Genomic DNA, 57,202 nt, shown 5'->3' on the forward strand with positions numbered 1-57,202 from the left:
AACAAGGCCCCGAAACGGACCTTTTCACATGAGGCAACGAACCACGCTTCCCGGACCTATTGACGTGAGGCAACAGGGTGCCGACGTCGGGCCCCCAGGTCGCGATTTCCACCGTCCCGGCGGGTGGTCCTCGCGGAAGCGGGCTGAATAGGGTAAGTGCGCCGCTCCCGGTAGAATAGTCGTGCAAGCTCGCGGAGCGCCCTCATGACAGAACGGCGTGAGACGGCACCTCCGCGGCAGCCTTATCTAAGGTTCACCCAACTCACGCACAGGAGTTACCGGATGCCCCGGATCGTCGTTGACGTCATGCCCAAGCCCGAGATTCTGGACCCCCAGGGGAAAGCTATCGTGGGCGCGTTGCCCCGCCTCGGCTTCAACAGCTTCAGCGCAGTCCGCCAGGGCAAGCGATTTGAACTGACTGTCGACGGCGAGGTGACCGACGCTATCCTGGCCCAGGCCCGCGAAGCTGCCGAGACACTCCTGTCCAACCCGGTCATCGAAGACGTCGTCAACGTCGAGGTCGTCGAGGCCTGATATGACGTCCATCCCTTTGATTGGCGAGGCCGTGGCCGTCGCCGCCGACCCCAATGGTGCTCGCAAACTCGCCGGCGCCAAAATCGGCGTCGTCACTTTCCCCGGCACCCTTGACGACCGCGACGCCGCCCGCGCAGTGCGGCTTGCAGGTGGCACGGCGGTGCCGCTGTGGCACGCCGATTCCGAACTCGGCGACGTGGACGCCGTGATCATCCCCGGCGGCTTCTCCTATGGCGACTACCTCCGGGCGGGCGCCATCTCGCGGTTCGCGCCGCTGATGTCCGAGATCGTCAAGGCTGCGAACTCCGACGCAAAACTCCCTGTCCTGGGTATTTGCAACGGATTCCAGATCCTGACCGAGTCGCACCTGCTTCCCGGGTCCATGATCAAGAACGACCACCTGAAGTTCATCTGCCGGGACCAGGTCCTTCGCGTGGAAAACGCCAACACCGCGTGGACCCTGGATTACCAGGAGGGCCAGGAAATCACTGTGCCGCTGAAGAACCAGGACGGCCAGTACATCGCGGACGAGAAGACCCTGGACGCCCTTGAAGCTGAAGGCCGCGTGGTGTTCCGTTACGTGGGCTTCAACCCGAACGGTTCCCGCCGCGACATCGCCGGCATCTCCAACGCTGCCGGCAACGTTGTGGGCCTCATGCCGCACCCCGAGCACGCAGTGGAGGCGGGATTCGGTCCGGAATCACTGGATGGAACAGGTGGCCTGGACACCGACGGACTGGGGTTCTTCACCTCCGTTTTGACCAAAATTGTGGGAGGCAACAAGTGACCACGGAAACCACCAAGAAGTTCAACATCGATACGGTTGAGCACGCTGCGAAGACCCCTGACACCGAACTCCCCTGGGCCGAGCTTGGCCTGAAGCAGAACGAGTTCGACGAGATCGTCAAGGTCCTCGGCCGCCGTCCCACGGGCGCCGAGCTGGCCATGTACTCCGTCATGTGGAGCGAGCACTGCTCCTACAAGTCCTCCAAGAACCACCTCCGCCAGTTCGGCGAGAAGGTCACCGAGGAAATGAAGAAGGACATGCTGGTTGGCATCGGCGAGAACGCCGGCGTCACCAACCTGGGCGACGGCTGGGCCGTGACGTTCAAGATCGAGTCCCACAACTCGCCGTCGTTCGTTGAGCCTTACCAGGGCGCCGCAACCGGCATCGGCGGCATCGTCCGCGACATCATCTCCATGGGCGCCCGTCCGGTTGCCGTCATGGACCCGCTGCGGTTCGGGGCGATTGACCACCCGGACACCGCCCGCGTCATGCACGGTGCCGTTGCCGGGATTGGTGGCTACGGCAACTGCCTGGGCCTGCCGAACATCGGCGGCGAAATGGTCTTCGATTCCGTTTACCAGGGCAACCCGCTGGTGAACGCTCTGGCCGTGGGCGTCATGCGCCACGAGGACATCCGCCTGGCCAACGCATCGGGCAAGGGCAATAAGGTTGTCCTGTTCGGTGCACGCACCGGTGGCGACGGCATTGGTGGCGCGTCGGTGCTCGCTTCGGAGTCCTTCGACGACACCAAGCCTTCCAAGCGTCCGGCTGTCCAGGTGGGCGACCCCTTCGCCGAGAAGGTGCTCATCGAGTGCTGCTTGGAGCTCTTCAAGGGCTCCCTGGTTGAGGGAATCCAGGACCTCGGTGCCGCTGGTATTTCCTGCGCCACGTCCGAGCTCGCGTCCAACGGCGACGGCGGCATGGAAGTTGAACTGACCTCCGTCCTGCTGCGCGATCCCACGCTGACCCCGGGCGAGATCCTCATGTCCGAGTCGCAGGAACGCATGATGGCCGTGGTCACCCCGGAAAACATCGAAGCGTTCGAAGCTGTGATGGACAAGTGGGCCGTGGAGTACTCCTGGTTGGGTGAAGTGACCGACACAGGCCGGCTCATCATCACCTGGGAAGGCGAAGTGATCGTCGACGTCGATCCCCGCACCGTTGCGCACGACGGCCCGGTCTACGACCGCCCGTTTGCCCGCCCGGAGTGGCAGGACTCGGTCCAGGCAAACTCCTTCACCGGTTCCGTCGAGGATGCCGGCCGTCCGTCGGCTCCTTCCGAGCTGGCCGCAGCCGTCACTGAGCTCGTGGCATCGCCGAACATGTGCAGTAAGTCGTGGATCACCAACCAGTACGACCGCTACGTTGGCGGCAACACTGCCATGGCGTTCCCGGACGACGCCGGCGTGGTCCGCGTTGACGAGGAAACCGGCCTGGGTGTTGCCTTGGCCACCGATGCCAACGGCCGCTACACCTACCTTGAGCCGTACCAAGGTGCACAGCTCGCGTTGGCCGAGGCCTACCGTAACGTTGCCACTTCAGGCGCTGTTCCCATGGCCGTCAGTGACTGCCTGAACTTTGGTTCGCCCGAGGATCCGGACGTCATGTGGCAGCTTGCCGAAGCCATCCGTGGCCTCTCGGACGCCTGCATGGAGCTCGGCATCCCGGTGACCGGCGGCAACGTCTCGCTGTACAACCAAACCGGCACCACGCCGATCCACCCCTCGCCTGTGGTGGCAGTCCTGGGCAAGCTCGACGACGTCGCCCGCCGCACGCCGTCGGGCTGGCGCGAGGACGGCCAGGCCATCTACCTGTTGGGTACCACCGCGGCGGAACTTGATGGCTCGGAATGGTCCAACCTCCGTGGACACCTCGGTGGCCTGCCGCCGAAGGTAAACCTCGCCGCGGAACGTGAACTGGGAGAAATCCTCATTAACGCTTCACGCGACGGCATGGTTGACGCCGCTCACGACCTCTCCGAAGGTGGCCTCGCAGCTGCCCTGGTTGAGTCCTCGCTGCGCTACGGCGTGGGTGCGCGCATCGCGCTTGAAGAGCTCATGGAGCGCGACGGCGTGGACCTGTTCACCGCACTGTTCTCCGAGTCCCAGGCCCGGGCCATCGTGTCCGTGCCCCGCTCGGAGGAAGTCCGCTTCAAGGACATGTGCACCGCGCGCGGCTTCGCTCACCTCCGGATCGGCGTTGTGGACGCCGCCGGTGAAAAGCTGGAGATCAACGGCGTGGACGAGCTCTCCTTGGAGGCTCTCAAAGAAGCCCACGAAGCTACCCTGCCGAAGTACTTCGGCTAGGACGAGCAACAGGAAACGCGGGACCACACATGTGGCCCCGCGTTTCCTGTTTCTGCATGCGCATTAGCTACTCTGGCCGCATTAGCTGGCTGGCCACACGGATTGCCGGGCCAGCTGGGCCGTGAACTCCGGTTCCGGCAGGGGCCTGCCAAAGTAGTAGCCTTGCCCGCTCGTGCACCCAATACTCCGCAGGGCTTCGGCCTGCTCGGCGGTCTCGATTCCTTCCCAGACCCCTTCCAGCCCGCATGAACGAATGACCCGCTGGATAGCCGCGATGAATCCCAACTGCTCCGGGTCCCGTCCAAGCTCCTGCACGAACTGCTTATCCACCTTGACCCGGCCTACCGGTAGCTTCCTCAGGTAGCCCATGGACGAGTAGCCTGCGCCGAAATCGTCGATGTCCAAGCCCACGCCCAGCCGTTGCAGGCTCGCCAGCGTGTACCGGTCCAGCTCGTTGTTGTGGATGATGGCACTCTCGGTAAGCTCCAGAACCAAGGATTCCGGCGGCAGCCCTGCTCCTGCGAGGACCTCACGGACGTCGTCCACGAACTCCAGGCTCTGAAGATCCGCGGCAGAGACATTGATTTGCATGGAAAATTTGTGCCGCGCGGTGCTCTCATTGAGTCGCCACCGCCGCAGTTGACCAACGGCGGCGCGCAGCACCCACCTGCCCAACTCGGCGATCAATCCGGTTGCCTCCGCCACGGGAACGAACTGATCCGGCATGATGATGCCGTGCACCGGATGGTTCCAGCGGACCAAAGCCTCGCTGCCTTCGATCCTGCCTGTGGCCAGCTCAACGATCGGCTGATAGTAGAGGACCAGCTGGTCCGAGCGGATGGCCTCCCGCAGTTCCCCGACGATCTGCCGCTGGAGCTGCCGTGCGTGCAACATGTCGGGATCAAACACCTTGAGCTTGTTCCGGCCCTCGCTCTTGGACTCCTCCATGGCCATGTCGGCTTCCTGAAGCAAGTCTTCGGCGCTGTGGTGCGGCTCGGCGATCCGCAGCCCCAAACTGGCCCGGCACCTGATGCTGTTGTTGCCGAGGTCGATACTCTGTTCCAGCGCGGCAAGAATGCGATTCCCGACGGCGGTTGCCTTGCCTTGGGCGGTGGCGGGGAGGAGTATCGCGAACTCGTCGCCGCCAAGGCGAGCGACGACGTCGTTCTCCCGCACGGCGGAGCGGATGCGCATGGCCACCGTGACCAGGGTCTGGTCCGCGGCAGCGTATCCGGCGGAATTCTTCAGCGCCTTGAACCCGTCCAAATTCAGCAGGAGGAGGGCAGGGGGCGAGGCCCCATACTTCATGGCATCCTGGGCTTGGATGAAAGCACTCACCAAGGCCAAGCGGTTAGCCAACCCGGTGAGTGGGTCTCGGAGGGATTCGCGCCGCTGCTCATAGCGCGCTTGGTGGAGTTCCTGCATCAGCGCCTGGACGTGGCGCTCCAATTTCCCGATTCTGGGGTCCAACTCCGCGGGAGGCGGGTGTTTGGACCTCACGATTCTTCCAAGCGCCGGAGGCTGGAATCGGCCACGGCCGACGGCTTGGACACCGGGTGGCGCCGCTCGTCCAGGAAGACCCGATAAGACGCGATGTCCAGCTTCCCGTCGGACTCCACTTTCTTCCCGGCCCGGTACACGTGCGTGATCCAGGAACCGCCAAGTATGGCTTCGATCCACGCATCGCATTCGGCGAGGGGCAGGTGAACACGGGTGCCGGTGTTTCGACGGTGCCCCGCTATGGATACGGTGATGCAACTGCCCAGGAGGCCCTTGTCGGCCGTGAACCAGGCGAGGCCTTCGACGTCGGCCACTATGGTCAGGTTCGCGTTGCCGTCCCCCACCGACTGCACTGGCGCCATCCGGACCGAGCGGCGGTCCGCGTTCAATGAAGCCGACGTGCTGCTCCGATAGGAGGGGCTGGTGATGTCCTGGCGGAACGCCGAGAGCTCCTGGTTGTGCTGGATCTGGATCCTGGTGGTCAATTCATTCATGATCTTGCCTCATCCGCAATGGTGGCCGCCCCAGGGCGATCCGCTCCTACAATCCGGTTTCTTCCTAGTGCCTTGGCGCTGTAAAGGGCCGCGTCCGCTACCTCGATCATGAAATTGAGGCTGGCGAGGGCGGGGCTGCTGGCGGTCACACCGTAACTGATGGTGGGGAAAGTGAGACCTTCGGGAACCTTGGTTGCTGCCATGTGCCGGCTGATTTCCGCCGCAATGCTTTGGGCTCGCTCTTGGGTGGCGCCCGGAAGGAAGAGGATGAACTCTTCGCCCCCGTAGCGCCCGATCAAGTCCGTGGACCGCACCGAGGCACTGCAGGCATCCGCGAAAGCCTTCAACGCCGCATCGCCCGCCCCATGGCCGTATTCGTCGTTAACGGCCTTGAAGTTGTCCAAGTCCGCGAGGACCACCGCCGCACCGGACTCGTTGGAGCGCAATCGCTTCAATTCCGAGTTGGCCAGTTCAAGGAACGCTCCGCGGTTCAACAACCCCGTCAGGTGGTCCCGCGTGGCGCGCTCCCGAAGCCCCTTGATGAGTTGATCGCTGCTGAGGGCCGTCATGCTGAACGACACCGTCACTAACAGCACCATGGAGACCAGCCCCGAGGGAGCGGGGCCAAAGAAGGTCTTGAAGGTTGCGCTGGTGGGACCTTGCGTTGCGTAGACCACCCAGCGTCCCAAGTAGTAGACGGCCAAGAGCCAAGCGGCCAAGGACAGTGCCTTGTGGACCTGGGAGTGGTTGGCCTTAATAAACCAAAGGTCTCGGGCGGCGAGACTGATACCGGCCGTCATCATCGCCAGGTACACGAAGCCGCCGGACCAAACATTGAAGGCGGGATTTTCCAGAAAGGAAGCGATGGCTGTGATCCCAGGACCCACGGCGAGCTGCCACGGAGCGGCTCTCAGGTCCCGCAGGGTACGGGCACCGGCCCAGACGCTGAAGGCTCCGGCTACCACCAACACATTGCCCGCTGGATTTGCCCATTGCTGGTGCACGGTGCCGTTGAGCAGGAATGCCGTGTTGCCCAGCATGAACTCGAGGAGGGCTACGCTCCACCAGCCGGCGTAAGGGGAGCGTGTGCGGCGGTACGATGCGCAGAAAAGCACCAGGAGGGTGACCGTGACCACCCCCAAAGCAACCCTCACTGAAAACGAATCCAGCACCACGGTCCAACCCCCTCAGCTGGTCCTGCACGAGCCTTTGGAGCAAGTGTTGCGCAGCCGGCTCAACCTCCCTGCGGCGTTGCCTCAAGATTGGCTCAAGATTGGCTCAACCAGCGAGCCGGAGCATCACGCAGTCTTTTGAGTCACGCAGTCTTTTGAGTCATCCAGTCCAGTGGCCGTCGTCGTGGAATTCTTCCTCCAAGCCGTGCGGGGTTTTCTCCCATTTGTGCGGGCTGGTCAGCATTTGCCAGGCGGCACGCCAGGCAGCCACGGAATGCAGCACCCAGTAGAACGGGTTGAGTAAGGCGAAGATCGCGATCCGCCAGCCATGGCGCCGGAGGGTGGCCACACCGGATACCACAATCATCATGGCGTTGCCGAACAGCATGGAAGCCACTCCGCCTACCAGCAACCACGAGGGCAACACCAGCCCGACGACGTCGTAGCCCACGTACGTCACGATGGTGAAGCCGACAACCAGCGGGTACGCCAGGAAAGCCAGCGGCGTCCCAAGGATCAATCCCAGAAACCCGACGGCGCCGGCCACGCCCGTGCTGTGGATGTAGCGCAGGGAGTTCCTGGTGTTCACAGCGGAGGTCACCATGTAGCCCTTGATCCACCGCGTGCGCTGCTTGATCCAGGCCGGAACCTGCGAACACGCTTCCTCCCAGGTGGTGGAGTTGATGACTCCCACCCGGTAACCCTCCACGGCGGCCCTGAGTCCCAAATCCGCGTCCTCTGTGACGTTCCACGGGTCCCACGCTCCCACCTCTTTGAGCATGGACGTCACGAAATGGTTGGAGGTCCCGCCCAAGGGCAGCGGGATACCTGAGTTGTCCAGTCCCGGGAGCATGGAATCGAACCAGTGCGTGTATTCGATGGTGAACATGCGTGTGAGGACGTTCTGGTCGGCGTTGAAGTAGTTCAAGGCCGCTTGCACGCAGATGAGGGGCTTGCGGTGTGGGTTGAGGTGCCCGCGTTCGAACTCGTCCTGCTGGAATGCCGCGATGGATGCCCGGAGCTGACCTGGCTCGGGCCGGTCTTCGGCGTCGTAAATAACCACGTACTCACCCCTGGCAAAGGTGAGCCCGTAGTTGCACGCGCGTGGCTTGGTTTGTGGCTCACCCCTTGGCACGATCAGGATGCGCACGTATTCCGGAGGCCTGGACGCCTTGGCTGCGGCGATGGTTTCGGCGTCGTCTTCTTCGAGAAGGACCAAGACGTCCAGCTTGGACCGTGGGTAGTCCAGCCGGCCGAGGTTGGTGAGCAGTTTGTCGATGATGTTGGCTTCCCGGAAGACCGGAACCAGGATGGTGTAGACCGGCACATCACCGTCGGGGATTCGCTCTCCGGTCATGGGTGGGAGTCCTCGCCGCGCCCTTTCCCGGTCCCTTGCTTTGGCGGTGCCCGCGTCCCGGATCAGGTCGAACGGGCGGCGGAGGCTGGCCAAGGATTTGAAGCCGATGCTCACCAGGAAAACGACGTTTGCCGTTGCCAGCAACACGGTAACCGCGGTCAACGGGGCAAGCAGGAACGCCACCATGGTGGTTGCCAGGAGGAACAAGGGAAGGTACCACTGCCATGGCGTCAAGGCTATGCGCGCCGACTCCCCCGGCCGTTCTTCTGCCAGCCGCTCAGCGGACTCGTAGAGGAGGTGGCGGCGGAAGGAACGCTGGATGGACTGGTTGATGTCCCAGTCCGTAGTGGTGCGGAATTCGACGTCGTCCACCCCGAAGATCTCGCGGGCGTCCGCGGCGATATCCTCCGACGGCGCCACCGCCGTAGCGAGCGTGAGGACACCGTCATCCAACCGCCAGGGCAGCCACTGCGGCTCACCCAACGAGCTGAAATTGAGCTGCTCCATGAGCTCGTCATCAGTGGGCTCAGCCACCAGGTCCACCAGGGGTGCGTCCCACTGCCGGGCCAACACCTCATAGACACGACGGCGGTCCAGTCCGGTTTCGAGAATAAGGTGCCTGCCCAGGAGCCCCCCTTCGCTGGCGGCGCGGCGAAGGGCACGCCCAAGCTGCTCTGGACTGATGAGGCCTGCCGCGATCAAAGCTTGTCCGATCGGCTGCCTGTCCAAGCCGGGGGTACCTCGATGGAGAGGCGGCGTCATGAGTCTGAGGCCCTTTCATAGATCCGGTGGGTCGGTGTGGAGAAGGCTAAGGAGTACTGGACCGGGAAAGACGGATCCGTGAGGATCGCCTGGTAGACGAGATCCGTGGGACCAGAGTCCTTTGCCCCTGTGCCGCCTTCGACGTTGACAAAGACCCACTTGGCGTACTTGGACGGGGCCCTCAGCGCGGGAGCAAAGTAGTCACCCGAAGCCCTGTTGAAAATCTCCTTGAGCGGGATGCCCAGCACGGGGAGCACCGCGTTCCCGCGCGCGCTCTCGTCCATGAGGATGCCACCGGATTGGTAGTGCTCGTGGAGCCAGCGGGCGGCAGCGGTGGAATTCGTGGTGGAATCCGCTGACATCTTTCCCTCGGCCAGCACAGCAAGCCGGGCCGCGGGATCCGCGCTCCACCAGACGTTTTGGACCACAAGAGCCGCCAGCAGTGCTCCGATCAACCACGGGCGGACTTTTTTGGGACGAGCCATTTCCTCAACCACTACGGCAACGAGGATGGCCAGCAGAGGAAGCGCCGTGAGGGCAAAGCGGTTGTTCCACCACGAGGTAGGCAGAGAATGATCGTTATTGATGGCCGTTTGCCCCAGAAACAGGCTCACTAACGCAAACGCGTACGCGCTGCCGCTCACGGCCACCAACAGGGTGCTGTTAGCCAGGCCGCGCCGAAAGACGAGGACCACGCCGCCGCACGCGGCCAAAACGAGGACGACGACGCCCACCGTCTCCAGCAGCGACCAGTGGAAAGTAGCCAGTGTGAGGCCGGGGTTGCCCTTGGTGGGCAACAGGCCGCCGTCGGTAATGCTTTTCTGCTGCGCGTACGCAGAGTACTGCCCGAACATGAACTCCAGCGGGTTGCCGTACACGGCCCAGTTGTAAGAGATCCACCACGCCACAGCAGCGGCAGGCACCATGACATAGCCGCCAGCCATAACGAACGCTTCCCGCCAGCGGCCTGTCCGGCGTTTGGCCACGATGAAGACAAACAATGTTCCCGTCATCACCAGCGCCCAGCCCTCGTACCGCGAGAGGACCGCAGCAGCGGAGGGAATCCCGGCGAAGACTGCCAACTCGCCTGCACTCATTCGACGGCGGCTGGTGGACCAATGCGCCAAACCTGCCATCCCGCCCACGATGCACATGATCAGCACCGGCTCGGTCAACGCCGTGGTGTAGACGTACAAGACCGCAGGGTTTGCCAGGACCACCAACGTGGTGGCCAGCCGTCCGGAACGCCCCAGGCCAAGCCGGGCCGCGATCAGGTACAGGCCCGTCGCGGTACCTGACAAGGCGAGGATGCCCAGCAGCCCCGCGGCCCAACCCGTGCTGAAGAGCCACATGTTCAGCACGAACGGGGCCAGCAGGAGATGGGGCATGGGCAGCCAGACGGTACCGAGCTGCTCAAACCCCGGGGCCTTGCTGTCGAAGATGCGTCGAGCGATGGTCAGGTGGCTTTGGGCATCGGAGTACTCCAAGTTGATGCCATGCCCCATCGAGTAAAGGCAGGCCGCATACCCCACCACTGCAGCCGCTACTGCGATGATCCGGGTACCCGGAACCTTACGGCCTCGGACCGGGGCGCCCAGCCGTTCCCATGCGGTCCTCGGACTGATGGAGACGCTAGTCGCCATGCGGGGGCTGGTTGGGTTCAGTCGCGTGCAGTTCGGCATCCACGTAGGCGCGCGCTGCCGCGGCGCGTCGTCGCGACAGCCACGTCCGTAGCGCCAAAGCGAGCACGAGGAGCAGCACAGCCGCGCCGATCCACCACACGTAGGGGCGGTAGTCGTCCGTCACGGCTTTCTGTGGAACCACGGCGTTGCTGTCCAACAACACCGGCGTCCCGGCCGGCTGCGTCACCAACAGGTTCCTGGAAAGTGAAGCCCACCCTCCCTCAAGGGTGGCCACATGGGACGCAAGGGAACCTTGGAGCGTTGCCGACCCCGCGGCGTCGGACCCTGGCGTCCAGGCTCCCAACATCAACACGTCCCGGCCGCCCTGCTCGAAAGCTTCGAGCACGCCATACGGCGCGTTGGTACCCACGCCGTACTGGATGTCCCCAGGCGAAATGGTACGGAACTCCGCCAAGCGCAACGGCGCCGAGAGCTTGTTGGCAATCTCGGTGGTGGCACCCACAACCAAGCCGGACTCGGCGGAGTCAGCGAATGCGTCCATCCCCACCAGGCGGGTGTCCAGGAGCTTTGCGCTCTCACGCTGAAGGGCCGCCACCAATGTGGCTGCGTTGATGGTGTTCGCCTGCGCGCCGCCCCCACCGAAGGCCACGGGGAGGCTCTGCCCCAATGCCTGCGGGAAGCTCTGGAAGCCTGGCTTCGACGAGGCACCACGAACGGCAGTTACGGTGCTTCCGGCGGTGTCCAGGGTTACTTCCATGGGCATCGCGCCGGCCGGACCGTTGCAGTCACCGCCGGCCGGCAATGCAGCCAGCCGGATGCGCAGGCCGTTTTTTGCCTGAAGTTGCCCGGCAGGGACGTCGGCGTCGACCGAGAAGCGGTCTCCGCCGTCGAGGTTTTGCGAGCTGAGCAGGTAATCGTTCCAGTACACCGTGAGTTGCGCCTGCGCGTTGGTGGGGACGGCCGTGTGGGTTCCCTTGAGCTGGATCTTCATGGCTGAAACCGGGCCACCGAATTGCGATTGGCTGATGCCAACGTAGGATTCCGGCGTCCCGTAGCCAGAGAGCTTGAGCGTCGCGCTGCCGAGGTCCTTGAGGCTTTGCGTCAGGCCAGGCGACGCCGGCAGTGCGGAGGTGAGCCCGGTGACCGCGGCCGCCGCTGCCAGTGCCGTCTTATCGCTGGCCAAGGCGCGCGCAGCGGTGCGGAGTTGTTCGTCATGGCCGCTGAGGATCAGCTGGGGCAGGCCGGCAGCCGTGCCGAGCTTAGTGCTGGTTTCACCCTGGTCCGCCAGGACAGTGACCAGGCGGCTGCCCGGCGGAAGGGTCGCCACACGCCCAGCGACCTCCGCCTCCGGAACCACGCTTACTGATGCATTCGGGTAGCGGTACGAGATCGCGGCAGAAACCGCCATGACTGCGGCGGACACGTCAGCGCGAGGATCCGCGGGGACGGAAACCACGACGGCGGGGACCGACGCCGGGAAAAACTCGGCTACGGTGGTGGGCGCCTGCGCAGTCCCCGAGAAATCAACAGTGAACCCTTTGAGCGTCGCTGTGGAGCTGGACACGATGCATTTGGCTTGATTGAGGGGTTCGAACTGCAGCCCCACGATCAGTTGCTGGTCCGTGACATCGACGGCGGACACCGCGGCATCAAGCGGGAGGTTAGCGGCAGCGTTGGCCTCCAACACCACGCGGCCGTTGACCGTTGCCCGGACAGTCCCTTCGGGTTTGCCCGATACAGCTACCGTGCCCCTGACCCGTGTGGGCGCCAAACCCGCTGTCACTGGGACAACCAATGTTTGCTCAGCTTGGCCTGCGAGCGCCGACACGCTGGAGCTCGTTTGGTAGCCTGCTCCCTGGGCAGGGCCAGCCGCCAATGCTGACGGTGCTGCCACTCCCGAGAAAAGGAGCGTGGCGGCGCAGGCCAGGAGAACGGGGCGTTTCAAGGTGGTCGTGACGGGGGTTCGGGGCACGTTGTCAGTCCTGAGTAACTAGGCAGCGAAAGAGTATGGACGGCCGGATGCGGCCGCCTTTCCATACACTGCCGGGCAGAACTCAAGACGTGTTGTTGAGTTCTGTCAAGATTCGATCAAGTCCGTATGACAATAATGAACTATGTGGATCGGTTGGATTGAATTCGATGTCCTCATGGGGGACGTCCATAGCCTCAAAGAGAAGCGCTCGTTGGTGCGGCCCCTCGTGGCTGAACTCAAGCGCCGCTTCGAGGTTTCGGCCGCAGAGACGGGGCTCCAGGACCAACACCGCCGCGCCTTGATCGGCGCGGCGCTGGTGGCCCCGGACCACGCCCATCTCCAGCAGGTGCTCGACGCCGTTGAACGGTTCGTGGCAGCCCGCCCTGAGTTTGAGCTGCTCAGCGCGCGGCAGCGGGAACTACACAGTGAGGATTAGTACGCGATGGTCAACTCACCCATGCGGTCCCATCCGCTGGCGTCGATCTGCCGGCTGATGATCCGGGGAGTCTCCACCAATGCCTGGGGCATGTCCGCCATGGCTTTTTTGAAGTGTTCGCTGCTGACGTGAGCCTCAGCGGCGTCGTCCTGGAATGCTTCCACGAGGACGAACTCGTTGGGGTTGTCCACGCTGCGCGACCAGTCGAACCACAGGTTGCCGGGCTCGGCGCGGGTCGCTTCGGTGAAGTCGGCCACCAAGTCCAGCCAACGTTCGGACCAGTCGGGCTTGACCTTGAACTTGACCACAATGAAGATCACGGGCTGCTGCCTTTCGTTGCACTACAGAACCGTTCCATCCTGTCATCTCAAAACTGAAAACCCGACGGCGGCCCCGCAACGTGAGGTGAGGACCGCCGTCGAACGCTGTTTTGGCTTTGTTGTGCTACTTCCGGATTCTGCCTATTTGGAGGTTCCCTGCGACACCGAACCCTGCAATTGGCGCTGGAAGATCACGTAGACAATGAGCACCGGAATGACGGTGACGCTGACGGCTGCGAACAGCGCGCCATAGTCCACGGCGTAGCCCATCTGGCCGGCGAAGGCTGCGAGTTCTTGGGAAAGGACGCGCGGGCCCGCGGCATTGATGGACACCGGAATGAGGAACTGGTTCCACAGACCCAAGAAGTTAAAGATGGCAACCGACGCGAGTCCGGGCTTGGCCATCGGCAGCATGACCTGGAAGAACGTCCGCCACTCCCCCGCTCCGTCCAAGGCCGCCGCCTCGGTAATTTCGTGGGGCAGCGACTTGAAGAAGGAGAACAGGAAGAACACCGTGAACGGAAGCGCGAAGCCCACGTAAACCAGGATCAGTCCGGGCAGGGTGTTCAGCAAGCCCATGTTCTTCAGGACGAAGAACAACGGCACCATGGCCAGGAAGATCGGAAACGTCAGGCCGGCCAGCATCAGGTAGTAAATGGCCCTGCTGCCGGGAAAGGTGTACCGGGCCAGCACGTAGGCGCACATGGCCCCCAGCACCATCACGATCACCAATGCCGCAGCGACAACCACGATGGAGTTGAGGAAGGCACTTCCAATGCCCGCCTCGCTCCAAGCCCTGGTGTAGTTATCGAACCTCCATTCACCCGGGAGGGAGAACGGCGATGCGAAGATCTCGTTCGAGGTCTTGAAGGAGGACATGAACGTCCACAGCAACGGAAGGATGACGATGACTGTCCAAATCGTCAACGCGGTGTGCGAGACCGCGCCGACTAACCTGTCGCTTGTGGTGGCAGCCGGGGTCCGCGGCTGGAAGTGCAGCGACTTCATTTGCGGAGCTGAGACTTTGGTCGACATTACAGGCTCACATCCTTGTCTCCGCCAGTGAGCCGATTAACAACGAACACCAGGCCGGAGAAGATCAGGGTCGCCAAGGCCAGTACCACGCCCATGGCGCTGGCCAAGCCAAACTGGCCCTTGCTGAACGCTGTGAAGAACAGTTGCTGCGACATGACCAGGGTGGAGTTGTCCGGGCCGCCACCGGAGTTGAGCGCAGCCATGTAGACAAACGCGTCCAGCGCCAGGATTCCCATGTAGATGTACGCCGTCTGGATGTTGTCACGGATCAGGGGAATGGTGATGGAAACAGCGGTGCGGAAACGGCCGGCGCCGTCGATCCTTGCCGCCTCGAAAAGCTCAGCCGGAATACCCTTGATGCCAGCGACGAACAGCACCATGTAGAAGCCCACAAAACCCCAGACGATCACGAACATCGTGGCCACCATGGCGGTGTTTTTGTCACCCAGCCAAGCGAAGTCCTTGAACTGATTCAGGCCAGCGCCCCTGAGCAACCCGTTCAACAATCCTCCGGAAGGGTCATAGATCTGGCCCCACATGATGCCAATGGCGATCGCTGGAATCGTGTAGGGGAAGAAGGAGACCACCCTGTAGAAGCTGGAGTTCCTGAGACCTTTGATCTGCCCTTTGCTGCTTCCCCCCACAGTTACCAAGGATGCGAGTATCAGGCTGAGGATAATGGTGATGATCGGCAGGCAGATCACCAGGAGGACGTTGTTCCCCATGGCCTTCATGAAGATGTCATCCGTGAAGATCTTGGTGTAATTCTGCAGCCCAATGAAATTCTGCGTGGGCGAGAACCCCGACCAGTCAGTCAGGGAGTACCCAAAGGCCTGGACGAAAGGCCAGATCACGAAAAGGAGATAGATCGCCAGCGGAAGTCCAAGGAACACCGCAAAGAAGCTGATCTTGTCCCACGTCAACGGCTTGCGCCGGCGTTTCATTGCAGTCACTTCACTTCGATCTTCTTGACTGAGCTGTCGTTACGGACCTTGTCGCTGATCTTCTGGAGGTCCGATGTCAGGGTAGCCACGTCCGACTTCCCGTCGAGGAAGGTGTTCCACACCACCAGCTGGTCCTTGTTGGTGCCGTAAAGGTCGATGAAGTTCCAGGTGTAGATGTTTTCCCCGGCGTCGCTCAGCAACTTGGTCTGCGAGACCAAGGCGGTGGATCCGAAACCGTCTGCGGGAACCGTGTCCTTGACGATGGTGGGGGCGAGCTTGGTCTTGGCGAAGTTGGTTGCTGCATCCTTGGACAACATCACTCGGAGCAACTCTTTGCCGCCTGCGACGTTCTTACCCTGCGACGGAACAACGTAGGGCTCACCGGCCGCGCTGTGGAGGGAAGTGTATGGCTTCTTGGGGCTGGCAGTCACCGAGGGAACCGGCGCGCCGGTCATGTTGAACCCGGCCTTGGTCTGGTCTTTCATTTCGTTTTCGATCCAAGAACCCGACGGGTAGAACACTGCTTCCTGGGTGTTGGTCCACTGTGCCTGCGCCGCGGTGAACTGGGTACCGGAGCCACCGGGCTTGAAGTAGCCAGCTTTCACGATCTTCTCCAGAGCCGTGAAAACGGACTGGATCGCGGGGTGGGACCAGCAGTCGGCCTTCAGGTTTTCCAACCCGAGGCGGACGTCGTCGCCGCCTTCCTTGATAGCTGAGGCGATCGCCATCTCCTGATAGTATGTCGCCGCTTCCTTGCCCCACACGAACAAGTACTTTCCCTTTGCTTTGGCCTGCTCACCGAGGGCATACATTTCATCCCACGTTTTGGGGACGGACCAACCATTGGCCTTCAGTAGTGAATCCGAGTACCACATGGCATAGACGGTCAGCACGTAGTTGAGCGCAGCCAATTTGCCGTCGAAGGTACCTGGCGCCAACACGCCGGTGTACAACGTGTCCTTGATGACCTTGCCTTCGAGGTTCTTGGCCTCGACCACGCTGGTAAGGTCCTCCAGTTGGGCCAGGATGGTGCTGAAACCGATGGCCTTGGCGCCGGAGTTGTCAATCAAGTCCGGCGGGTTGCCGCCAACGAAGCGTGGCTGGAGTTCTTGGGCGATGTCCGTGGAGGGCGATATTTTGGCGGTGGAGCCAGAGTGGTTCTTTTCCAGGACCTTGCCGGCGAAATCGACGTAATCGATGCCATACCCGCCCTTGAAGATCACGGCGTCGACAGTGGCCTTGTCGGCCATGCCGAACGGGTTGGTGTCAGAGACAGCTCCCGTGGGGCCGGCGTTGCTGCTGCTGCCGCTCCCCGCGCAGGAGGCAAGGGAGCCTCCCAACGGAACGAGGACTGCTGCAGCGAGTGCCCCGCGCAGGAATCCGCGGCGGCCAACAGACTGATGCTGAACGTTCATTTCCAAACCCTCCAGTGACTCGTTGATGTCGACTGGCGCGGCAGCGGCCGTTCAGTCAGACAGTCTGGGTTGGCGCTCCGGCAGCACCAACCTTCGTGTGACATACTTCACCACGGGTGATTGAAAATCAATATTTCGGGCCAGTTTCGATCAACATTTGTCAAAGTGTGATCTTTCGAGGAGGGCGGGAACAGGCCCTCAGCGCCTTCCTAACGTCCGCGAGAGCCTTGCCCATCCCAGCTGTTCCTGCTGCTTGCGGCTCAGGCTGGCAACCACGAGATCGTAGGAATCCTCCACCATGTCGCGGACCATGTCATCGGGCAGGGCGCCGTCCAACCGCACACCGTTCCAGTGGGTTTTGTTCATGTGCCAGCACCGGTGATTTCGGGGTGGGCGGCTCGGAGCTGCTCAGCCAACGCCGGCTCGCACTTCAGGCTCACCGACCAATTCTCCGCGTCCATCGCGGAGAGGGCGAACATCTTGGCCTCGTGCCGGGCGCCACCAGCGACGGCGGCCCGCACCTTGAACACTGACGTCTCGGGCCCAAAGGGGAAATCCTCAAAGGCTCCCGGAAAGGCCAAACAGATTTCGCGGAGCCGGGAAACGTCCATGGGGAGAGCCTACAGCGGGCTTCAGTCGCTACTGGTCAACGCTACTGGTCAACGCCGAGGAAATCCTCGAGCAACACCACTTCGAGCCCGGCCGCCAACTGGGCCGCTCGGAAAGCCGCAAAGTCTGCGGCGAACTCCGGCCGGAAGTGCATCAGGACAATGTCGCCCGGACGCAGGGAGTTCCCCACCTGGTAGTCCATCTTTCCAGCGTTGGCTTTCGCTTCCCACGTGATGACCGCTTTCAACCCTGCAGAGGCCACGGCCCGGCGCATCACAGTGGAGTAGTCCCCACCTGGCGGCCGGAACAGGGTTGGGCGCCGCCCGAACTGCTGCGTGGCATAGTCCTGCATCCCCACGATGTCGTTTAACTGTTGCTGGTAACCCCACTGCCGCACCATATTCACGTTGTGCGTGACCGTGTGGTTTTCCACCAGGCTTCCCTGTGCATGGAAGGCTTTGAAGAAGCCGGGGTTGTCCGCGATGGTGTTCTTGGTCAAGAAGAGGGTTGCCGGGTAGTCGTACTCGGCCAAGAGCTGCACCGACTCCGGCGACTTGACTGCGCCGTCGTCGATGGTCAGGAACACTACCGGATTCTTGGTCGGGATTTTGGTGATGACCGGAGCCAGGCCCCCGACCACTGGCGGGAGTTGGTAGTCTGGGATGAAGGTCCGGCGGATCCGCTTCGTGCCAGTGGTAGTGGCGGCCGTAGGGCCAGTGCCGGTGGGGCTTGGGGTGGGGGCTGAACTTTGCACGGCAACCGGCGAGACTGCCGACGTCGGGCGCTGAGGCGGCTGCGACGGTGACGTGCAGGCTGTCAAGCCGACAACAACCGAGGTGCTGAAGGCACCCAGAATCGCGCGTCTGGTGGGCGTGGAAAATGGCACCACAGACTGGTCGTCGCACATGGTTGTCCCCGGGGGCTGGAGGAATGAATCAGCTGCACCTTAGCAGACGAAAAAGTCGGAAGAACTACAAGCCGTAATGCCACCCTTCCCTCGCGGGGCAGGAGTTGACCACGACGTCGAGCCCTGCTTCTTTGGCGCGCAGGGTGGCCGCCTCGTCAACAACGCCGAGTTGCAGCCACACAGCCTTGGCTCCGATCGCGATGGCTTGGTCCACGACGGCGCCGACGCGCTGGGAGTTGACGAAGCAGTCAACGACATCGATTGGATGCTTCGTGGCGGGAATCTCGGCCAGGGTTTTGTAGCCCTTTTCGCCGTGCACGTCTTCACCTTTGAGATTGACGGGGATGATGTGCATGCCCATCCTGTCCCTGACATAGAGCGATACATCGTAGGCAGAGCGCCATTCGTTGGTGCTTAGCCCGACGATTGCCCATGTGCCCTTTGTTCGCATCAGCCGCTCCACGACGGCCGGATCGTTGACGTGCACCATGACTCAAGCCTACTCCTGACAGCACGGGACCGATCAGCCGAATATTCTGCGGCTGCAGGTGCGCAAAAGCGGTGCGCGGCGAATATTACGCACCGCTACCGATCAATTTTGCGCCAACTGACTGATCAGCTTTAGTGGGGAGCGACCATCCCAGCGGCCGAGATTCCTGGATCAGTGACGCCGCAGCAGGCAACACAAGCGAACAACAGCTTGAAACGAGGGCGACCACCCCTAGCGTCGGCTGTCTCAGAGTGGTGCTTGCCAACCCCAGGACATGGAGTGTTTTTGGCATGTCTTCTGCTACAACCGCATCACAATTTTCACCAACCACTTCGGACGCGACGGCCTCTGAAGCAGGGCTGCTTGACGCGCCCGGCTCATTTCACGGCTCTTCGGGATGGTCCTCGATTGAGCACGCGGACGGCGCAGTGCACGGCGCTGGCTTCGGCGAGCGGGCGCGTCACGGCGGTTTCGATTCAAACGGCTCGAACGTAGCTTTCTGGGAAGCACAAGCGCGTCGCCTGCATTGGGCAACGCCTTGGCATACGGCACACAGTTGGAAACCCGCTGATGTTCGGGCCGGTCAGGGTCCGGAGATCAAGTGGTTCGACGGCGGCAAACTGAACGTTGCGTATAACTGCGTGGACCGGCACGTCATCGCGGGAAACGGCGACAAAGTAGCGCTCCATTTCGAGGGCGAACCCGGTGACCGCCGCGCCATCACCTACGCGGAGCTCCAGCTGGAAGTTTCCAAGGCTGCCAACGCGCTGCTTGAGCTGGGAATCACCAAAGGTGATCGCGTCGTCATCTATCTTCCGGTGATTCCCGAGACCGTGATCATCACCCTGGCCGTGGCCCGGATCGGCGCCATCCATTCGCTGGTTTTCGGGGGATTCTCGGCTGAAGCGCTGCGCTTCCGGGTGGAGGACACCCAGGCGAAACTACTCGTCACCACGGACGGACAGTACCGCCGTGGCACCGCGGTTCCGGTCAAAGCAAACGCCGACGCCGCCGTCGAGGGTGACAATGCCATCGAACGGGTGCTGGTCATCAACAGGACCACACCCCGCGCCGAACTGGCCAGCGTCACCATGGTTGAAGGCCGCGACGTCTGGTGGCACGACGTCGTCGATACCGCCTCCGACGTTCACGAACCGATTGCGTTCGACGCCGAGACTCCCCTGTTCATCATGTACACCTCCGGCACCACGGGGAAACCGAAGGGCTTGGTCCATACTTCCGGTGGCTACCTCACTCAGGCCTCGTGGAGTTTCGAGCACCTTTTCAGCAACCCGGATCCCGAATTGCGGAACCGGGATGTCCATTGGTGCACCGCGGACCTCGCGTGGGTCACCGCCCACACGTACGAGATCTACGGGCCGCTCTCCAACGGCGCCACCCAAGTCATCTTCGAAGGAACGCCCAACACCCCGCACCCGGGCAGGCACTTCGAGATCATCGAACGCTACAAAGTCACGCAGTATTACACCGCGCCCACACTGGTTCGGTCCCTCATGGGTTGGTTCCCCGATGGAGTGCCGGATAGTTACGATCTCTCGTCCATCCGACTTCTGGGAACCGTGGGAGAGGCCGTGAATCCGGAGGCCTGGCGCTGGCTGCGGGACAACCTCGGTGGGGGTACGGCGCCCATGGTGGATACATGGTGGCAATCCGAGACGGGCGCGACCATTATGTCGCCCTCTCCAACTGACACGTCGTTCAAACCCGGTTGCGCCGCCCGAGCCCTCCCCGGGGTAAGCGTTCGGGTGGTGGACTCCCGCGGTGAGACCAGCAAGCCCGGCGTCCAAGGTTTCATCGTGGTGGACCGTCCCGGTCCCGCCATCGCGCGGACCGTGTGGGGCAACCCGCGCCGCTACTTCGATTCGTACTGGAGCCAGTACGCAAACCAGGGCTGGTTCCTTGCCGGCGATGGGGCCAAATACGATTCCGACGGCGATATCTGGATTCTCGGGCGCGTGGACGACACCCTCAACGTCTCCGGACATTTGCTGTCCACCATCGAGATTGAGTCGGCACTCGTGTCCCATCCGGACGTGGTGGAAGCCGGGGTGTGTCCGGTGGCCGACCCCACCACGGGGCATGCGGTGGTCGCGTTCGTGGTGCTCCGGACTGACGCCGACGGTGGCGCGCGAGGCTTGCCTGATGCGGAGGTCGCCGCGGGCCTGCGCAACCACGTTGCCAAGGCGATCGGCCCCATCGCCAAGCCACGCGACGTCGTCGTGGTTCCCGACGTGCCCAAGACCCGCAGCGGCAAGATCATGCGCCGCCTTCTGACCCAACTCTTCGAGGGGACCGCCTTGGGCGACACCACCTCGCTACAGAACGAACCGGCAATCGCCGGCATCCAGGACGTCCTGCGCAAGCGGGCCCTAGAAAAGGAAAATTCATGACCGAGATCAGCAACGTTGCCCGGCTGTCCGAACCGCTCAAGTTTGCCTATTGGGTCCCCAACGTCTCCGGCGGCCTGGTGGTGTCCACTATCGAACAACGCACTGGTTGGGACTTCGACTACAACAAGAAGCTGGCCCGTATTGCGGAGAACTCCGGGTTTGAATACGCCCTGACGCAGACCCGCTACGCGGCGTCGTATGGCGCGGACAAGCAGCACGAAGCCACTTCCTTCAGCCTCGCGCTCCTGGCCGCGACCGAGCGCCTCAAAGTCATCGCCGCCGTCCACCCGGGCATGTGGCATCCCGGGGTCCTGGCGAAGTACATCATCACCGCCGACCACATCTCCAACGGCCGGGCCGCCGTCAACATCGTTTCCGGCTGGCTCAAAAGCGAGTTCACCAATTTCGGACTCGAGTGGCTCGAGCACGACGAACGCTACGTCCGCACCGAAGAATTCATCAACGTGCTGCGTGGGCTCTGGACCGAACAGGGCTACAGCCAGGGCGGCAAGTACTACAACATCACCGACTTCACCCTGAACCCCGCGCCGGTGGATGTTCCTGGCCGTCCCCACCCGGAGATCTTCTTCGGTGGAAACTCGACGGCGGCACAGGCAACCGCCGGCCGCGTGGCCGACTGGTACTTCTCCAACGGCAAGGACCTTGAGGGTTTCAAGGAAAACATCGCCGGCGTCGTAGCGGCATCCGGCGAGACGAAGCGTGGGACGGAAGGAGCGCTTGCTGCTCCGAAGTTTGGCCTCAACGGCTTCGTCATTGCCCGGGATTCAGAGAAGGAAGCCCGCGATACCCTCCGCGAAATCGTGGAGAAAGCACACAAGCCGGCAGTTCAGGGTTTCCGGGATGCCGTCCAGGAAGCCGGTGCTTCCACTAAGGACGGCAAGGGCATGTGGGCCGACTCCACCTTTGAAGACCTGGTCCAGTACAACGACGGCTTCAAAACCCAACTCATCGGAACCCCGGAACAGATTGCCGAGAGGATCGTCGAATACAAGAAGATCGGGGTGAACCTGTTCCTCACCGGCTACCTGCATTTCCAGGAAGAAATCGCTGCATTCGGCCAGGACGTCCTGCCGATCGTCCGTGAACTCGAGGCGGACCTCGCTCGCAAGAACGGCACCGAACTGGACCTTTCCTCCACACCGGTTGCGTCCAGCTCGCCCGTCCCCGAGACGGTGGCCGTCTGATGGCCGACCGCACTTTCGGCTTCCGCACCCGGGCCCTGCATGCCGGCGGTACCCCCGACGCCGAACACGGAGCCCGGGCCGTGCCGATCTACCAGTCGACGTCGTTCGTCTTCAAGGACACCAACGACGCCGCCAGCCTTTTCGCCTTGCAGAAGTACGGCAACATCTACTCGCGCATCGGCAACCCCACCGTCGCAGCTTTCGAGGAACGCATCGCGTCCCTTGAGGGCGGGATCGGGGCGGTAGCAACGTCGTCGGGCATGGCCGCTGAGTTCATCACTTTCGCCGCACTGACCCAGTCCGGCGATCACATTGTGGCCGCCTCCCAGCTGTACGGCGGAACAGTGACGCAGTTGGACGTTTCCCTTCGCCGCTTCGGCGTGGACACCACCTTCGTCCCCGGAACCGACCCTGCGGACTACGCCGCGGCCATCCGAGAGAACACGAAGGCCTTGTTCGTGGAGGTGGTGGCCAACCCGTCGTCGGAAGTCCAAGACCTCGCGGGGCTGGCCAAGGTAGCTCACGACGCCGGCATCCCGTTGGTAGTCGACGCCACCTTGAGCACGCCATATCTGGTGCGCCCTTTTGAGCACGGGGCGGATATCGTGATCCACTCGGCAACCAAGTTCCTCGGTGGACACGGCACAACGTTGGGCGGCGTGATCGTGGAGAGCGGCCGGTTCAACTGGGGCAACGGCAAGTTCCCCATGATGACCGAACCCGTGCCGTCCTACGGAAACGTTTCCTGGTGGGGCAACTTCGGCGAGTACGGATTCCTCACCAAACTGCGCTGCGAACACTTGCGCGACATCGGCCCGGCCCTTTCGCCCTTGTCGGCTTTCCAACTACTGCAAGGCGTTGAGACCCTCCCCCAGCGCCTGGACGAACACCTGAAGAACGCCCAAGCGGTCGCGGAATGGCTCGACGCCGATCCTCGGGTAGCTTACGTGAACTACTCCGGCCTGCCGTCCCACCCGCATTTCGAACGGGCACAAAAGTACCTGCCGAAGGGACCGGGTTCCGTGTTCTCCTTTGGCGTTGTTGGCGGACGGTCCGCTGGGCAAAGGTTCATCGAGTCGTTGCAACTTGCTTCCCATCTGGCCAACGTGGGTGATTCCCGCACGCTGGTCATCCACCCCGGTTCAACTACCCACCAACAACTCAACGCGGAGCAACTTGAGTCGGCGGGTGTTCCGGAGGACCTGGTCCGTATCTCCGTGGGACTTGAAGACCTGGAGGACATTCTTTGGGACCTCGACCAGGCACTAACCGAGGCGCAGTCGCCTGCAGCATTGGAGTTAAAAGCATGAGTACCACTGAACGTACCTGGCAGGGACCCTCTGCTCCGGAACGCCTCTCGCTCCTGAGGCAGGCCAAGTCAATCGCGATAGTCGGCGCCTCGGACAAGCCGTCCCGGGCCAGCTACTTCGTGGCCACCTACTTGCAGTCGTCCACGCGGTACAAGGTGTACTTCGTGAACCCCGTGGTGAACGAAATTCTCGGCCAACCAACCTATGCTTCACTGGCGGACCTTCCCGAAGCCCCGGATATTGTTGACGTCTTCCGCAAGCATGAGGACCTCCCCGGCGTCCTGGACGAGGCCATCGCGGCGGGCACCAAGACATTGTGGCTGCAGTTGGGCTCATGGCATGAGGACGTTGCCCGGGATGCCGAGTCCGCTGGGCTCAATGTCGTCATGGATCGATGCGTGAAGATCGAACATGCCCGCTTCCATGGCGGACTTCACCTAGCCGGTTTCGACACGGGGGTCATATCCTCCAAGCGTCAGGTCCTCGGGTAGCTCCTTGCTCGCGGAGCTCCTTGCGGGGCCGCTATGGTCGTCCACGGGGCTTGGAGTCCTTCGCGTCCGACGGTACGGGGGTCCGCGCCGTTTTGAGCAGGTCCGGCTTGGAAATCGGCAGCGGTTTGGGAACGAGCATAGCCTTCAGCTCTTGAGCGGGTGGCTGCAACGCCGATTGCGCGGCCCTGCCCACAGGCGCCAGCGGCGCTTGAGGGCTCGACGGGCCCGCGACGGCTGCGGGTTTGCTGGTCATGCGGGGCTGTGCCGCTGGAGGCGTAGTGCCGCCAACCGCTGCCGGGCGCGTCTGCGTGCTGGGGTTTACCGGAAGGGTAGGCATGGCCGGAACCGTCGCAGGGTGCACCGTCGGCGCTGGCTCAGTGCTGATCTTGGGCTCGTCGTTCAAGGGCAGTGCAGGCATTTCCGACGTGGAATGCGGCACCAGACGGCCTAGGAGCTTCTCCACAAAAGACGGGTCACGGGGAAAGGCGGAACTGGCGGCAGCGACGCCACCGGCACCAAGGCCCATGGCGGCGATCACGGCAACACCCACGACGGCGGTCCGGTGCTTCGGACGCCAGCGGCGCTTGGCAAGTTCGTCCGTGGTGCCTGCCAGCATCGAAGCAAGCTCTGGCCCTGGAGTGGGCGTCGGAAGCGAGGCGAGGGATCCGATAGAAAGCAGCGTCTGCCTCATTTCGTGACCATCCGGGAAACCGGCGTCGACCAGGAGCTCGTCAATGATCTCCGAACGTTCGCCTTCCGTGTTTGTCATAGCGAAACGTATTCCTTTACTGCTGAATTCTCACGGAGCACAATGAGTGCCCGTCGCTGCAGTTGCTTCACTGCTCCTGCGGACTTGCCCAAAATTCCCGCCACCTGCTCCACAGTAAGACCGGCGATGATACGGAGGATCAAGACCTCCCGCTGGTCATCATTGAGGTAAGCCAGGAGCTCCATCACCTCGCCGGGCGCCATAAGGTGCATCGCTTCCGACTCCGCTGACCTGGACTCCCGCGGATCTCGTTCAGGTTCAAATTCGTGGTGTTCCGGTGCCCTGCTCTGCTTCCGGTGCTCGTCCACCATGCGTGCATGGGCTACGGAGAAAATGAACGTGCGGAGACCGCCCATGCCACCACTGATGTCCGCGAGCCGGGGAAGAACAGCTAAAAAGACCTCCTGCATGCCCGCTTCAGGATCCGCCACACCCTTGGCTGTCAGGTAACCGAGGACCGGACCTGCGAAAGTCCTGTACACCGCGCTGAACAGTTCCGCTTGATCGCCCTTGAGCGCTTCCAGCGCTTCGTCGGTCAATGCGTCGGTCACGGAAGGGACTTTCGATCGGCGGCAGTTCCATGGCTGGGGAGGCCAGACCAACCGCCGTTTGACGGGCGGAGGACTCCACCTAGGGTAGTTCCCGGAGACAAGAAGGGCCAAGCTGGAACATGATGGGGGACAAATTCCAGCTTGGCCCGTTCAATCACGTAATCGCCGGCGCGCGCCAAAGGGTTACTCGGAGCTAGGTACTTTCTGAAAAGCTAGGTACTTTCTGAAAAGCTAGGTACTTTCTGAAAATAGTGACCAGGCAGAGGCGGGGCCTTGGACCGGTAGTGATGGCCGGTGGGCGTTGTCACGTAGAAAGTATGGATGCTTCCGGACGACGTCGGAATGACGGGCCGGGCGGTCCAACCGGTCCCTTCCTTGCTGTGGTTGCACGCTTCGCAGAGCCCGGCGCCGTTGGCAAGCGTGGTTTTGCCGCCTGCGTGCCACGGGAAGATGTGATCGATATGTCTGATCGGTGCGTCGCAGTAGGGCGTGCGGCAGGTGTTGTCCCGGGCCTGGATGAAACGACGCAACATAGCCGGGAAGAACCTTGCCTTGCTGTCCATGGCGACGAGTTCACCGGTGCTCGGTGCTGTGTACAGCCGACGGAGATACAAGGCGAAGCCCGGATCGTCGCCCTCCGGTTCCGACCCAGCAATCGCTCGCTCGGGATCCGGCGCGGCACAGGCAGCACCTTCAGCCCCAACCAGAACCCTGGCCCATTTCGCGGGGACAGTTCCGTAGCCGGCGAGCCTTGCCGGTTCGCTGTCGCCACGAAGCAAGGTTCGGTCCGTCATGACCAGCTGGACTTCGACACTGCTGATCCCGCCCGGGGTCCCGGTGAGGCGTTCCACAAGGGTGTCGGCCATGGGCTGTCCTTGGGACATGGCATCACCCTCGGAGCGGGGACCACTGGCACGGACTGAGTTGGCGTGCCGGGTTAGGGCGGCGTAGGCTGCGACGCCTTGTGCGGCTGGGAGCAAGGCGGTCAGGTAGGTCATCGCGTCCGGTGCTGGGCGCAAGGTCACCCTTCGCTCGGCGGCGGCGCGACTAGCACGTTGCGTGACCGAGCGCGGATCCCGCCGGTACCCTGCGGCTTTCACCGCCGAGGCGATCGCCCTGTCCCCGGCGCCGTCGAACGTCCCGGTATCCGGCGCGAGCTCCTCGTCCACGGCACAACGGTCTGCCACGCTCAAACATGCAGTTTCCTTGACCAGAAGGGTTGCCCGCCACTCACTCAACAAACCCTTTTCCAGCGCGGCCATGGTCCGCGGCATCTCCGACACCAAGGCTTTCGCCAGACCGAGGAGCCGGGAACCCCGGTTCGGGGACTCCCGCCTGGCCAAAGCAAGCTGCGCGCCAACATCTTGGCCTTGCTCCGATGCCGGGACACCTGCCAGGGCCTGTTCGCGCCGATGGGCAAGATCAAACGCCACAGCGACCCGCGCTTGCCGTGCGGCGATGGCCGACTTCAGGTCTTCAAGGCAAGCCGGCTCATCAATGAGCGCGGGAGTTTCAGATGCCAGCGTCAACGCACCAACAGCACTGATGAGATCCCCGATAGAACAACCCAGCCCCAACGGCGACCCGGCTGGCGCCCCCTGACCGCTGTTCATCTCCTCCATGGCTCCACTCTTCCAGAGCGTAGTAGTCAAAATCAGCGCCGATTTCTCCTATGTGGAAAACCCAACAGGAGTAGGCTGCTCATACCAACTCCAAGGCCTATCAAGGAGAGATGATGACGCTTCCTCCGCAGCACGAGCCTGACCCATTCCCCCCGGATCCCGGGCCGGTGACACCGCCGCCGGACCCCACAACACCGTTCCCGCCAAGCCCCAACCCCACCCCGGGCCCGTCGCCCGTGCCCGATCCGGGGGTCATTCCCCCGCACCCGGACCCGACGCACAACCCCGATCAGCCGGGTGGTTTGCCTGGGTAGTGGGTTTCTTGAGCTTTTCCTGATCATGTCCTGATCGAACACCTGAGTGGTTCTTGATGGTGGCCCGGCACAGTAGTTCTTGTCAGCCAGAGAGGCTGGAAAAGTTCAACTGGCCGGCCCGAAAGCGGTGGCCTCCCGAAAGGACACTGATTCCCATGGCCATCAGCCTCAAAACCACCTCCGGGAAAATCCTCGCCTCCGTCGCACTGGTCGGCACCGCAGCCGCCGTCGCCGGCATGGGAACCTACGGCGCGTTCACCTCCTCGACCTCGGCAAGCCAAGCCGTCACCGCCGGAACAATCACCATCGCCCTGGGCGCCCCCGGAGTGAACAACACCCTGAACGTCCCCGTCGCAGGACTGCTCCCCGGAGACAAAGTCGAAAAACTCGTCACCCTCTCCAACACCGGCAACTCAGACCTGAACACCGTGTCCCTGACCACCACCGCCGGAGCCACCGCATCCCTGCTGACCACCGACACCGTCAACGGCCTGCAACTGACCATCGAAAACTGCTCCACCGCCTGGACCGGCGCCACAGCCCCCTACACCTGCACCGGCACCAAAACCACCGTCCTGGCCTCCGCACCGGTCATCACCGCCAACCAGACCCTGACCAACCTCACCTCCCTCACCGCAACCAAAACCGACAACCTCAAAGTCACCACCGCATTCCCCACCACCGCCAACGACACCTTCCAAGGCGCCACCAGCACCATCTCCTTCGCCTTCAACGCCACCCAACGCACCGCCACCACCAAATAACACCCAGCCACATACTCCAACGGCCCCGACATGCCTAAGCAGATGGCGTATCGGGGCCGTTGGCCATTAACAGCGTTACGGGCTGGCTAGGAAAAACGCCCCGGCCGGAAAGTAGACAGCATCGGGTGCTTGGTTCCGGTGAGGATCTCGCCGGACAGCAACTCTCCGGCAATGAGGCCCAACGTCGCCCCCGAGTGCGTGAAAGCGACGAAGCAGCCCGGCACCTGGCCGAGTTCACCGAAGACAGGCTCGCCGTCCCCGGGGATCGGCTTGTAGCCGATCTTCCAGGACGCCGGTTTGAGTTCAGGGTTTCCCGCGATCAGCTTGGACGACTCATCAGCGAGTTCCTGCACAACATCATCGGGGATACTGAACGAGCCATCCGGGTGCTCGGTGATGCTGTCTTCATACCAGTCGTGATCCAGCGCGAACGTGTTTCCAGGGTTGGGCCGGACTGCGGCACGCGGAGTGTTCATGACTGCGGTGACCTGGTGCTCCACTGGCTTGGTGACCACCAGCATTGACACCGGGGAACCGTTCGGGATGTCCACTCCGAGCGGCTTCACGACGGCGGGCGTCGCTGCGCCGCAGGCTACGAGCACGGCATCTGCCGGGTACGTCTCTCCGGCGGATGTTTCGACGCCGGTGGCCCGGCCGCCGTCGACCGTTACCGAAACCTTGCCCGCATTGAGGATGAGGCGGCCACCCAAGGCGTGGAATTCATCCATGAGGAAGTTGACCAAGTCCGGCAGGCTGACCCAGCCCTCACCGGGATTGAAAATGGCGATTTCCGGCACGGCACTGGCGTCGATTCCCGGAGTAACCGCGGCAATGTCTTCGGGTGCCAGGAGCTTCGAATCGTATCCAATGGATTGCTCATAGGCGTGGCGGGCTTGTGTGACCTCGCCGTGCCCTTCTGCATTCCACATCAAGCCTCCCCCGAATTGGAGCCACTCACGGCTTGGGTCGGCGGCGAACAGCGTACGGTACCGGTCGACGCCGGCCACGCGCAGCTGGTGGTACGGGGTGGACCGTTCTCCCGCGGAGTTGAGCCAGGACAGCGACCGGCCGGTTGCTTCGCTGGCCAGCCCTTGCTCTGTCAGCAGTGTGACGGAGGCGCCTTCGCGGAGCAGGTGGACAGCGGTGGATACGCCCAGGATGCCGCCTCCGATGACGGCGACGTTCTTGGTAACTGTGGAGGACATGGGTGTTCTCTCTTTCAGGTTCTGATGCTGCTTACGCGAAAGCGTGGATGTTTTCGATGATCTTGAGGGCTTCGAGCGCTTCGGCCGGCTGCACGGGAAGCGGCCCGTTTCCCCTGAGGGAAGCCGCGAGCTCCGTGTAGAACCTGGGGTAGTCGCCCTTCTCTGCTGGAACGGCTGTGCTGGAGCCGTCCACGCCCAGCAGCCCCCATGACTCCGGGCCCTCCACACCGTAGGAGGGGTCCGTCGGCGAAGCGCCCGCAGCCAGATCGGGTTCCTGGCTGTCGAGTCCCCACTTGGTGTATCCGGCCTTGGCGCCGAGTACGTGGAAACGCGGGCCCACCTGTGCGGCCATGCCGTTCATCCACAGCCGGGAGCGCACCCCGGACTCATGGCGGAGCGATACGAATGCTTCAGTGTCGGCGGCGTCCGGGTACGGCCCGTGGTTGGCCGTTTCGCCGTAACTTTCCGCTACGGGTCCGAAGAGCTGGATCGCTTGGTCGATCAGATGGGCGCCCAGGTCGTGAAGTATTCCGCCCCCTTCGGCCAGGGTGGACGAATCGCGCCAATTGCCGAAGCCTTCCGGCCGCCACCATTCAAAGCGGGATTCGAAGGTCCGGACCTCGCCGAGTGCTTCTTCACGCAGCAGCTTTCGAAGCGTCAGGAAGTCAGCGTCCCACCGACGGTTCTGGAAGACCGTCAGCTGCACTCCAGCGTCGGACGCTTGGGATACCAGCTCTTCACCGTGGGTGACCGTAGTGACGAAAGGTTTGTCCACCACTACGTTGAGCCCGTGGGCAATGGCCGTGGCGCCGAGCTCCAGATGCGTCACAGGCGGCGTGGCGAGTACCACGAGATCGAGCTCACCTGCCAGTGCAAACATGTCCTCGGGGGTAGGAACGATCCTCGCGTGAGGGTACAGCCGACCCACAGCCGCGGCGCGTTCGGGGTCCGCCGTCACAATGACGTCCAGAGAGTATTCCGCATCCGCTTGGATAAGCGGCGTGTGGAAGACCCTGCCGGCCACCCCAAACCCGACGACGGCGGTCCGGATGGGCGCCGCCGCTACCGCGCCCATCAGAGGACTTCCGAAAGGAAGCGTTGGAGGCGTTCACCGCGGGGGTTGTCGAAGAGCTGGGTCGGCGTGCCGATCTCCACCACTTCGCCTTCGTCCATGAACACCACTTGGTCGGCAACTTTGCGGGCGAACCCCATCTCGTGGGTTACCACCAGCATCGTCATCCCCCGGCGGCCAAGGCCAGCCATGAGGTTAAGGACGCCTTTAACGAGTTCGGGGTCCAGGGCGCTGGTGGCTTCGTCGAAGAGCATGACCTCGGGTTCCATGGCCAGCGCCCGGGCGATCGCGACGCGTTGTTGCTGGCCGCCTGAGAGGTCGCGCGGACGGTGGTCGGCTCGTTCGGCGAGGCCGACTTCGGTCAGCCGTCGCTGCGCGCGCTGCCTGGCTTCTGCCTTGGACATTCCCTTGACGCTCCACAGGGCGAGCGCCACGTTATCCAGTGCCGTGTGGTCCGGGAAGAGGTTGAAGTGCTGGAAGACCATGCCAATGCGGGCCCGCAGGATATCCGGCTTGACCTTGAGTGCGCTCTCACCGGCGAGGAGAACGTCTCCGCTCTTTGGCTCGTGCAATCGGTTCACTCCGCGCAGCAGCGTGGACTTGCCGGAACCGGAGGGCCCGATGATGCAGGTGGTAGTGCCTGGCGCTACGTTCAGGCTGACGTTCCGGAGTACTTCCACATCCCCGTAGGCCATGGTCAGGTTCTGCAACTCCAAGCTGGAGCCATGGAACTTTTCGATGTCCGGAGCGGATTGGCTTGGGTTGGCGTTGGTGCTGCTGGTGAGGTTCACGTGTTGCTCCCGGTGATGAGCGGCGAGGCCGCATCGAGTTCCTTGACTTCGTTCAGTCCGCTCGTAGGTGCGGAAGGGCGACGGCGGCCGGTGCGGAACTTGTTGTCGAAGTAGTTGACCAAGTGGGTCAGTGGCACGGTGATGACCAAGTAGAAGATGCCGGCCATGACCAGCGGGGACAGGTTGCCTGAAAGCACGGCGGCATCCTGGCCTACCCGGAACAGCTCACGTTCACTGACCAGGAGGCCAAGGAAGTAGACCAACGAGGAGTCCTTCACGATCGCGATGAATTGGTTCACCAACGCCGGGAGCACGCGCCGCACTCCTTGCGGGACCACCACGAGGGCCATGGACTTGGAGTAGCTCATGCCCAAGGCACGGCATGCTTCACCTTGGCCCTTGTCCACGCTGAGGATGCCGGCCCGAAAAATCTCGCCGATGTACGCACTGGCGATCAAACTCAGCGCGATGATTCCGAGCGGGTACGGAGAGGGCCCGAAGACCGACTGGCTCAACCGGGCAAACCCCTGGCCGATCAGCAGGATGGTGAGGATGGCCGGGAGCCCCCGGAACAGGTCCGTGTAGATTCGCGCAGGCAGCCGGAGCCAGGCGGACCGCGAGATTCCCATAACGGCCACAATCATGCCCATCACCACACCGATGATGGTTGCCGAAAGGGAGATGATCAGGGTGTTGAGCAGGCCAACTCCGAGGAGTTGGGGCAGAACTTCGACCATTGCGTTGAAGTCGAAGAATGTGCGGCTGATGGTATCGAGCCAATCCATTGAGTGCTCTCAGACGTTGGTTGTCGGGCCCAGCGGTTACTTGCTGGCGGTCGGTGAGGGGCTGGAGGTTTGCTCTGCCTTGGGCAGGTACTGCTCGGGCATGGGCGAACCCGGGAACCACTTCTGGTAAAGCTTCTTCCAGGTGCCGTCTTCCATGGCCGCAGCGAGGCCCTTGTTCAAGGCGTCCTTGAACGCTGGCTTGTTCTTTGCGATCGCAAATCCGGCCGGGGCATCAAAGGAAGGAATGTCCGCAGCGCTGACGAGCCCAAACTGGTCCTTGTAGGCCTTGGCTGCCTCGTAGTCCAGGAAGTGTGCATCCACGGCACCGCTGTTGACGGCCGATATTGCCGTGTTGTTATCGGGGAACCTGACCAACTGGGCGGAGGGGAAGTTCTTTACCGCGTAGGCCTCTTGGAGGGTTCCTTGCACCACTCCCAAGCGCTTTCCGTTGAGTCCGCCGACATCCTTGATGCCCGATGTTTTGGTGGTGATCACGGTCAGGTACCCGGCCAGGTAGCCATTGGAGAAGTCCACGGTCTGCTTGCGCTTGTCCGTGATGCCGATGGCTGCCACTCCGACGTCGAACTGTCCGTTGGACACGGCAGCAAGCAGGCCGGAGAAGTCCTGTCCGGTAAAGACGACCTTGTCCACGCCGGCGCGGTGGGCCACGTCTTTGAACAGTTCGACGTCGAAGCCGGTGAAGTTACCCGAACTGTCGGTGAAGGTGTAGGGCTTGGAGTCGCCCAAGCTGGCAACGCGGATGGTGCCGGGCTCGATCAGCCCGTAGGGGTTATTGGCCGAGGTGGAGCTGGCCGTTGAGGATCCTGCACACCCTGAGAGCGCGAGGAGGGCTGCCACTGCGGCAGCAACAAGGGCCGCCGGGCGGAAGTTGAATGTGATCACAGCGTTGTCCAATCGTGGGAGGGATCGCGGTGCTGTCAGGAGCCGCTGAAATATATTGCTCGATGTGGAGTCTTGCTGAGTCCGGTCTCAGTCCCTAGGATTGAGACCGGACTCACATCGATTGATTGAAATGTAGCGGACATCACAAACCCGCGTCAACACCCCACCCGAAAGGTGAACATGAACACTGACGGATCCCGACGGCGGGACGTAACGGTGGCCGACGTCGCCAAGGCCGCAAAAGTCTCAAAGGCGCAGGCGGCTCGGGCGCTCGGCAATTACGGGGCCGTCAGCGATGATGTCCGCGAACGGGTCCTCGCCGCTGCCGAAGAACTCGACTACCGGCCCAATGAGCTCGCTCGCAGCATGAACACGGGAAGATCGAACACCATAGGCGTGGTGGTGGGCGATATCGAGAACCCCCACTTTGGCCTCGCCACCAGGGGAATAACGGATACCGCAAAGGCGAGTGGCTACAACGTCATTCTTATCAACACGGATGAAGAACAGGCCGCGGAGGTGGACGCGGTCCGGGTACTCCTCGACAAGCGGGTAGACGGACTCATTGTCGCACCGGCGTCCTCGGTAGAGACGGCCCACCTGAAACAGGTGAGCGATTCCGGCCGTCCGCTCGTATTGCTGGACCGCGCCGCCGAAGGCCTCGATGTTGAGACATTTGCCGTGGACATGTCCACCATCTCTTACGAGTCGGCCAAATACCTGATCGAGGAAGGGCATCGGCGGATCGCCTTTGTCTCAACAATCCGCGCAGAAGGTCCATACGAGGCCGGAATGACGCTCGACTCCTCCCAGATCTCGGACCGCCTGGACGGGATCCGCCGCGCCTTCGAGGAAGCGGGGCTTACTCACCCTGCGGACCTGGTGCGGCTCAATGCCGGCGGTTCGGCGTCAGTCAAGGAGATCACCTCAGAACTCCTGCGGGGCCCGGAGGCAGCTACCGCCATCATCGCCTCTGACGGCTTGATTGCCCTTGGTGTGGTGGAAGCCATCCAGGAGGCCGGCCTTTCCATCCCCAAGGACGTGTCATTCCTCATGTATGACGATTTCGCCTGGACCCGGCTCACCACTCCACCACTGACCGTTATTTCCCAGCCTGCCTACGACATGGGAGCCGCGGCGGCCGCGGCATTGATCCGACACATCGAGGGCCGGAAGGCCAGCGCCCCCAGGCCGGAGCTGGTGGCGCACTTGGTCAAGAGGGGTTCGGTGGGAGTCGCGAGATCCGTGGACGTAATGAGTCAGTCCTAAACGCGAGGGCAACGGAGGAATCACACCTCCACATCGCCCGCTTCCGGTTCATCCGCAGAGCGAACCTCGCTCTTAATGATCCCCAGCTGCTCGAGCTGGGCGGACATGCCGGCGCCGTCGGGAGCATAGATCCAGGGAACTCCCGGGGTGGGCTGTCCCCCCGATTTTGACCGCCCGCCGGCGAGCACTGCTTCGCTGGCGGAGAGCTGGCGGATGGCGATGGCCCGCACATTTTCCGGATGGCGCTGCGCGAACTCGGAATAGATGGCCTCATCATGTTGGCCATCGTCACCCACCAGCAGCCACTTGATGTTGGGAAACTCCGTGGCAAGGCGCTCCAAGGAAGACCTTTTGTGCTCTTGCCCGCTGCGGAACCAGCGATCGGGCGTGGGACCCCAATCGGTGAGGAGCTTGGGGCCCGCAGGGTAGAGGTTGCGGGACAGGAACCGGGAGAGCGTGGGGGCCACGTTCCAAGCTCCGGTGGACAGGTAGAGCACCGGAGCCGAAGGAGCCGTGCGGGCGATCCGTTCGTAGAGGACGGCCATGCCAGGGGTTGCGGTCCTGGCATGTTCGTTGAGGACAAACGTGTTCCACGCCGCCAGGAACGGGCGGGGCAACGCGGTCACCATGACGGTGTCGTCAATGTCGGAAACCACGCCGAAGTCGGCGTCGTCGGCCACAATCTCCACGGGCGCCTCCACCATGGTGGAGGCGCCGGATTGAAGGCTGATGGTGTGCCAACCGGCGTCGAGGGTTACCGGAATAATTGCATCAACGACGCCACCGCGATCCGCTACGACCTCATGGACCGCGCCTGCGATGCCTACCTGCACAGCCGCATGTGCCACCGGGGCACTGGTGAAGTTGCGCCAACCCCGCATGCTCTCTTGGAGCGGTTTGGCGTGTCCGGCGGCGTCCCTTGGGTCGCTGCGGACGACGCGTGCCAACACCCGCACCCAGGTGGTGCTGCCATAACCGGTATAAGGGATGACGGTCTCCACCCGGCCCCGACGGATGGCCAAGCGCGTCTGCAGACCCAGCCAGGCGTCGTCGAGCCGCATCGCGATATGGCGGGCCTGCGCGCGGGGAGGGACCGCGCAGCTGCTATCGACGGCGGCGGACTCTGGACGCGGGCTCACGGAACGGGGAGGCATGCGTCCAGTCTGGCACGGCTGGGGCTCAAGGGGCAGCCGCAGCTTCCTTGCCCAAAGCCGCGTCGATGAGAACCACGGCTGCCTCCCTGGCCTGTCCGGCGGCATCCGCGGTTCCTGCGATGGCCGCCGTGGTTTGCGCTCCTTCAGCGAGGATGGAAAGCTGTGGGGCCAAGTACGCCGGGCCGCCTGCATCCCCCACTAAATGCGCCACGTAATGCTGAAACGATTCCTTGTGCTCGCGGGCATATTCGGCCACTTCCGGGCTGATGGCACCGAGCTCGGCGAAACTATTGATGAACCCGCAGCCACGGAATGAATCGTCGCAGAACCATCCCGCGAGGTAATCGAAGATGGCCAGTAACCTGGCGCGCGGATCCGCTGCCAACCGCACCCGGGCGTCCAGTCCCTCTGTCCAGGACTGATGTCGCCGCTCAAGGACGGCCATGACGATACTGCTTTTCGATGGAAATTCCTGGTACAGCTTCTTGAGCGAAACCCCCGCCGCCGTGCGCAACTCGTCCATCCCCACGGACTGGATGCCCTTGGCGTTGTAGAGCTCGTCCGCCGTCGCGACAATGCGCGCGCGGACCTCGGAAATATCCATGCACCCATACTACTTGAACTGAGAACGCTCGTTCTATAGGATATGGATCAGAGTGAGAACGATCGTTCTCCATCTCGAGAAAAGGGAACAGAATCATGGGCTTCATCAAAGTCGGAACTGAAAACACCACGGACATCGAGCTCTACTACGAGGACCACGGCACAGGCCAGCCAGTAGTGCTGATCCATGGCTATCCCCTGGACGGCGCTTCGTGGGAGAAGCAAACCGCAGCCCTCTTGAACGCGGGCTACCGCGTCATCACCTACGATCGCCGCGGCTTCGGGAAATCCAGTAAGCCCACCACCGGCTACGAGTACGACACATTCGCAGCGGATCTCAACACCGTCATGGAAACACTGGACCTTCAGAACGCCGTATTGGTTGGCTTCTCCATGGGCACTGGCGAGGTTGGACGCTACATCGGTACGTACGGCGAGGCCCGCGTTGCCAAGGCAGTGTTCCTGGCATCTTTGGAGCCGTTCCTTTTGCAGACCGAGGACAACCCCGCGGGCGTCCCATCCTCAGTGTTTGATGGCATCCGTAACGCCGCCATCGAGGACCGGTACGCTTGGTTCACCAACTTCTACAAAGACTTCTACAACACCGACAACTTCCTCGGAAACCGCCTCAGCGAGGAAGCCCTCCGCAACTCTTGGAACGTCGCTGCCGGCTCGTCCTGGTACGCATCGTTCGCAGTGGTTGACACCTGGTTGACCGATTTCCGTGCAGACATCGAGAAGGTCACGGTCCCGGCGTTGATCGTCCATGGAACGGGCGACCGAATCCTGCCCATCGACTCCACAGGCCGCGAGTTCACCAAGCGCCTTCCCTCCGCCGAGTACGTCGAGATCGACGACGCACCGCACGGAATGCTGTGGACGCACGGGGCAGAAATCAACGAGATCCTGTTGAAGTTCCTGGCCACCTAACGCCTGCCGGTCCCCCGACCAGCAATAACGACGGCGGCAGCTCGCCCGGGTAACTCAAAAGCCCAAGGCGGCCTGCCGCCGTCGACGCTTCCCTCCTGGGCCAGCTACGTTGCGCGCGCCCGGCGCCAAGACGTGCGAACCTGCTCACGGATTGTCGCTTGGCTACGCCGCCCCACCATGACGACTGCCGCGACGCCGGTCATCAGTACCACAGCACCCCCGGCGGCCACAGCCCAGCGAGCTCCAAACTCGGTGCCGATCCAGCCCATCAGTGGAGCACCAATGGCGGTCCCTCCTTGCAGGATAGCGAGATAGAGGGCCAGGACACGTCCGCGGAATTGTGGCTCGACGGACAATTGGATGGTGGTGTTGCAACTGTTCAGGAAAGTGATCGAAGCGAGCCCAACAGGGATCAGCACCACGGCGTAGACCCAAAATGCCGGCGAGATGCTGGAGAACAGGGTAAAGATGCCCAGAGTCAAAGCGCCACCGAGCATGAACCGCAGGCGGGGACCGGAGCGTCGGGCAGCAAGCAGGGCACCGGCAAGCGTCCCCACAGCCATGATGGAGCCAAGAAGGCCAAACTGTTCAGGTCCCACACCGAAGACGGCGGTGGACATCAGCGAGTTCGTGACCGTGAAGTTCATGCCAAAGGCACCCAGTATCCCCACCATGAAGAGGATGAGTACTAAGTCTGGACGTTGCCGGACGTACTGTAGGCCCTCCACCACCTGATGCTTGCCACGAACCACCGGAGCCGTGGGCTGAAGCTGGGCAGTCTTGACCCGTGCGAGGGAAATAATGACGGCGACGAAGCTGGCAGCGTTGAGCAAGAACACCGGGCCCGTACCGATCCACGCGATGAGCACACCCGCGATGGCCGGGCCCGTAAGCCGGGCGCTGTTGAAGGAGGCTGAGTTCAGGGCCACGGCGTTGGAGATATTGTCTGGTCCAACCAGTTCAGAGACGAATGCCTGCCGGGCCGGGCCATCCACCGCCGCCGCAATTCCCAGCGCCAGCGCCGCGGCATAGACCTGCCACAACTGGGCGGCGCCAGTGACCACCAGCAGTCCTACGATCAGCCCACAGACGCCCATGGCGGTCTGCGTCCAGAACAAAATCCTGCGCTTGCGGTAACGGTCGGCGAGGACACCGGCATACGGGCCTAAAAGCAGCATGGGAAGGAACTGCAGGGACGTGGTGACGCCAACGGCGGTTCCGGAGTGGTTGGTGAGGACCGTCAGGACCAACCAGTCCTGGGCGACGCGCTGCATCCAGGTACCGACATTCGAGACCAAGGCACCACCAGCCCACACCCGGTAGTTGGGATTCTCAAGCGCACGGAACATGGCGCTCATTGGGCGCTCATTTCCTGCATGATGCGCGCGGCGCGGCTCAGCGTTGCACGGTCCTCTTCACTCAGTCCTGCGACGCGCCGGGCCAACCACGCGGTCCGCTGGCTGCGGGCTTCGACGAGGACTTCCTCCCCTGCGGGCGTGATACTGATCCACACCTGCCGGCCATCCCCGGGATGGGCTTGCCGTTCAATGAACCCTTGATCACCGAGGGCATTGACGATCCTGGTCATCGAGGGTGCCTGTACATGCTCGCGCTCGGCCAGCTCCCGTAAGGTCTGCGGGCCTGAACTGAGATGGGCCAGAACGGTGTACTGCCCAGGAGTAATGACGTCCCCGGTTGCTTCGATGCGAAGTCGCCGCGATGTCCGCATCACGGCAGTTCGAAGCTCAATGGCAAGGGCGTCGGCCGGAATCGCGTCTGGCTTTTGGTCTGTCGTGTCGCTCGCTTGACTGGGTGCAGTCACTGGAAGGCGCCTCCCGGGCTTTGCATAATAGTTAGCACTGCTAATTAGCTCCGCTAACTATCCTACTCCTGTTCCTTGCCAGTGCCCAGTGTCCGGTGCCCAGTGGGCGCCAGCGGTGCCGACTAGCCTTCCGCCGAGCCGGCGCCAGCCTGCGCCGGTGTCTTGGTCGCCACCGACTCGCCCTGGGCGCCCGGCATGGCGATGACCGCGATAACGGTCAGCACGGCGCACACGAGCACAGCCATGAACACGGCCGACGACGCCGAGACGGTTGTGTGCGCGTCCGAAGCACCGGGATGTCCTGCATAGATGGCGTTGGCCACGGCGCCGAAAACGGCCACGCCAATGGAACTGCCGATGGATCGCGCGAACAGGTTAGTACCGGTCACCACCCCGCGTTCGTTCCACTCGACGCTTGATTGGGCCGCGATGAGGCTCGGCGTGGCCACCAGCCCAAGTCCAAGTCCGACGACGAAGCATGCGGCCGCCACCAGCAGCACGTTGGGCGTTGGAGCGGTCAGCGCAAGGATGGCCGCACCAATGACCGTAATGGAAACTCCAATCAGTGCGGTTTTGCGGAATCCGATCCGGAGATAGAACCTGCCGGCCTGGGAAGCGCTGATAGGCCAGCCGAGCGTCAAAGCCGCCAGTGCCAGCCCGGCTAGGATCGGCGAGGTGGACAGCGCCCCTTCAAGGAAGGTGGGAACATACGAGGTGAGGCCGAGCATGACGGCACCTACACCGAACGAGATCATCGCCGTCGTCGCCAGCAACCTGCGGGAGAGGACCCATGGCGGGAGGACCGGCTCCGCGGCCTTCCTCTCCACGAGGACGAATGCTGCGAACAACAACGCTCCAACGGCAAAGACAGCGATGCTGATGGAGGAATTCCACGCCCACGCCTGGCCGCCCTCAAGCGCTCCAAGGATGAGAAGGCTCAGCGAAACCGTGAGTAGCGCGGCTCCGAGGTAATCAACGCGGTGCTTGGTGCGCTCGATGCTCTCGTGGAAGGTCCGCAGAAGCATCCAACCCGCTAGCAGGCACAGTGGAATATTGATGAAGAAAATCCAGCGCCATATCCCCAGCGATGAGAAGACGCCACCAAGCGTGGGCCCCACAACGGAAGAAACCGCCCACACACTGGCAAGGTAGCCTTGCACCTTGGCTCGCTCGGCAAGGGTGTAGATATCGCCCGCGATAGTGATCGCAACAGGCTGCACAGCACCCGCACCCAGGCCCTGCAAAACCCGGAAAGCGATCAGCGCCGGCATGCTCCAGGCCATTCCACAAAGAATGGAACCGAGCAGGAAAAGGCCGATTCCGCTGAGGATGATCGGCTTGCGGCCCACGACGTCGGAAAGCTTGGCATACACGGGCACCGAGACTGCCTGGGCCAAGAGATACGCGGAGAAAAGCCAGGGGAAAGAGGTGAAGCCGCCAATGTCCGTCACAATCGACGGCACCGCGGTGGCAACAATGGTGGAATCGATCGCCACCAGGCCTGTGGAAAGCATCAAAGCTATAAGTATGGGTCCGCGACGGGAGCGGAACCCGACGCCCTCAGTAGTCTCTGTCATCATCTGTCTCGTTTCGGTCGTCATCACAGCTAGCGGGCGCACTTCCGCCCCGGCTCCACATGGCGTAACCGCGCCCACCGCGAATTTAGTCCCAGCCTGCAGGGGCAATGCGTTAACGACGACGACGGGTCACCTGCGGTTCCGTGAAGAACCCAAGTGACCCGCCGTCGTCGTCAGTGTCTCTTTGTCGACCGTGTCTATTCGAAGCGCAGTTCCGTGGAACTTAGTCGTTGATCAGGTCGTGGACGACGATTGTCTGGTCACGGTCTGGGCCGACTCCGATGGCCGAGAAGCGCGTGCCGGAGAGCTTTTCGAGCGCCAGCACGTAGTTGCGGGCATTTTCCGGGAGGTCATCCAGGGTTCGTGCGCCGGTGATGTCCTCGGTCCAGCCGTCGAAGTACTCGTAGATGGGCACCGCGTGGTGGAACTCGGTCTGTGTCATGGGCATTTCGTCGTGGCGGACGCCGTCGACGTCGTACGCAACGCAGACCGGGATCTGTTCGATGCCGGTCAGGACATCGAGCTTAGTGACGAAGTAGTCCGTGAAACCGTTGACGCGGGAAGCATGGCGGGCCAGGACGGCGTCGTACCAACCGCAGCGGCGAGGACGGCCCGTGTTGACACCAAACTCGCCACCCGTCTTCTGCAGGTACACGCCCATCTCGTCGAACAACTCAGTGGGGAACGGACCGGCGCCGACGCGCGTGGTGTACGCCTTGATGATGCCGATTGACCGGGAAATTCGGGTGGGCCCAATGCCCGAGCCAACGGACGCGCCGCCGGCGGTGGGGTTGGAGGACGTGACAAACGGGTAGGTGCCGTGGTCAACGTCCAGGAACGTGGCCTGCCCGCCTTCCATGAGCACAACCTTGCCCTCATCCAGGGCGTTGTTGAGGACGAGCGTGCTGTCGATAACCAGCGGGCGCAGGCGCTCGGCGAAGGACAGGAAGTACTCCACAATCTCGTCCACCACAACGCTGCGTCGGTTATAAACCTTGACCAGGAGCTCGTTCTTCTGGCGCAGCGAACCTTCCACTTTCTGGCGGAGGATCGACTCGTCGAAAACGTCCTGCACCCGGACGCCCAAGCGGGCCACCTTGTCCATGTACGCCGGGCCGATTCCGCGGCCAGTGGTTCCAATGGCACGGCTGCCGAGGAAGCGTTCAGTAACTTTGTCCAGGACTTGGTGGTACGGCGCCACCAAGTGGGCGTTGGCCGAGACGCGCAGCCGGGAAGTGTCCGCGCCACGGGCAATCAAGCCGTCAATCTCCTGGAAGAGTGCCTCGAGGTTGACCACGCAGCCGTTGCCAATAATGGGAATTGCGTTCGGGCTCAGGATGCCCGCGGGAAGGAGCTTCAGCTCATACTTCTCACCGCCAACAACCACGGTGTGCCCGGCGTTGTTACCGCCGTTGGGCTTGACCACGTAGTCAACGCGGCCACCGAGCAAATCAGTTGCTTTGCCTTTGCCTTCGTCGCCCCATTGGGCTCCGACGATCACGATAGCGGGCATGGGATCCTCCCCCATTCTTTCGGGCGAGACCCAGCCGGATGGCCAGGACTCGACGCCGTACATGAGAATGCCCCGACACTTACCTGGGCTGCCTGCCGCAAGGCGCGGCATACGCAAGAGTTTCGGGGCTCTTACCACCCAAGTTTAGCCGATGGGCCCCGAATACCTTTCGTCAAGCGCCGCGTCAAGGTCAATTTCTGGACCGTTGGGCGAAGTTTGTTACGGAATGTTGGTACAGGAGCCACCGCTTTCTTTCTTAACACCAGGGAATTGGCGCCGAACATTTTGCCCATGGCGACGCCGGCGTCGGCTAAATCCGAACCGAGGTCCACAGCGCGGCGATTGCGGCAGCAGGTGACTCTTCTCTCTCGCTACCAGCACATTGCCGGAAGCCGAGGACCGCCGTCGAGATCTGCGGCACTTTTTGATCGCAACACGCCGCGTCGCATTTGGGGGCGCGCCGGACTAGGACCCATTGACGCCCATAGTCCGGTAAGGTTAGTTAGCCCCCCACAGCATCCTTTGAGGTTCGGCCGCGGCATGCCCGTGGCACCTTGGAACGGTGCGCTGTAACACCTAGGAGACCAAACCACTGATGCAAGATCTGGCGACTGAATCACCCGAAGAACTCCTCTGGAACCGCCGTTACGAACCCCACATCGCCGAGGTCAACGCGCTGTGCGATTCCATCAAGGAACAGAAGCCAGGCAGCGAGGTCCTTTACATCGACCCCGCCCACAGCATTGATGACTGCCGCATCGTGAGCCTTTTCTCCAACCAGCGCACCAACACCGGCGAGGGCTTCATCACCCCCGGTGACGAGGAAGCAAACACCCGCATGCTCGGCATGCAGTGGCAGCTGGGGCTCCGTCCCAAGCTGATGATGCCGTGGAACGCTTACCCGTGGATCGAACCCAACGAGGAACCCGGCAAGCTCACCCCTGCCAACATCACCGAAGGCCTCAAGCCTTTGCTTCGCCTGCTCCAGCTCCTCCCGCGTACCTCTGCCCTGGTGGCACACGGCAATGAGGCACACCGCCTTGCCGATCAGCTCATGAAGGCTGCCCCGGCCAGCATTGCCCGCCGCGGCTTCAAGACCTTCAAGGTCCGTTCGCTCGGTGGCCGCTCCTTCGCAGGCACCCCGGCCCGCCAGCAGGAATACCTCGACGCCATCCACGGCGCCTACGCCGAAGCCATGGCCCGCACGGGAATCCCCCGCAAGGCAGCTTAGCTCCCTCCCGTTGTGGGGCCTGCTCTGCACGCTCAACCCGCTCGGTTGCCTGCAGATCGGGCCCCGCAACGCAAACGACGACGACGGCCCTCGCCTTTCGGTGGGGGCCGCCGTCGTTGTTTGTTGAGGCTTTAGCTGGCTTCGATCGCTGCCTTGGCCTTGGGGTCGGAGTCGTTCAGGAACTTCTCGATCCGCTCCGGCTCCTCAGCCTCGCCAATGGCAGACGCCGCACGACCCAGCGCGTAGAGCGACCGCAGGAAACCCTGGTTGGGCTCGTGCTCCCACGGGATGGGTCCGACGCCGCGCCAACCGTTGCGGCGAAGAGAATCCAGGCCGCGGTGGTAGCCAACCCGGGCAAAAGCGTAGGACTCGATGGTCCTGCCCTCGGCCCAGGCTTCCTCAGCGAGGATGGCCCACAAAAGTGACGACGTGGGGTTCTGCGCCACGAGATCCAGCGCTTCCTTGCCGAGGGCCAGGTGCTGGTAGATCTCGGTTTCGGCGGGCAAGAGCGTGGGCTCTGGCCCCATGAGGTTCTTGCGGAATTCGTCGGACATTAGAAGGTCTTGCCTACTGAGCCGAGCTGCTGTGCGGCTTCGACGATGCGCGCGGCCATGCCGGCTTCAGCGGAAGCGCCCCAAACGCGGGGATCGTAAGTCTTCTTGTTACCCATTTCGCCGTCGATCTTCAGGACGCCGTCGTAATTGGAGAACATGTGGCCCGCCACCGGGCGGGTGAACGCGTACTGGGTGTCAGTGTCGATGTTCATCTTGATCACACCATAGGAAACAGCGTCAGCGATTTCCTGTTCCGAGGAGCCCGAACCGCCGTGGAACACGAGGTCGAACGGGTTTTCCTTACCGATCTTCGCACCAACCTCGGACTGGATCTGCTTAAGCAGCTCCGGGCGGAGCTTCACGCCGCCCGGCTTGTACACACCGTGCACATTACCGAACGTCAGGGCGGTGAGGTAGCGGCCGTTCTCGCCCGCACCCAGGGCCTCGATCGTGGCGAGGGCGTCTTCGGTGGTGGTGTAGAGCTTCTCGTTGATTTCGTTCTCAACACCGTCTTCCTCACCACCGACGGTGCCGATTTCGACCTCGAGGATGATCTTCGCGGCAGCTGCGCGCTCCAGCAGTTCCCGGCCGATCCGCAGGTTCTCCGAAAGGCTCTCGTGCGAACCGTCCCACATGTGCGAGTTGAAGATCGGGTCCTTACCGGCCTTCACCGCTTCCTCGGAGGCAGCGAGCAGGGGAAGAACGAAGTCCGCCAACTTGTCCTGCGGGCAGTGGTCCGTGTGCAGGGCAATGTTCACGTTGTAGCTCTTCGCCACCTCGCGGGCGAACGCAGCGAAGCCGAGCGAACCGACCACCATGTCCTTGACCGAAGCCCCGGACCAGTACGCGGCACCACCAGTGGAAACCTGGATAATGCCATCGGATTCTGCCTCGGCGAAACCGCGGATCGCAGCATTCAGAGTCTGCGACGACGTCACGTTGACCGCGGGGAAAGCGAATCCGCCAGCCTTCGCGCGGTCGATCATCTCGGAGTAAATCTCTGGGGTTGCAATGGGCATGGTGACTCCTATGCTGAATTCGTCTGTGGGTTGGTAACCCTGGAGTAGACCGCTTACGGCTAGCACCATCCTAGCGATATCCGTCAGGACGCCGTGTTTCCGGTCACGCGGGCTCTTAACACTTCCGCCGGGTTGCCACCTCGCGGGGAGGCTAGACGTGTTGTTCGAAGACGTGCCGCCGCACCCACGCATGCATCGCGATCGCAGCGGCCGAGGCCGCATTCATGGAGCGCGTGGAACCGAACTGCTCAATCGACAGGGTCGCGACGGCGGCCTCGTGCACCTCCGGGGTAAGGCCCGGTCCTTCCTGGCCGAACACCAGAACGCACTTCTTGGGAAGGTCGTAGGTCTCCAAGGGCACAGAGTCGGGGAAGATGTCGATGCCAATCACCGCGAGCCCCTCACCCTGCGCCCACTGGACAAAATCCTCCACCGTGGGGTGGTGCCGAACGTGCTGATAGCGATCGGTGACCATGGCGCCGCGACGGTTCCACCGCCGTCGACCGATGATGTGTACTTCCTTGGCAAGAAAGGCGTTGGCGGTCCGGACCACGGTGCCGATGTTGAGGTCGTGTTGCCAGTTTTCGATGGCGATGTGGAATTCGTGGCGCTTGGAATCGAGATCGGCAACAATCGCATCGTGCTTCCAGTAGCGGTATTGATCCACCACGTTCCGTCGATCGCCGTCGCGAAGGAGGTCAGGGTCCCAATGCTCACCGTCAGGCCACTCACCTTCCCAAGGCCCGACGCCGACCTCCGCCTTGGCCTCTGCCTCGCCTTCCGCTGGGGGTACTTCCGGTGAGCCGGCAGGAATGGGCAGGTCTTCGGTGGAGGGAAGGTCAGTCACCCCTCAACTTTAGCCGCGCCAAGCGGGCCGGCCGGTGCCCGCACCCTTGGAAACCCATGAAGGACCGGGATGTGGCGCCGACCGAATAATGAAAGACTGGGACGCAGTGCATGACCAACCCCACCCGGAGGCAAACATGGCAGAAGAAACCAGGCCCCACCCGTCCACATCGATCTACCGGAACGGCCATGACATCGAATGCTGGCTCACGGATATGGACGGCGTCCTTGTCCACGAGAACCAGGCCATTCCCGGCGCGTCCGAGCTCATCCAGCGCTGGGTGGACACCTCCAAGCGCTTCCTTGTGCTGACCAACAACTCGATCTTCACCCCGCGCGACCTCGCCGCCAGGCTCCGTGCCTCCGGCTTGGAAGTTCCCGAGGAGAACATCTGGACATCCGCGCTGGCCACTGCCCAGTTCCTGAAGGACCAGGTTCAGTCCTCGGACTCCGGGAACCGCGCGTACACGATCGGCGAAGCCGGCCTCACCACGGCCCTGCACGAGGCGGGGTTCATCCTCACGGACACCGACCCCGATTTTGTGGTGCTGGGCGAAACCCGGACCTACTCTTTCGAAGCGATCACCATGGCCGTCCGTCACATCCTGGCCGGTGCCCGCTTCATTGCCACCAATCCGGACGCCACCGGCCCTTCCAAAGACGGTCCCATGCCCGCAACGGGCGCCATTGCCGCCATGATCACCAAGGCCACCGGCCGCGAACCGTACATCGTGGGCAAGCCGAATCCCATGATGTTCCGTTCCGCCATGAACCAGATCGATGCGCACTCCGAGACCACGGCCATGATCGGGGACCGCATGGACACGGACATCGTGGCAGGAATGGAAGCCGGGCTCCACACGGTCCTGGTGCTCAGCGGCATCACCCAGCGCGAAGAAATAGTGTCCTTCCCGTTCAGGCCCAACCAGATCCTGAACTCCGTGGCGGACCTCAAGAGCCAGATCTAAGAGGACAACAACCATGGCTGTGCTGAACCTGCGGCCCCTCCCTGGCGGCCGGATCCTCAGAGGCAGCCAGCCCTTCAATTTGGATGCCACGGCTACGGCGGAATTTCTTGCCCAGCATGGCATCCAAACCATCGTGGACCTGCGAAGCGACCTTGAAGCTGGCTTGGTCCCGTGGCTGCTTCCTGAGGGGCCGGCCGCCGTCGAGCTTTTCCATAACCCGTTGGACCCGAACGCGATAGCCGGTTCGCTGCAAGCGGTGGAAACTGCCGAGGACCTGGGCGAGCTGTATCTGGGTTGGATCCGGTTGCGTCCGGAGTGGGTAGCCGATGCCCTCCGTCCTGCCGCCAACGGTATGCGGACACTGGTTCATTGTTCTTTGGGCAAGGACCGGACCGGGGTTGTGTCGGCCGTGGCGCTGCTCGCAGGTGGTGCGAGTCCGGACAGCATCGTGGCCGACTACTCAGCCACAACTGCCAACCTGCCGGGCCTGCTTCACGACATGGCCGAGACGTGGCACCTCCACGTCCCGAACTCCAGACCGGAGTATTTCAGCCCCGACCTCATGATCCTGCAAAGTCCCGAGGCCGCCATGCGGCATTTCCTCACCGGGTTCGCGCGGGAGTTCGGTGATGCCCGGGCCTTCCTGCGCGAGGCTGGCCTCACCGCCGTCGAAATTCAGGCCTTGGCGTCTGGAGCCGGTGGGCCTGCGGCTGACGCGAAAATGTGACCGCGCGCCTGCGCCCGGCGTCTACCATAGGTCCAGGGGTACGCCTATTGGGGGGAGTGTGTCATGGGGCCGCTGCAATCGGTCGACAAGCGTGTGGAGCAACGAGCCGAGAATCGTTTGGCAGCACGGTTCGCACCGTTGCGGAAGCTTGAACTAACCACTCTGGCGGTGTTGGTCCTGGCCTTGGCCTTGGCTGCCACTCCCTGGCCGTCGGCCTTGCTGATCCGCAGGGTTTTTGAACGGGGAGCCCAAGCCACCATCGATGAAATGACGCCCTACGTTCCCAACATTCCCCTGCAAACCCAACCGGGGGTGGTGTATCGGCCGGGGTCCACATTCGATGTCTTCAGCCCACAAGGTACGTCCTCGCCGCTTCCTACGGTTGTGTGGATTCATGGAGGTGCGTGGATCTCCGGGGCGCAGCGCGACGTCAATCCTTATCTCCGGATACTGGCCGCCGAGGGATACACCACCATTGGCCTGAGCTACCCGATCGCGCCTGAGTCCACGTATCCGGCCGCTGTGCGGAACATCAACGAAGCGTTGGCGTACATCAAGGCGCACGCTGCGGAGCTGAACGTGGACACCAGCCGCATCGTGCTCGCCGGGGATTCCGCCGGAGCGCAACTGGCCAGCCAGATGACCACGCTCACGGTGAACCCGGAGTACGCCGACCTCATGGGGATCAACCCTGCCCTTCAAAAGTCGGAGCTTGCTGCCACCATCCTGCATTGCGGTGTGTACGATCTGCGGGCCATGGCCCGCCTCAGGGGCATCGTGGCCTGGGGTTTCAAGACTTCCCTGTGGGCCTACACCGGAACCAAGCACTGGTCCGCCGCCCATGCAGGGGTCACAATGTCCACCATTGACTTTGTGACCCCCGATTTCCCGCCCACGTTCATCAGCGGCGGGAACGGCGACGGACTCACCCGGCTGCAGTCTGTGCCGTACAGCAACCGGCTAAAGGATGTTGGTGTTCCGGTGACGGAACTTTTTTGGCCCGCAACGTACCAGCCGGAACTGCCGCATGAGTACCAGTTCCACCTCAATTTCAGTGAGGCACGCGAGGCGCGGGACAAGACGTTCGAGTTCCTGTCCACGTACACCGCGGGCCGGTCCTAGAACCGGCTAGAACCGGCTAGAACCGGGCCCCTACCTCACGCTACTGGGCGTTACCGGTTCCCTCTCGAGGGAAGCCCGCTGCGGAGGTGCCGTGGATGTGGCTGCATGCCCGGCGAGCACACCCGTCTGGTGCCGGAGCTTCAGCCGGTACATCAGGACGCCGGTGAGGGCGACGGCAGCGACAAAGAGAACCCCGCCCCACTGCAGGTACCACTCGAACGGCGGAACGGAATTGTAGATTTCCGGGCGTGGCCAGATGAGGTTCAGTGTCATGGCGGCGCCCCACAGGACCGCGAGGATGTTCACCGGCAGTCCCCACTTGCCCAAACTGAAGCCCGCTTCGGTGCCGTCATTGGGCAGCGGCCACTTTTTGGCCAGGCGCCTGCGAAGCATAGGGACGGTTACCAGCAGGTAGGAGAGGTAAATCAGGACAATGCTGATGCTGGAGAGGATGGTGAAAATGGCGGGCTGGGAGACGTTCACGATCAGCGGGACGACGGCGATGATTCCGATCACGACGGCGGCGACCGTTGGGGTCTTCCGGACGGGGTGCACCTTGCCCAAGTGACGGCTGAACGGAAGGTTGTTGTCCCGGGCCATCGCAAACATCATGCGGATGGCGGCGGCGTGGACTGCCAGCGTACAAACCACGACGGCCACCACGATGCACAGCAGGAACGCTTTGCCGAAGGGGCCGCCCAGCACGGAGAGCACCAGGTACTGCAGGCCGCCGTCGGCAGAGGCTATCTTGGGATCGTTCAGGTTCGGGGCCGAGAGGAGTCCCGTGAGCAGGATCAGTCCGCCCAGCACAAAGGATGCTGTGACTGCCCGCAGGATGGCCTTGGGTGCCGTGCGCTTCGGGTCCTTTGTCTCTTCCCCGAGGGAGCTGGCGGTGTCAAAGCCGTACATCACGTAGCCCGATGCCATGGCACCGATGATGAACACCCCGAAGAAGCCCAAGGGGTGGCCCGCCCCAAAACCCTTGGTCTCGAAGAGAACGCCGGGTCCGCGGACGATATGCCATGCGAGTGCGAGGGTAAGCAGCACAGCGGCGACAAGTTCAACGAAGACGCCTACGCTGTTGATCTTGGTCATGAGCTTCACGCCGAAAGCGTTGATGAGGGTGGAGATGCCGATCATGATGCTCGCCAGCAACACCCCGTTGAGGGCAAAGTCCTCGGGACCCGTGCCGTCGCCGATGATCTGGAACCCAGACCAGATCTGGGGCAGGGTGAGCTGGAGGGCCAATGCCACGGAGCCCAGGGCCACAATTGAGGAAATCAACAACAGCCACCCGGCAAGCCAGGCGAAAGTTCCCGAGGATAGCCTTTTGGCCCAGTTGTACACCGAGCCTGCCACGGGGTAACGCCCTGCCAGTTCAGCGAAGCACAAGGCCACCATCAGCTGCCCGACGAAGACAATGGGCCATGACCAGGCGTACGCCGGGCCAGCCATGGCGAAACCGAAATAGAACAGTTGAAAAACGCCCGTAAGGATGGAGATGTAGCTGACTCCGGCGGCGAAGCTGGCGAACTTGCCGATGCTTCGGTCCAGGGTCTGGGCATAACCGAACTGGTCCATGCCGCTTGAATCGGCACTCTTGCTGGGTTCTGTCAATGGAACTCCTAAGTCAGAAAAGCACGATGGCGGTGGTTTGCGGCCGCTTTGGACGCAGATGAACCAAGCGACCGGGCGCCGCACCTTTGCGGCCGCCCGGTCGCTTTGCCATTGCTGGTGCTTAGTTGGTTGTGCCCTGCCCTGTTTCGTTCACAACCGGAGCTGCGCCGAACCAGCCGCTGGGCGCCGGCTGGATGTTCTGCCAGATGTGCTTTGCCTCGCGGTACTCGTTGAGGCCCGCCCGGCCGAGTTCACGGCCGATCCCGGACTTCCCGAAGCCGCCCCACTCAGCCTGGGGTACGTATGGGTGGTAGTCGTTGATCCACACGGTCCCGTGCCGGAGGGCGCCAGCCACGCGTTGCGCTTTCGAGGCGTCCGATGTCCAGACGGCGCCGGCCAAGCCGTACTCCGTATCGTTGGCGATTTCGATGGCCTGATCCTCGGTCCGGAACGTCTCGATGGTCAGCACCGGGCCGAACGACTCCTCGCGCAATACGCTCATGCCGGAGCGGCAGTTGCCGAGCACGGTGGGCGGGTAGAAGTAACCGTCCGCCAGCGGGCCCTCGTCAGGGATGTAGCCGCCACAGAGGAGCTCGGCGCCTTCCGCGATCCCGGCCTGCACGTAGGCGTGGACCTGGTCCCGGTGCTTGGCCGATATGAGGGGCCCGGTCTCGGCGTCGGGATCGAACGGCCCGCCCATCCGGATCTTTTTGGCCCGTTCCACGATCTCGGCCACAAAGCGATCTGCAATCGACTCCTCGACGACCAGCCGCGCCCCTGCCGAGCAGACCTGCCCGGAGTGCAGGAAAACGGCAGTCAGGGCGTTGTCGACGGCGGCGTCCCAGTCCGCGTCCGCGAAGACGACGTTCGGGTTCTTCCCGCCGAGTTCGAAAGCGACGCTCTTCACTGTCTCCGCGGCCGCGGCCATGATGGTCTGGCCTGTGGCCAGGCTTCCGGTCAGTGAGACGAGGTCGACGCGCGGATCGGAGCTGAGTGGGCCGCCCACCCTCGAGCCTGGTCCCGTGACCAGATTAGCGACGCCGGCAGGGACGCCTGCCTCTTCGAGGGTTTCCATGAGCAGGATCGAAGTCGAGGGCGTGAGCTCGCTGGGCTTGAGAACGAACGAGTTTCCGGCAACGAGTGCTGGCGCCACCTTCCATGCAGCCTGCAGGAGCGGGTAGTTCCAAGGTGCGATGAGGGCACAGACGCCGAGCGGCTCGTAGACCACGCGGCTGATGGCGTTGGGCCGGCCCGTGTCGATCACCCGGCCGGCGTCGAGGCCTGCGATTTTGCCGTAGTAGCGGAAACACGCAGCAATGTCGTCCATGTCGTACTCGGCCTCGACGAGGCGTTTGCCGGTGTCGAGCGCCTCGGCCCGGGCGTAGGCCGCCTTGTCCCGCTCAAGCAGGTCCGCCACGCGAAGCAGCACCATACCGCGCTCGATATCTGTGAGCCTGCGCCACGGACCACTATCGAACGTTGCCCGTGCACTGGCGATTGCCCGCTTGGCATCCTCGGCCGTGGACGATGCGACAACCGCCACTTCCTGGCCGTCTGCCGGGCACCGAACGGAAGTGGTGCCGCCGTCGGATGCCTGCTGCCAGGCTCCGTCGATGTAGAGGCCCTTGACGGGATCTGCCGATTTCCCGGCACGATGGACTTGCTCAGCCGTGGCAGTCATTGTCTCTCCTTGTTGTGTTTCCATGCATCATTCCTTGCCCCTGGCCGCAGCGGCGGGATCGCCGTTCCGCTCAAGCGGGCTGACGCCGTGCCGGTAGAACTCCGCGTGCTGCGGCGCCAAAGGTGCCTTGCCGGCGATCAGGTCGGCAGCCTTTTCCGCGAGCATCATGACGGGCGCGTAGATGTTGCCGTTCGTAACGTACGGCATGGCGGAGGCGTCCACCACGCGGAGGCCCGTGGTGCCGTGCACGGTCATGTCAAGCGGGTTCACTACCGCCATCGGATCCGAATCGGGGCCCATCTTGGCTGTGCAGGACGGGTGGAGTGCTGTTTCAGCGTCGCGGGCAACCCAGTCGAGGATCTCTGCGTCCGTCTGCACCGCCCGGCCCGGAGATAGCTCACCGCCGTTGTAGGGGGCCATGGCGGACTGGCCCAGGATGTCACGGGCCACGCGAACGGCCTCAACCCATTCGCGGCGGTCCTGGTCCGTTGAGAGATAGTTGAACACCATGGATGGGTGCACTGTGGGATCGGTGGACTTGATCTTGAGGCTGCCGCGGGCGTCGGAGTACATGGGGCCGATGTGCACCTGGTAGCCGTGTTTGGCGTCGGCCTTCTGGCCGTCGTAGCGCACTGCGACCGGGAGGAAATGGAACATCAGGTTCGGGTACGCAACATCCTCGTTGGAGCGGACGAAGCCGCCGCCCTCGAAGTGGTTGGTAGCTGCTGGTCCCTTCCGGCCCAGCAGCCACTGGAGCCCGATCAGCGGGTAGCGCCACAGGTCAAGGTTGGGCTGCATGGAGACCGGCTGGGTGCAGGCGTGCTGGATGTAGACCTCAAGGTGGTCTTGGAGGTTCTCGCCGACGCCGGGCAGGTTGACCACGGAGTTGATGCCCAAGGAGTTCAGGTGGGTAGCGTCTCCAACGCCGGAGAGCTGGAGGAGCTGTGGTGTGTTGATGGCGCCGCCTGCGAGGATCACTTCGCCTGCGTTCACGTGATGGGTCTTGCCGTTACGGCGGTACGTGACGCCGGTTGCCACGTTGCCCGAGAAGTTGACCTTGGTGACCAGAGCCCGGGTCAGGACGGTCAAGTTGTCCCGGCCGAAGTTAGGCCGGAGGTACGCGCGGGACGCTGAGAGCCGCTGACCCTTATGGACATTGCGGTCAAATGCCGCGAAGCCTTCCTGGCGGTAACCGTTGACGTCATCGGTCAGCGGGTACCCGGCTTCCTGAGCGGCGCCAAAGAAGGCCTGGAACAGGGGGTTCGTGGCCGGACCGCGTTCAAGCACGAGGGGCCCGGAGTGCCCGCGCAGTTCATCGTCCGGGTCCGCGGCGGTGGCGTTTTCCATCCTGTTGAAGTACGGCAAGCAATGCGCGAAGTCCCAGGTTTCCATCCCGGCGTCTGCTCCCCAGCGTTCGTAGTCCAGGGGGTTACCGCGCTGGAAAATCATGCCGTTGATGGAGCTGGAGCCGCCCAGTACCTTGCCGCGTGCGTGTGCCACACGCCGGCCGCCCATGTGAGGCTCGGGGTCCGACTGGTAGCGCCAGTCGTACAAGGGATTCCCGCTGGGAAAGGTGAGCGCGGCGGGCATCTGGATGAACAGGTCCCAGGGGTAGTCACTCCGCCCGGCTTCCAGGACAAGGACGCTGCTGTGGCCTCCCTCGCTCAGGCGGCTGGCGAGAACCGACCCCGCGCTTCCACCACCGACGATGACGTAGTCGTAATTGTTTTTTGTCATGCTGCAAACTCTCCTTCTGCCTGGCGCAGATCTTCCGCCCCAAGGGCGGTGATCCTGCTTCCGGAAACTGGCGGTACACCGTGACGCGACGGAGAACCCGCAAGGCGTCCCTGGTGTGGTCCAGGTCATACCGATGAACACTAAAGCAATTTGGACAAGTGTTCAATAGTGTTGCTGGACAACTGTTCAGAAAAGTTTGTTCGTTACGCGTGTGTGCCGCTAGGCAGCAAAGGCGATCTCCTCGGTGCGGGCGATGCTTCTTTGGATGGAGGCCTGGTCCACGCCCAGGAGCGCAGTCAGCCACATCCCGTTTTGCACCACAACAATGTCATTCGCCCGCACCTTGCATTCATCACTGGAAAGTTCAGGTTTGGCATTACCAATCAGCGTCGCGAGCCCTTCGAGGTACCTCTCGAAGGCCGCCGCATTAATCAGCGCAAACTCTTCATGGGCCTGCGCGAGTGCCCAGAGGTGGAGACGCAGGGACAGGTGCTCGGTGGTGAGGAATTCCGGGTCCGCAACGCGGCGAAGAGCCTTCTGGAGCTGCCCGTCGGGTGGCGACGCCGGATCGGTTGCGACCAGCTTGGCATCGCGCTCGTCAATCTGGTGCAAGGCCGCACGGATCAGGCTCATCTTGTCCTCGAAGTAATAATTCACGAGGCCGAGGGCGACGCCGGCTTCCCGGGCCACCGCGCGCATATTGACACCTGAGATGCCGTGAAGCGACAGCAAATCCAATGCCGCTTGGAGAATGCGCGCCTGCCTGTCGATCCGTTTGCCCTGTTGGTCCGACTTCAAAGTGCGTGTAATCACTCGGCCAGAATATGGCCAAAGTCACCCCTGTGCATCACGATGACCCCGGGGCGGGGCAAGGGGTGCCTGCTCAGCGCCCCTATATGACGTCACAAAAGCGCTCCACCGGCCTCACTTCGACGCGGCGGCAGGGGCTTCCCCAGATGGGGCGCGGAAGGGGTGCCAAAGGGCTCCTTAGTACAGTTTTAATCCTTGACAAAGGGAGTGGCATAGATCACTCTGTTCCGTATGGTGATCCGCGTTGATGATGACACAACCAGCAGGACCGGTTGAGCTCGTTAGTTGGAGGAGGTTCACCTCTTCCATATCGCCTGCCCGCTGAAGGTATTTATTCCCGAGATGCCGTCCGTCCCGACACGTCACACCGATCCCCGTCTTCCACACAGAGGATGGCGAGCTGGCAATACACCGTTCCCGCCCCGCCATCAGTTCGAGCCTCCACAGGAGTACAGCAATGAACAGCCCCGACATCTCAGTGCGCAACCTCTGGAAGGTCTTCGGACCCGGGGGCGAGAAGATCCCCAATAATCCAGAGCTCTCGGCCCTCAACTCAGCGGAGTTACTGGCGCGCACGGGATGCGTGGCAGCAGTCCGCAACCTGAGCTTCGACGTCGCCAAGGGCGAAGTCTTTGTGGTCATGGGGCTTTCAGGATCCGGTAAATCCACCCTGATCCGCTGCCTGACGCGGCTGATTGAACCCACCTCGGGGGAGGTCTTGGTGGACGGAAAGGACGTCCTGCAGGCAGGCATCGCCGAACTGCGCGAACTTCGCCGGAGGAAGATGTCGATGGTGTTCCAGCACTTCGGTCTCCTCCCGCACCGCACCGTGCTGGATAACGTCTCCTACGGGCTGCAGATCCGGGGCGCAGCCAAGAACGAACGTTACGCCAGGGCGCGGGAAATCATCGAGTTGGTTGGCCTGAAAGGCTACGAACGGCACTATCCGGACCAGTTGTCCGGTGGAATGCAGCAACGCGTCGGCCTAGGTAGGGCCTTGGCCGGTGACCCGGACACCATCCTCTTCGACGAACCCTTCTCCGCCCTGGATCCGCTCATTCGCCGGGACATGCAGGCGGAAGTCATCCGGCTCCACAAGGAGATGGGCAAGACCATGGTCTTCGTGACCCACGACCTCTCCGAGGCACTCAAGCTCGGAGACCGCATTCTCATCATGCGCAACGGTGAGACGGTCCAGTGCGGCACGGGAGATGAGCTCGTTGGGTCCCCGGTGGACAAGTACATCGAGGACTTCGTCTCCGAAGTCCCGCGCGCGGACGTGCTGACCCTGAAATGGATCACCCGGCCCGTCGCACCCGGAACGCCAGGAGACGCGCCGGTCCTTAGTTCCAGGACGGTCATCCGGGATGCCATATCCGCCGTGATGCGCTCCTCCTGCCCCGTCCTCGTGGAGGATGCCGGCAAGATCACCGGCCAAATCGACCGCGACAGCATCCTGTCGGTGCTGCAGCCCGTGGAAGCAGCGGCCTAATGTCCACGCTCGTCCAAGAACGCACCACCGTCCAACCCGCCCCGGCGCGCGCCCCGCGTCGCCGGCCCGGCAAGCGCACCATCCTGCTGGCAGGTGCGGCCGTCGCCTGGCTCGTGGGATTCCTTGTCCTGCATGGCACCTCCACCCTGACCTTGCCCGCCTCCGAACTGACGGACCTGCACCGGTCCCTGAACCAGTTCAACGCCTGGGTGGCGGCGAACCGCGCGGACAACCCCGTCTTCCTGTACGTCTTCACGCCCCTGCGTGCCGCCGTCGACGCCGTCGCCAACGTGTTCATCACCACCTTTGCCGCGAGTCCCACAGGCCTGCGCCTGCCGGAAATCGGCTGGCTCGGAACCGTGGGCCTGCTGGGCTGGACTGCCTTCGCAGCAGGTAACGCCCGCGTCGCGTTGCTTACTGTCGCGGTCTTCACTTTCTTCGGCCTCCAGGGCCTTTTCCTCGAAGCCACCTACACGTTCGCACTGGTCCTCACGGCCGTTTTGCTGACCCTCCTGGTCGGGATCCCACTCGGCATCCTGGCCGGCGTCTACGGCCGGGTGGCCAAGGTGATCACGCCGGTGTTGGACTTCATGCAGACCCTGCCGACATTCGTGTACCTGGCACCGCTGGCACTGGTCTTCCTCATCGGACCGGCCTCGGCCGTCATCGCCACCGTGATCTACGCTGCGCCACCTGTAATCCGCCTGACAGCGCACGGCATCCGCGCCATCCCGGAAAACACCCGCGAAGCTTCCGACTCCCTGGGCACCACGGGCCTGCAGCGGCTGGTTACCCTGCAGCTTCCCATGGCCCGGAGGACAATCGTCATGGGAATAAACCAGAGCACCATGGCGGCCCTGTCCATGGTCACCATCGCGGCGCTGATCGCAGCGCCCGGGCTTGGCCAAGTGGTGGTACGGGCCCTGCAGTCGCTCGACGTCGGCACCGCGGTTAACGCCGGGCTCTCAATCGTCCTGCTCGCAATCGTGCTGGACCGGGTCACCACCGCCGCCAGCCGCCGAGCAGACCCGGCAGCGGCCCGGAACCGCAGGGTTTCCCGCAGGACCAGATACATCCTTCTTGGCATCACCCTGGTACTGGCATTGGCCATGGTGCAGCTTTCCCGGACCATGCTGTGGGCAGCCGCGTTCCCCAAGGATCTGAACATCGGCCCCGCGATCGTTCAGACCGTAGCGGCAGCCAGCCAGTGGATGCAGACCAACCTCTCCCTGTTCACTGTGTCCTTCCGGGAAGCCGTCACCACCGGAATCCTCAACCCGTTCCAATCCCTGCTCACGGACACTCCCTTTTACATCCTCGTGGCCGTCATAGCCGTGGCAGCCTACGCACTCGGCGGCTGGAAGCTCGCTGCCCTGACCACGGCATGCCTGGGCGTGATCATCTACCTCGGCCTCTGGAGCGACTCCATGGTCACCCTGGCGGGCACCTTGGTGGCCACCGCTGTGGTCATGGTCCTGGGCATCATCTTCGGTGTCGCCATGGGCCGGTCCGAGCGGGTGGACCAGATCATGCGGCCACTGCTGGATGCTGGCCAGACCATGCCGGCCTTTGTCTATCTTGTGCCCTTCCTGGGCCTCTTCGGCGCCACCCGCTTCACGGCGATCATCGCCGGCATCATCTACGCCGCCCCTGT

General features: G+C 62.8%; 51 protein-coding genes and 1 pseudogene (1 of these 52 cut by a window edge). 18 read left to right on the plus strand and 34 right to left on the minus strand.

Annotated features, from left to right (window positions below):
• Positions 1 to 282: 282 nt before the first annotated feature.
• Genes purS through purL form a run of 3 tightly spaced genes read left to right on the plus strand, consistent with a single transcriptional unit; the run spans position 283 to position 3,627 of the window.
• A complete protein-coding gene (gene purS, locus SB659_RS08100; protein WP_011773385.1) occupies positions 283 to 534 on the plus strand; it encodes a phosphoribosylformylglycinamidine synthase subunit PurS in 252 nt (83 codons plus the stop codon).
• Between the two features lies 1 nt (position 535).
• A complete protein-coding gene (gene purQ / locus SB659_RS08105) occupies positions 536 to 1,321 on the plus strand; it encodes a phosphoribosylformylglycinamidine synthase subunit PurQ (RefSeq protein ID WP_410550082.1) in 786 nt (261 codons plus the stop codon).
• The gene (purL, locus tag SB659_RS08110) at positions 1,318 to 3,627 is read left to right on the plus strand and encodes a phosphoribosylformylglycinamidine synthase subunit PurL (protein WP_284979204.1); all 2,310 of its coding nucleotides are present in this window, start codon (positions 1,318 to 1,320) and stop codon (positions 3,625 to 3,627) included. The genes purQ and purL overlap by 4 nt, the downstream gene beginning before the upstream one ends.
• An 81-nt stretch (positions 3,628 to 3,708) precedes the next feature.
• On the opposite strand, the gene SB659_RS08115 is transcribed toward purL, so the two are convergent.
• The 3 genes from SB659_RS08115 to SB659_RS08125 are packed head-to-tail and all read right to left on the minus strand — an operon-like array spanning position 3,709 to position 6,796.
• A complete protein-coding gene (locus tag SB659_RS08115) occupies positions 3,709 to 5,127 on the minus strand; it encodes a putative bifunctional diguanylate cyclase/phosphodiesterase (RefSeq protein WP_284979205.1) in 1,419 nt (472 codons plus the stop codon).
• The gene (locus SB659_RS08120) at positions 5,124 to 5,621 is read right to left on the minus strand and encodes a hypothetical protein (RefSeq protein ID WP_284979206.1); all 498 of its coding nucleotides are present in this window, start codon (positions 5,619 to 5,621) and stop codon (positions 5,124 to 5,126) included. The genes SB659_RS08115 and SB659_RS08120 overlap by 4 nt, the downstream gene beginning before the upstream one ends.
• Positions 5,618 to 6,796 (minus strand): sensor domain-containing diguanylate cyclase, encoded by a 1,179-nt coding sequence (locus tag SB659_RS08125; protein WP_284979208.1) that lies wholly within the window; start codon positions 6,794 to 6,796, stop codon positions 5,618 to 5,620. Before SB659_RS08125 ends, SB659_RS08120 begins: the two co-directional genes overlap by 4 nt.
• On the opposite strand from SB659_RS08125, the gene SB659_RS08130 reads away from it, so the two are divergent.
• Positions 6,750 to 6,935, plus strand: a complete 186-nt coding sequence (locus SB659_RS08130) for a hypothetical protein (RefSeq protein WP_284979460.1) — start codon at positions 6,750 to 6,752, stop codon at positions 6,933 to 6,935. The two genes, SB659_RS08125 and SB659_RS08130, sit on opposite strands and share 47 nt — an antisense overlap.
• Positions 6,936 to 6,953: 18 nt before the next feature.
• On the opposite strand, the gene SB659_RS08135 is transcribed toward SB659_RS08130, so the two are convergent.
• Genes SB659_RS08135 through SB659_RS08145 form a run of 3 tightly spaced genes read right to left on the minus strand, consistent with a single transcriptional unit; the run spans position 6,954 to position 12,527 of the window.
• Positions 6,954 to 8,912, minus strand: coding sequence for a glycosyltransferase (locus tag SB659_RS08135; protein ID WP_410550083.1), 1,959 nt, complete (start codon positions 8,910 to 8,912; stop codon positions 6,954 to 6,956).
• Positions 8,909 to 10,555 carry an ArnT family glycosyltransferase gene (locus tag SB659_RS08140; protein WP_284979210.1) on the minus strand — a complete coding sequence of 549 codons (1,647 nt, stop codon included), beginning with the start codon at positions 10,553 to 10,555 and terminating at the stop codon, positions 8,909 to 8,911. Before SB659_RS08140 ends, SB659_RS08135 begins: the two co-directional genes overlap by 4 nt.
• Positions 10,545 to 12,527, minus strand: a complete 1,983-nt coding sequence (locus tag SB659_RS08145) for a cellulose biosynthesis cyclic di-GMP-binding regulatory protein BcsB (protein ID WP_284979211.1) — start codon at positions 12,525 to 12,527, stop codon at positions 10,545 to 10,547. Before SB659_RS08145 ends, SB659_RS08140 begins: the two co-directional genes overlap by 11 nt.
• A gap of 142 nt (positions 12,528 to 12,669) precedes the next feature.
• On the opposite strand from SB659_RS08145, the gene SB659_RS08150 reads away from it, so the two are divergent.
• A complete protein-coding gene (locus SB659_RS08150) occupies positions 12,670 to 12,963 on the plus strand; it encodes a DUF503 domain-containing protein (RefSeq protein WP_284979212.1) in 294 nt (97 codons plus the stop codon).
• Here SB659_RS08150 and SB659_RS08155 read toward each other — a convergent pair.
• The 7 genes and pseudogenes from SB659_RS08155 to SB659_RS08185 form a co-directional block, all read right to left on the minus strand.
• A complete protein-coding gene (locus SB659_RS08155; protein ID WP_284979213.1) occupies positions 12,960 to 13,283 on the minus strand; it encodes a putative quinol monooxygenase in 324 nt (107 codons plus the stop codon). The genes SB659_RS08150 and SB659_RS08155 overlap by 4 nt on opposite strands.
• Positions 13,284 to 13,424: 141 nt before the next feature.
• Positions 13,425 to 14,318 (minus strand): carbohydrate ABC transporter permease, encoded by an 894-nt coding sequence (locus tag SB659_RS08160; protein WP_284979214.1) that lies wholly within the window; start codon positions 14,316 to 14,318, stop codon positions 13,425 to 13,427.
• Positions 14,318 to 15,262: a carbohydrate ABC transporter permease gene (locus tag SB659_RS08165; protein WP_284979448.1), complete on the minus strand. Its 945-nt coding sequence runs from the start codon at positions 15,260 to 15,262 to the stop codon at positions 14,318 to 14,320. The genes SB659_RS08160 and SB659_RS08165 overlap by 1 nt, the downstream gene beginning before the upstream one ends.
• A 5-nt stretch (positions 15,263 to 15,267) precedes the next feature.
• A complete protein-coding gene (gene ngcE, locus SB659_RS08170; RefSeq protein WP_284979215.1) occupies positions 15,268 to 16,677 on the minus strand; it encodes an N-acetylglucosamine/diacetylchitobiose ABC transporter substrate-binding protein in 1,410 nt (469 codons plus the stop codon).
• A 198-nt stretch (positions 16,678 to 16,875) separates the two neighbouring features.
• Positions 16,876 to 17,288 (minus strand): annotated as a pseudogene (locus SB659_RS08175) (MmcQ/YjbR family DNA-binding protein).
• Positions 17,289 to 17,329: 41 nt separating this feature from the next.
• Positions 17,330 to 18,040 carry a polysaccharide deacetylase family protein gene (locus SB659_RS08180; protein WP_410550084.1) on the minus strand — a complete coding sequence of 237 codons (711 nt, stop codon included), beginning with the start codon at positions 18,038 to 18,040 and terminating at the stop codon, positions 17,330 to 17,332.
• Between the two features lie 217 nt (positions 18,041 to 18,257).
• A complete protein-coding gene (locus tag SB659_RS08185; protein ID WP_410550085.1) occupies positions 18,258 to 18,683 on the minus strand; it encodes a CoA-binding protein in 426 nt (141 codons plus the stop codon).
• A 290-nt stretch (positions 18,684 to 18,973) separates the two neighbouring features.
• On the opposite strand from SB659_RS08185, the gene acs reads away from it, so the two are divergent.
• Genes acs through SB659_RS08205 form a run of 4 tightly spaced genes read left to right on the plus strand, consistent with a single transcriptional unit; the run spans position 18,974 to position 24,100 of the window.
• On the plus strand, positions 18,974 to 21,094 hold the full coding sequence (gene acs / locus SB659_RS08190) for an acetate--CoA ligase (RefSeq protein WP_410550086.1): 2,121 nt from the start codon (positions 18,974 to 18,976) through the stop codon (positions 21,092 to 21,094).
• Positions 21,091 to 22,299, plus strand: a complete 1,209-nt coding sequence (sfnG, locus tag SB659_RS08195; protein ID WP_410550087.1) for a dimethylsulfone monooxygenase SfnG — start codon at positions 21,091 to 21,093, stop codon at positions 22,297 to 22,299. Before acs ends, sfnG begins: the two co-directional genes overlap by 4 nt.
• Entirely contained in the window at positions 22,299 to 23,609 is a 1,311-nt protein-coding gene (locus SB659_RS08200; RefSeq protein WP_284979221.1) for an O-acetylhomoserine aminocarboxypropyltransferase/cysteine synthase family protein, read from the plus strand. The genes sfnG and SB659_RS08200 overlap by 1 nt, the downstream gene beginning before the upstream one ends.
• Positions 23,606 to 24,100: a CoA-binding protein gene (locus SB659_RS08205; protein WP_284979222.1), complete on the plus strand. Its 495-nt coding sequence runs from the start codon at positions 23,606 to 23,608 to the stop codon at positions 24,098 to 24,100. The genes SB659_RS08200 and SB659_RS08205 overlap by 4 nt, the downstream gene beginning before the upstream one ends.
• Positions 24,101 to 24,131: 31 nt before the next feature.
• On the opposite strand, the gene SB659_RS08210 is transcribed toward SB659_RS08205, so the two are convergent.
• The 3 genes from SB659_RS08210 to SB659_RS08220 form a co-directional block, all read right to left on the minus strand.
• Positions 24,132 to 24,869 (minus strand): hypothetical protein, encoded by a 738-nt coding sequence (locus tag SB659_RS08210; protein ID WP_410550088.1) that lies wholly within the window; start codon positions 24,867 to 24,869, stop codon positions 24,132 to 24,134.
• Entirely contained in the window at positions 24,866 to 25,420 is a 555-nt protein-coding gene (locus tag SB659_RS08215) for an RNA polymerase sigma factor (RefSeq protein WP_410550089.1), read from the minus strand. Before SB659_RS08215 ends, SB659_RS08210 begins: the two co-directional genes overlap by 4 nt.
• 212 nt (positions 25,421 to 25,632) lie before the next feature.
• On the minus strand, positions 25,633 to 27,042 hold the full coding sequence (locus SB659_RS08220; protein ID WP_410550090.1) for an HNH endonuclease: 1,410 nt from the start codon (positions 27,040 to 27,042) through the stop codon (positions 25,633 to 25,635).
• A 469-nt stretch (positions 27,043 to 27,511) separates the two neighbouring features.
• Between SB659_RS08220 and SB659_RS08225 the strand changes: the two genes are divergently transcribed.
• Positions 27,512 to 28,120: a TasA family protein gene (locus SB659_RS08225; RefSeq protein WP_410550091.1), complete on the plus strand. Its 609-nt coding sequence runs from the start codon at positions 27,512 to 27,514 to the stop codon at positions 28,118 to 28,120.
• Between the two features lie 86 nt (positions 28,121 to 28,206).
• Here SB659_RS08225 and SB659_RS08230 read toward each other — a convergent pair whose 3' ends face one another.
• From SB659_RS08230 to SB659_RS08250, 5 genes are read right to left on the minus strand one after another with little or no spacing between them, the layout of a single operon-like run.
• Positions 28,207 to 29,325: an NAD(P)/FAD-dependent oxidoreductase gene (locus SB659_RS08230; protein WP_284979225.1), complete on the minus strand. Its 1,119-nt coding sequence runs from the start codon at positions 29,323 to 29,325 to the stop codon at positions 28,207 to 28,209.
• A 31-nt stretch (positions 29,326 to 29,356) separates the two neighbouring features.
• On the minus strand, positions 29,357 to 30,400 hold the full coding sequence (locus SB659_RS08235; protein WP_410550092.1) for a Gfo/Idh/MocA family oxidoreductase: 1,044 nt from the start codon (positions 30,398 to 30,400) through the stop codon (positions 29,357 to 29,359).
• Positions 30,400 to 31,188, minus strand: a complete 789-nt coding sequence (locus tag SB659_RS08240; RefSeq protein WP_410550093.1) for an amino acid ABC transporter ATP-binding protein — start codon at positions 31,186 to 31,188, stop codon at positions 30,400 to 30,402. Before SB659_RS08240 ends, SB659_RS08235 begins: the two co-directional genes overlap by 1 nt.
• Entirely contained in the window at positions 31,185 to 31,973 is a 789-nt protein-coding gene (locus tag SB659_RS08245; RefSeq protein ID WP_284979228.1) for an amino acid ABC transporter permease, read from the minus strand. Before SB659_RS08245 ends, SB659_RS08240 begins: the two co-directional genes overlap by 4 nt.
• 36 nt (positions 31,974 to 32,009) lie before the next feature.
• A complete protein-coding gene (locus SB659_RS08250) occupies positions 32,010 to 32,876 on the minus strand; it encodes an ABC transporter substrate-binding protein (protein ID WP_410550094.1) in 867 nt (288 codons plus the stop codon).
• Between the two features lie 180 nt (positions 32,877 to 33,056).
• On the opposite strand from SB659_RS08250, the gene SB659_RS08255 reads away from it, so the two are divergent.
• A complete protein-coding gene (locus SB659_RS08255) occupies positions 33,057 to 34,145 on the plus strand; it encodes a LacI family DNA-binding transcriptional regulator (RefSeq protein WP_410550095.1) in 1,089 nt (362 codons plus the stop codon).
• 20 nt (positions 34,146 to 34,165) lie between these two features.
• Here the strand turns inward: SB659_RS08255 and SB659_RS08260 are convergent, their stop codons facing one another.
• Positions 34,166 to 35,299: an App1 family protein gene (locus SB659_RS08260; protein WP_410550096.1), complete on the minus strand. Its 1,134-nt coding sequence runs from the start codon at positions 35,297 to 35,299 to the stop codon at positions 34,166 to 34,168.
• A gap of 25 nt (positions 35,300 to 35,324) precedes the next feature.
• On the minus strand, positions 35,325 to 35,903 hold the full coding sequence (locus tag SB659_RS08265) for a TetR/AcrR family transcriptional regulator (RefSeq protein ID WP_284979232.1): 579 nt from the start codon (positions 35,901 to 35,903) through the stop codon (positions 35,325 to 35,327).
• A gap of 95 nt (positions 35,904 to 35,998) precedes the next feature.
• Here SB659_RS08265 and SB659_RS08270 point away from each other — a divergent pair, with 95 nt between their 5' ends.
• Positions 35,999 to 36,832, plus strand: coding sequence for an alpha/beta fold hydrolase (locus tag SB659_RS08270; protein ID WP_410550097.1), 834 nt, complete (start codon positions 35,999 to 36,001; stop codon positions 36,830 to 36,832).
• A gap of 104 nt (positions 36,833 to 36,936) precedes the next feature.
• Here SB659_RS08270 and SB659_RS08275 read toward each other — a convergent pair whose 3' ends face one another.
• The 4 genes from SB659_RS08275 to SB659_RS08290 all read right to left on the minus strand — a co-directional run bounded on the left by SB659_RS08275 (position 36,937) and on the right by SB659_RS08290 (position 41,744).
• Positions 36,937 to 38,190: an MFS transporter gene (locus SB659_RS08275; RefSeq protein WP_410550098.1), complete on the minus strand. Its 1,254-nt coding sequence runs from the start codon at positions 38,188 to 38,190 to the stop codon at positions 36,937 to 36,939.
• Positions 38,187 to 38,561 carry a MarR family winged helix-turn-helix transcriptional regulator gene (locus tag SB659_RS08280; RefSeq protein WP_284979450.1) on the minus strand — a complete coding sequence of 125 codons (375 nt, stop codon included), beginning with the start codon at positions 38,559 to 38,561 and terminating at the stop codon, positions 38,187 to 38,189. The genes SB659_RS08275 and SB659_RS08280 overlap by 4 nt, the downstream gene beginning before the upstream one ends.
• Before the next feature lie 215 nt (positions 38,562 to 38,776).
• Positions 38,777 to 40,234: an MFS transporter gene (locus SB659_RS08285; protein WP_410550099.1), complete on the minus strand. Its 1,458-nt coding sequence runs from the start codon at positions 40,232 to 40,234 to the stop codon at positions 38,777 to 38,779.
• Between the two features lie 220 nt (positions 40,235 to 40,454).
• Positions 40,455 to 41,744 carry an adenylosuccinate synthase gene (locus SB659_RS08290; protein WP_284975764.1) on the minus strand — a complete coding sequence of 430 codons (1,290 nt, stop codon included), beginning with the start codon at positions 41,742 to 41,744 and terminating at the stop codon, positions 40,455 to 40,457.
• A 595-nt stretch (positions 41,745 to 42,339) separates the two neighbouring features.
• Between SB659_RS08290 and SB659_RS08295 the strand changes: the two genes are divergently transcribed.
• Positions 42,340 to 42,975, plus strand: a complete 636-nt coding sequence (locus SB659_RS08295) for a uracil-DNA glycosylase (RefSeq protein WP_284975765.1) — start codon at positions 42,340 to 42,342, stop codon at positions 42,973 to 42,975.
• Positions 42,976 to 43,106: 131 nt separating this feature from the next.
• Here the strand turns inward: SB659_RS08295 and SB659_RS08300 are convergent, their stop codons facing one another.
• The 3 genes from SB659_RS08300 to SB659_RS08310 form a co-directional block, all read right to left on the minus strand.
• Positions 43,107 to 43,529 carry a DUF3151 domain-containing protein gene (locus SB659_RS08300; RefSeq protein ID WP_410550100.1) on the minus strand — a complete coding sequence of 141 codons (423 nt, stop codon included), beginning with the start codon at positions 43,527 to 43,529 and terminating at the stop codon, positions 43,107 to 43,109.
• The gene (gene fbaA / locus SB659_RS08305; protein WP_410550101.1) at positions 43,529 to 44,548 is read right to left on the minus strand and encodes a class II fructose-bisphosphate aldolase; all 1,020 of its coding nucleotides are present in this window, start codon (positions 44,546 to 44,548) and stop codon (positions 43,529 to 43,531) included. Before fbaA ends, SB659_RS08300 begins: the two co-directional genes overlap by 1 nt.
• Before the next feature lie 151 nt (positions 44,549 to 44,699).
• The gene (locus tag SB659_RS08310; RefSeq protein ID WP_410550102.1) at positions 44,700 to 45,395 is read right to left on the minus strand and encodes a TrmH family RNA methyltransferase; all 696 of its coding nucleotides are present in this window, start codon (positions 45,393 to 45,395) and stop codon (positions 44,700 to 44,702) included.
• A 136-nt stretch (positions 45,396 to 45,531) separates the two neighbouring features.
• On the opposite strand from SB659_RS08310, the gene SB659_RS08315 reads away from it, so the two are divergent.
• The 3 genes from SB659_RS08315 (at position 45,532) to SB659_RS08325 (ending at position 48,211) form a co-directional block, all read left to right on the plus strand.
• Positions 45,532 to 46,362, plus strand: coding sequence for an HAD-IIA family hydrolase (locus SB659_RS08315; protein ID WP_284975768.1), 831 nt, complete (start codon positions 45,532 to 45,534; stop codon positions 46,360 to 46,362).
• A gap of 13 nt (positions 46,363 to 46,375) precedes the next feature.
• Positions 46,376 to 47,089: a tyrosine-protein phosphatase gene (locus SB659_RS08320; RefSeq protein WP_410550103.1), complete on the plus strand. Its 714-nt coding sequence runs from the start codon at positions 46,376 to 46,378 to the stop codon at positions 47,087 to 47,089.
• A gap of 63 nt (positions 47,090 to 47,152) precedes the next feature.
• Positions 47,153 to 48,211 (plus strand): alpha/beta hydrolase, encoded by a 1,059-nt coding sequence (locus tag SB659_RS08325; protein WP_410550104.1) that lies wholly within the window; start codon positions 47,153 to 47,155, stop codon positions 48,209 to 48,211.
• A gap of 30 nt (positions 48,212 to 48,241) precedes the next feature.
• Here the strand turns inward: SB659_RS08325 and SB659_RS08330 are convergent, their stop codons facing one another.
• From SB659_RS08330 to SB659_RS08345, 4 genes are all read right to left on the minus strand, one after another.
• Positions 48,242 to 49,792, minus strand: a complete 1,551-nt coding sequence (locus SB659_RS08330) for an APC family permease (RefSeq protein WP_284979452.1) — start codon at positions 49,790 to 49,792, stop codon at positions 48,242 to 48,244.
• Positions 49,793 to 49,949: 157 nt separating this feature from the next.
• On the minus strand, positions 49,950 to 51,509 hold the full coding sequence (locus SB659_RS08335) for an aldehyde dehydrogenase family protein (protein WP_284979240.1): 1,560 nt from the start codon (positions 51,507 to 51,509) through the stop codon (positions 49,950 to 49,952).
• Between the two features lie 27 nt (positions 51,510 to 51,536).
• Positions 51,537 to 53,246 (minus strand): choline dehydrogenase, encoded by a 1,710-nt coding sequence (gene betA, locus SB659_RS08340; protein ID WP_284979241.1) that lies wholly within the window; start codon positions 53,244 to 53,246, stop codon positions 51,537 to 51,539.
• 219 nt (positions 53,247 to 53,465) lie between these two features.
• Positions 53,466 to 54,059 (minus strand): TetR/AcrR family transcriptional regulator, encoded by a 594-nt coding sequence (locus SB659_RS08345; protein WP_284975773.1) that lies wholly within the window; start codon positions 54,057 to 54,059, stop codon positions 53,466 to 53,468.
• A 454-nt stretch (positions 54,060 to 54,513) separates the two neighbouring features.
• Here SB659_RS08345 and SB659_RS08350 point away from each other — a divergent pair, with 454 nt between their 5' ends.
• Complete coding sequence (locus tag SB659_RS08350) at positions 54,514 to 55,548, plus strand: glycine betaine/L-proline ABC transporter ATP-binding protein (protein ID WP_284975774.1); 1,035 nt, start codon at positions 54,514 to 54,516, stop codon at positions 55,546 to 55,548.
• On the plus strand, positions 55,548 to 57,202 hold the 5' portion of the coding sequence (locus SB659_RS08355) for an ABC transporter permease (protein WP_410550105.1). Its footprint extends 373 nt past the window's final position; only the first 1,655 of its 2,028 coding nucleotides appear in the window; the start codon lies at positions 55,548 to 55,550; its stop codon lies beyond the right edge, outside the window. The genes SB659_RS08350 and SB659_RS08355 overlap by 1 nt, the downstream gene beginning before the upstream one ends.

Origin of the sequence: Arthrobacter sp. SIMBA_036 (assembly GCF_046535135.1) — a bacterium.
Taxonomy (GTDB): Bacteria; Actinomycetota; Actinomycetes; order Actinomycetales; family Micrococcaceae; genus Arthrobacter.

Coding starts and splice junctions, on each gene's coding strand:
- SB659_RS08280 (WP_284979450.1), bottom strand. CDS start 38,561: ATGCGGACATCGCGGCGACTTCGCATCGAAGCAACCGGGGACGTCATT.
- SB659_RS08350 (WP_284975774.1), top strand. CDS start 54,514: ATGAACAGCCCCGACATCTCAGTGCGCAACCTCTGGAAGGTCTTCGGA.
- SB659_RS08160 (WP_284979214.1), bottom strand. CDS start 14,318: ATGTCGACCAAAGTCTCAGCTCCGCAAATGAAGTCGCTGCACTTCCAG.
- SB659_RS08260 (WP_410550096.1), bottom strand. CDS start 35,299: ATGCCTCCCCGTTCCGTGAGCCCGCGTCCAGAGTCCGCCGCCGTCGAT.
- SB659_RS08275 (WP_410550098.1), bottom strand. CDS start 38,190: ATGAGCGCCATGTTCCGTGCGCTTGAGAATCCCAACTACCGGGTGTGG.
- SB659_RS08225 (WP_410550091.1), top strand. CDS start 27,512: ATGGCCATCAGCCTCAAAACCACCTCCGGGAAAATCCTCGCCTCCGTC.
- SB659_RS08210 (WP_410550088.1), bottom strand. CDS start 24,869: ATGACAAACACGGAAGGCGAACGTTCGGAGATCATTGACGAGCTCCTG.
- SB659_RS08230 (WP_284979225.1), bottom strand. CDS start 29,325: ATGTCCTCCACAGTTACCAAGAACGTCGCCGTCATCGGAGGCGGCATC.
- SB659_RS08315 (WP_284975768.1), top strand. CDS start 45,532: ATGGCAGAAGAAACCAGGCCCCACCCGTCCACATCGATCTACCGGAAC.
- purS (WP_011773385.1), top strand. CDS start 283: ATGCCCCGGATCGTCGTTGACGTCATGCCCAAGCCCGAGATTCTGGAC.
- ngcE (WP_284979215.1), bottom strand. CDS start 16,677: ATGAACGTTCAGCATCAGTCTGTTGGCCGCCGCGGATTCCTGCGCGGG.
- acs (WP_410550086.1), top strand. CDS start 18,974: ATGTCTTCTGCTACAACCGCATCACAATTTTCACCAACCACTTCGGAC.
- SB659_RS08150 (WP_284979212.1), top strand. CDS start 12,670: ATGTGGATCGGTTGGATTGAATTCGATGTCCTCATGGGGGACGTCCAT.
- SB659_RS08300 (WP_410550100.1), bottom strand. CDS start 43,529: ATGTCCGACGAATTCCGCAAGAACCTCATGGGGCCAGAGCCCACGCTC.
- SB659_RS08295 (WP_284975765.1), top strand. CDS start 42,340: ATGCAAGATCTGGCGACTGAATCACCCGAAGAACTCCTCTGGAACCGC.
- sfnG (WP_410550087.1), top strand. CDS start 21,091: ATGACCGAGATCAGCAACGTTGCCCGGCTGTCCGAACCGCTCAAGTTT.
- SB659_RS08185 (WP_410550085.1), bottom strand. CDS start 18,683: ATGGTGCACGTCAACGATCCGGCCGTCGTGGAGCGGCTGATGCGAACA.
- SB659_RS08325 (WP_410550104.1), top strand. CDS start 47,153: ATGGGGCCGCTGCAATCGGTCGACAAGCGTGTGGAGCAACGAGCCGAG.
- SB659_RS08285 (WP_410550099.1), bottom strand. CDS start 40,234: ATGATGACAGAGACTACTGAGGGCGTCGGGTTCCGCTCCCGTCGCGGA.
- SB659_RS08200 (WP_284979221.1), top strand. CDS start 22,299: ATGGCCGACCGCACTTTCGGCTTCCGCACCCGGGCCCTGCATGCCGGC.
- SB659_RS08265 (WP_284979232.1), bottom strand. CDS start 35,903: ATGGATATTTCCGAGGTCCGCGCGCGCATTGTCGCGACGGCGGACGAG.
- SB659_RS08320 (WP_410550103.1), top strand. CDS start 46,376: ATGGCTGTGCTGAACCTGCGGCCCCTCCCTGGCGGCCGGATCCTCAGA.
- SB659_RS08205 (WP_284979222.1), top strand. CDS start 23,606: ATGAGTACCACTGAACGTACCTGGCAGGGACCCTCTGCTCCGGAACGC.
- fbaA (WP_410550101.1), bottom strand. CDS start 44,548: ATGCCCATTGCAACCCCAGAGATTTACTCCGAGATGATCGACCGCGCG.
- SB659_RS08335 (WP_284979240.1), bottom strand. CDS start 51,509: ATGACTGCCACGGCTGAGCAAGTCCATCGTGCCGGGAAATCGGCAGAT.
- SB659_RS08140 (WP_284979210.1), bottom strand. CDS start 10,555: ATGGCGACTAGCGTCTCCATCAGTCCGAGGACCGCATGGGAACGGCTG.
- SB659_RS08120 (WP_284979206.1), bottom strand. CDS start 5,621: ATGAATGAATTGACCACCAGGATCCAGATCCAGCACAACCAGGAGCTC.
- SB659_RS08245 (WP_284979228.1), bottom strand. CDS start 31,973: ATGGATTGGCTCGATACCATCAGCCGCACATTCTTCGACTTCAACGCA.
- SB659_RS08165 (WP_284979448.1), bottom strand. CDS start 15,262: ATGAAACGCCGGCGCAAGCCGTTGACGTGGGACAAGATCAGCTTCTTT.
- SB659_RS08270 (WP_410550097.1), top strand. CDS start 35,999: ATGGGCTTCATCAAAGTCGGAACTGAAAACACCACGGACATCGAGCTC.
- SB659_RS08330 (WP_284979452.1), bottom strand. CDS start 49,792: ATGGACCAGTTCGGTTATGCCCAGACCCTGGACCGAAGCATCGGCAAG.
- SB659_RS08290 (WP_284975764.1), bottom strand. CDS start 41,744: ATGCCCGCTATCGTGATCGTCGGAGCCCAATGGGGCGACGAAGGCAAA.
- purQ (WP_410550082.1), top strand. CDS start 536: ATGACGTCCATCCCTTTGATTGGCGAGGCCGTGGCCGTCGCCGCCGAC.
- betA (WP_284979241.1), bottom strand. CDS start 53,246: ATGACAAAAAACAATTACGACTACGTCATCGTCGGTGGTGGAAGCGCG.
- SB659_RS08220 (WP_410550090.1), bottom strand. CDS start 27,042: ATGGAGGAGATGAACAGCGGTCAGGGGGCGCCAGCCGGGTCGCCGTTG.
- SB659_RS08135 (WP_410550083.1), bottom strand. CDS start 8,912: ATGACGCCGCCTCTCCATCGAGGTACCCCCGGCTTGGACAGGCAGCCG.
- SB659_RS08255 (WP_410550095.1), top strand. CDS start 33,057: ATGAACACTGACGGATCCCGACGGCGGGACGTAACGGTGGCCGACGTC.
- SB659_RS08235 (WP_410550092.1), bottom strand. CDS start 30,400: ATGGGCGCGGTAGCGGCGGCGCCCATCCGGACCGCCGTCGTCGGGTTT.